Genomic DNA, 57267 nt, shown 5'->3' on the forward strand with positions numbered 1-57267 from the left:
GCCTGGTCGACGAACTGGTGGTGATCGACTCCCGGTCGACCGACGACACCGCGGCCGTGGCCGCGAAGGCGGGCGCCACCGTGATCGCCCAGGACGAGATCCTGCCCGACCTCAAGCCGCTCGACGGCAAGGGCGAGGCCCTCTGGAAGTCCCTCGCCGTGACCGGCGGCGATCTGCTCGTCTTCATCGACTCCGACCTGCGCGAGTTCGAGACCTCGTTCGTCACGGGGCTGCTCGGGCCGCTGCTGGCCGACCCCACGGTGGCGTACGTGAAGGGCTGTTACGACCGCCCGTTCGGCGCCGAGCAGACCGGCGGCGGCCGGGTGACCGAGCTGGTCGCCCGCCCGTTGATCAATCTGCACTGGCCCGAGCTGGCCGGGTTCGTCCAGCCGCTCTCCGGCGAGTACGCCGGCCGCCGGACCGCCCTGGAACGGGTGCCGTTCGTGACCGGCTACGGCGTGGAGATCGGCCTGCTGATCGACCTGCTCGACCTGTGCGGCCTCGACGCGCTGGCGCAGGTCGACCTCGGCCGCCGCGTGCACTCCCACCAGTCGACCGAGGCCCTCGGCGGCATGGCCGCCCAGATCATGCAGACCGCCTGGTCGCGGCTGACCGGGGTGCCGCTGGGGAACGGCCAGATGCGGCTGACCCAGTTCCGGCGTGGCCCGGACAAGCACGAGGCGGTCGAACACGATGTCTCCGTCGCCCAGAGACCTCCGATGGTGAGCGTTCTATCCTGAGACCGTGCCAGACGACTGGTTCCGCACGCTCAGTTCCCAGCCCCACCCGCTGACGGTGGAGGAGTACACGCTGCTGCCCGACGACCTGCTGATCGAGGTCGTCGACGGTTACGTGGTGCACCGCCCGGCCGACGGCCGCAGGCACCAGATCGTCGGCCGACGGCTCGCCGATCTGCTGGAGAAGCACGCCCGCGAGGCGATGACCCGGGGCTACGGCTGCCTGACCGTCGCCAACGCCGTCGACGTCCGCCTCCGCGACGTGCCGCTGCACGTCCGGCGGCCCGACGTGGTGCTCTTCCGGTGCCTCGACGACGGTCACGTGCTGCGGCCCGACGACGTGGTGCTGGCCGTGGAGATCGTCGAGGCCGGCACCGAGACCACCGACACCTGCGGCAAACCCAGTGAATACGGGCGGGCCGGGATCCTCTACTACTGGATCGTCCGGCTCGACCGGACGGGCGTCTGCGCCGTCGAGCGGTACCACCTCGACCAGGCGAGCATGACGTACAAGCACATCGGCACCCTCATGCGCGACGAGGGCGGCGCGCCCGAGGTCGGCACCCCGATCCCGATGATCATCGACTGGCCGGAACTCCAAGACTGACGGCGAGCCGGGCGGCGTCGAGCCGGTCCGAGCCCATGTAGTAAAGGACCGTTCCCGCGTTCAGTTCGGTCTGCCACGGCGGGTTGACCAGCAGCGTCGCGCCGTCGCGGGCGGCCAGCAGGGTCGCGCCGTGGTGGCGGCCCAGCACCGTCTGGCAGTGCTCGACCGTCACCGGCCCGGCCGTGAGCGCGACGGAGTAGGTGTCGGCGCCGCCGTGGGTCATGAGCTGGGCGTAGATCTCGCTGATCCCGGGGTCCTTCAGCTCCTCGGTGATCATGTGCGGGCTGTGCCACTGCACGCAGCGGATCTTCTCGCCGACGTACCGGACCTGCCTGACCCGCGCGAGATCGCGCAGCGCCACCACCAGATGCGCGGTGGTGATCACGTGGTCGGCGGTCAGCGCGACGGCCAGGGCCTCGTTGTCGTCGCGGGCGTCGACCAGCACGCTGTGCGCCCTGTCGACGCCTGCCCTGACCAGCGTCTTCGCGTCGGCCAGGTCGCCCCGGACGAACTCGACGTCCTTCTCGGGCATGGGATGGCTCTGGACCTCGTCCCAGGCGCAGACGACCACCTTCGTGCCGTCGGCGCCCAGTTCGTCCACCATCGTCTCGGTGCGCCCCGGGCTGTAGCCCAGCAGCACGATGTGCCCGGACAGGCGCACAGTGATCGAGCCGTGCATGCGGCGTCCCCTCGTCCGTTCGATCCGGGTGGCGAGGCGGGTGAACAGCGTCGTCAGCGCGGCGATGCCGCCGACGATCACGTAGACCCCGACGACGTGGCCCAGCGGCGATCTGGGGAACAGGTCGCCGTAGCCCACGGTCGAGGTCGTCACCACGAACCACCACCAGAAGTTGCCCGGCGAGGTGATGTCGGCGCCCGGTTCGGCCAGCGTCATCAGGGGCCAGCTCGTCACGAACACCACGGCCAGCACGAGCACGGGAGTCCACCAGGTGCTGATCCGGGCCAGCAACCGCGCGAGGAAGATCGGCATCTTAATCCCCATTCCGGTGCGGGTCACCTTATAGGCGACAAGCCGGAATAGGTCATTACAAGTTGGACTCATGCCCACATGGAGGAGCCGTGAGCCTCCCGGCGGCGCCCGGGAGACCCACGGCCCAGCTTTCTGGTTACGGGTAGGAGACCACCTTGGCGGGGATGGTCGCCGTGCCCTGGGCGGGTCCGCCCGTGGTGTTGATCACGTGGTTGATGATGCCGTTGCCGCCGAGCGAGACCGCCAGCAGGCTGTGGAACTTCACCGTGGGCCTGATCGGCACCTCGAAGACCCGGTCGACCTGAATGGTCGGGTCGACGTTGAAGTAGCAGTACGCGCCCATGCCCCAGCCCTCGTGGACCTGGACGTTGTCGCCCACCTTGTAGGCGGCCCAGCCCTTGACCGAGCCGTTCATGTAGGCGGCCTGGTTCGGCGGGTCGTACGCCTTCTCGTTCTGGAAGAAGATCGTCCGGCCGCGCTCGCCGTACCACTCGACGTCGTACTTGCGGTAGTGCTCGACGAACAGGCCGGTGGCCAGCACGTCGTCACCGTTCACGATCAGTCCGGTCTCGGCCGTGTTGACGTTCCAGCCGATGCCCTCGCCGTGGTCGCCGCGCCAGAGCCAGGTGTGGTCGATGATCACGTCGTCGCTGTTGACGATGACGCTGACCTCGGCGTTGCCGGCGAAGGCGCCGCCGATGCGGACGAACACGTCCGACAGGGTGGTGGGGTTGGCGGCGTGGTCGGCCGAGGAGCCGGGCGGGCCGACCTCGATGAGCACCGGCGACTTCTGCGGTCCGGCGTCGATCAGGAAGCCCGCGAGGCGGACGCCGTCGACGTCGGCGACCTTCATGGCCACCGCCGCGTTCTCGGGGATGATCGTCGCCAGGCCGAGGCCCAGGACGACGGTGTTGGCCCGGTTGACGTTGATCGGCGCGCTGGTGCGGTAGATGCCCGGGGTCAGCAGCAGGTGCAGGCCCTGGGCGAGCGCCGCGTTGATGCGGGCGGCCGAGTCGCCGGGCTTGGCGACGTAGAACTGCGACAGCGGGAGCGAGGTGCCCGGGGTGGGGCCGTTCGCCCAGCTCTGGCCGCGCGCGTTGGTGCGGAGCGAGGGCACGAAGACGCGGTAGGCGCCGGTGCCGTCGACGTACAGGTAGGGCTTCTCCCGCGACAGCGGGGTGTTCTGCAGCGTGGTGTAGACGGGCTCGGGGAAGCCGGTCGCCGGGGCGCCGTTGACGCCCGAGAAGACCATGTTCCACACGCCGTTCAGCCAGCCGCCGATCGTGGAGTCACGGGTGTACCACTGCTGCTGCGAGTAGGGGCCGACGGTCCCGTCGACGCGCGAGTCGGCGATGTAGCCGCCGGACGCCCAGCCGTAGCCGGTCGGCGCGAGGTTCAGGTTGCCCTTGATCCACATGCGGCGGAACGGCGCGGCCTGCGAGACGGCCCACTGGTTGGTGCCGCCGGTCGGCTGCACCGACAGGTTCTCGGTGGAGCGCCAGAAGTTCTGCGTGGCGTTGCCGTTGAACCAGCCGGCGTCGACGGTGATGCCGCCGTTGATGGTGACGTCGCCGGGGTTCTGGCCGAGGCCGTAAATCGAGGTGTAGAACCCGACCTTCGCGTTGACGTTGTAGGTGCCCGGCTTGAACATGAACGCGTGGCGTCCGGTGCCGAACTGCGCCGACTCCTGCTGCGTGAAGACCGAGTCGAGCTGGCTCTGGATGGTCGCGGCCGGGGTCGAGGGGTCGTAGACGTGGACGTTGGGTCCGAGGTCGCCGCCGCCCGTGATCGGGCCGCCCGGGTCGCCCGGGTCGACGGGCCCGCTGCCGGTGTAAACCGCGACCTCCCAGAGTGAGTAGCCGTAGCCGGTGCCCCGGGCCGTGCCGTTCACCCTGATGTAGCGGCCGTTGCCGGTCACCGTGTGGGACTGCACGCCGCCGGTCGCGCCGGTCACCGACTTGAGTGTCGTCCAGGTGGTGCCGTTCGTCGACGACTGGAGCTGGAAGCTGGACGCGTACGCGGCCTCCCAGCGCAGGTCGATCTTGCAGACGTCCACGGCGGAGCCGAGGTCGACCTGCACCCACTGCGGGTCGGCGGCCAGGCTCGACCAGCGGGTGCCGGTGTTGCCGTCGAACGCGGCCGAGGCCGGGAACCCGGCGCCCTGGAGCGAGGAGGCGGTGGCGGGCTTGTTCAGCGCCGCGTTGGTGGTCCCGCAGGTGCCGCCGCCGGTGCCGTCCGGCCCGAAGACCTGGAACTCCCACAGCGAGTAGCCCCACCCGGTCGCCCGGGTCACGCCCTGCATCCGGACATACCGATAGGTACCGCTCACGGTCAGGGTGTCGGTGCCTCCGTCACCTCCGGTGACGTTCTGCAGATCCGTCCAGGAGGTGCCGTTGGCCGAACCCTGGATCTTGTACGCGCTCCCGTAGGCTCCCTCCCAGAGGAGGGTCACCTTGTTGATCGCCTGCGCCGACCCGAGGTCGACCTGCAGCCACTGGTCGTTGGTGTAGAGGCTCGACCAGCGGGTGCCGGTGTTGCCGTCGACGGCCGCCGAGGCGGGCGTGCCGGCGCCCTCGACGGAGGATGACGTCGCCGTCTTGCCCTGCGACAGCAGGACGTCGGCGAAGGCGGGAGCTGCCGGTAAGGCGATCAGCGCGGCGGCTACGACCGCCGACGCGGTGCCCAAGGCGGCGAGCCTGGACAGACCTCTCATGCGTGTTCTCCACAGTGAAGGGGGGTGTGAAGGGTCTTTCTCAATGCCTTATTTCGATCCTTGATTTAACTTAACGGGAACATGAACGTCAAGGGGTAGCCTGTGGCGGTGACGAGCTTCAACCCTGAATTGCCCGACGACGTCCGCGAGGTCCGCGCGTGGGTGCACGCCTTCGCCCGCGACGTCGTCCGCCCAGCTGGCAGCCTGTGGGACGACCGTGAGGAGACCCCGTGGCCGGTGCTCCAGGAGGCGGCCAAGATCGGCCTCTATTCGATGGATTTCTTCGCGACGCAGTGGTTCGAGGACAGCGGCCTCGGCCTGCCGGTGGCCTTCGAGGAGCTGTTCTGGGGCGACGCCGGAATCGGCCTCTCCCTGACGGCGACGGGCCTGGCCGCCGCCGCGTTGTCGGCCAACGGCACCGACGAACAGGTCGGGACGTGGTTGCCGGTCATGTTCGGCACGCCTGACGACGTGGCGGTGGGAGCGTTCTGCGCCTCGGAACCGGACGCGGGTTCCGACGTGGGGGCGATCCGGACGTCGGCCGTCCGCCTGCCCTCCGGCGACTTCCGGTTGAACGGGACCAAGACGTGGGTGTCGAACGGGGGCATCGCGGCCGTCCACATCGTGGTCGCGACCGTCGACCCGTCACTGGGCGCGCGGGGCCAGGTGACCTTCGTCGTGCCGCCCGGGACACCCGGCTTCTCCCAGGGCCAGAAGTTCCGCAAGCACGGCATCAGGGCCTCCCACACCGCCGAGGTGGTCCTGGACGATGTGGTGCTGCCCGCCTCGTGCCTGCTGGGCGGGGTCGACAAGATGGAGGAACGCCTGGCCCGGGCCCGGTCGGGCCAGCGGTCGGGCGGCCAGGCGGCGTTGCGGACCTTCGAGTCGACCCGTCCCGTGGTGGCCGCCATGGCGGTCGGCATCGCGCGGGCCGCGTTCGAGTACGCGCGGGACTACGCGGGAGAACGGCGGCAGTTCGGGCGGGCGATCGGGGAGAACCAGGCCATCGCCTTCCTGCTGGCCGACATGGCGACCCGGATCGAGTTGGCCCGGCTGCTGACGTGGAAAGCGGCCTGGATGGGCCGGCGGGGCGGCGGGTTCGCCCAGGCCGAGGGGTCGATGTCGAAACTGGTGGCGGGGGAGACGGCGGTCTGGGTGACCGAACAGGCGATCCAGGTGCTGGGCGGGGCGGGCTACACCCGCGACCACCCGGTGGAGCGCTTCCACCGCGACGCGAAGATCTTCACCATCTTCGAGGGCACGTCGGAGATCCAGCGCCTGATCATCTCCCGGGCGGTCACCGGTCTCCAGGTCCGATGAACGACGTGACACGTCGTCGCGGGCAGGGGCTGGTTCATGTGGAGTGCGGCCTAAACCAGTCGAAACCCGGCACCCCGAGCTGCGACCATCCCAGGTGTGATCAGCGTGTACGACCTGTTCGACGACGTCGTCCCGGAGAGCCGGCTCTGGGAGCTCACCGCCGGGATGTGGATCGACCTGGACGCGTCGATCCGCTCCGGCCACTACCTCCAGGCGCCGCGTGACGTCACGCTGATGCGACGTCCCGGCCACGTCCTGCTGATGGCGTGCAGCAGCCGGGGCGAGTTCCGGGAGCGGGCGATCCCGCAGCTCGCGCGGCATCCGGTCCTGTGGCCACTGCTCGTGGTCCGGGCTCTCGACTGGGCCGGGCCGGTGCGCGACTACGCCCGGCACATCCTCGTCAACGTCGCGACGCGGCCCGAGGCGGCGCGGCGCGTGATCCCGACCGCTGTGCGGCTGCGCGGCAGGCGGGGCGGGGCCGACCTGCTCGACCTGCTCCGCCCGGTGATCCCGCTCGACGGGCACGCCGACTTCGACGGGCCGACGATGCGTCTGGTTGTCGAGGAGCTGATCCGGCGGGGCGACGACGAGGCCGTGCGCGGACTGCATGAGCGGATGACCGCGCCCGGCGCGCTGCTGCGCGCGGCGGCGTACCTGATCGAGCGGAGCGATCCGGAGCCGTTCCTCGGGTCGCCGTTCGCCCCGATCAGGGTGCGGGCGCTGGTGCTGGCGCCGCATCAGGGCGGCGAGTTCCTGAACGACCGGTCGAAGATCGTCCGGCTGACGGCCCAGGGGCTCGTCAGGCGGGCGGGGGGCGATCCCGCGCCCTGGTATCGCGCCCGGCTGGGGAGTGCGGTCTCGATCCTGGGGCTGGGGGAGAGCGGCGGGCCCGCCGACGCGGAGCTGGTCGTGCCGTTCCTGGGGGATGCGCGGGCGCGGGTGCGGGCTGCCGCGGTCGCCGCCCTGCGGGTGTGGGGACGGCACGACGACGTGGCCCCGCTGGTGCGCGACCCGTCGGCCCGGGTGGTCCGGCAAGTGGTGAAGAGCCTGCGGGCGGCCACGGCCGCGCCGGACTTCTCGCTGCTCGACCGGGTCAACCCGCCGCACGTGCGGCGGGCCGGGCATCGCCTGCTGGCCGCCGCCGATCCGTGGACGCGGCTGAAGGCCGACCTGCTGCTGCTGGACGACCCCGACCTGGCGGCCGTCGCGTCGGCGGACCTGCGGGTGTGGTGCGACCGGGTGCTGGTCGCGCTCTACCGGCCGTGCCCCGAGGCGTTGCGGGAGGAACTGGCCGGGCTCCTCCCGAAGGCGCCGGAGGAACTGCGGGCGCGGGCGGAATGGGTGCTCAGGTAGCGACGCGGCCGGCCAGTCGTTCGTAACGTTGTTTGGCCGCCTGGGGCGAGCCCAGCCCCAGCGCGTTGGCGATCTCCTGCCACGTCAGCCCGCGCCCCCGCGCGATCAGCAGCAGGCTCGCCTCCAGTTGGTCCATCTCTCCTCTGACGAGAGGCATCAACGTCAGCGCCGCCGTCAGGTCGGAGGTGTCGACCTCCGGTTCGCCGGTGTCGGGGGCAGCGGAGCCGGCCGCCAGCATGGTCACGAGGCGGACCGCCTCGTGCGGTCCGAGGACCGTCGGGTGGACCTGGCGGGCGCGCTGGGCTTCGGTTGTGGCGTGGCGGGTGGCGATGTGGGTGAGGGACGCGTACACGTCCGCCATCATGGCTCCTTCAACGAAACGTTGTCAACAGAATGTTGAAACATCGGATCGTTATCCGGCCGAGGGGTGCATGATCCACTACGGCCGTGTTACAAAATCCTCGATCGCTTCCGCGGACAACTGTCCGGGCGGCCGACACGGGTGGCACCCCGTCTGGTCGTCCGGTCGTGCCGTGGCCGAGAGCACCGGGTTCCGCGACCGCGGGGCCTCATCGGACGTGATCCCTGACACGGCAACATGCGCGGCGGCGCGCGCCTTGCCTGACGAGACCCCTCACTCGTTCAGGAAAGGACCCCATGTCCCCACGTCTCCGGCGCTGGGCCACGCTCCTCTCGACGATGGCGCTGACGGTCACGGGCACCGTGGTCGCCGCCGCCCCGGCCCGAGCCGTCGACATCCCCGCGGCCGACTACCAGCAGGTTCCGCTGGCCGTCGGCAGCGCGAAGCTCGGCGAGGCCATGTCCCTGGCCGTCCTCCCGAACAGGAACGTCGTGCACACCGCGCGGGACGGCTGGGTGCGGGTCACCACCCCGGCCGGCATCACCAAGAACGCGGGCAAGCTGAACGTCTACACCCACGACGAGGAAGGGCTCCAGGGGGTGGCGGCCGACCCGGACTTCGCCGCCAACCGGTGGATCTACCTCTTCTACTCGCCCCGGCTCGACACTCCCAATGGCGACGCGCCCAAGGAGGGCACCGCCGAGCAGTTCGAGGCGTGGAAGGGGCACCTGAACCTGTCGCGGTTCACCCTGAACGCCGACGACACCCTCGACCTGGCCAGCGAGAAGGTGATCCTCGAGGTCCCGAACGACCGGGGGCAGTGCTGCCACGTCGGCGGCGACATCGACTTCGACGCCCAGGGCAACCTCTACCTGACCACGGGCGACGACACCAACCCGTTCGAGTCGGACGCGTACACGCCCATCGACGAGCGCACCACCCGCAACCCGCAGTTCGACGCGCAGCGCTCCTCGGGCAACACCAACGACCTGCGCGGCAAGGTGCTGCGCATCACGCCGCAGGACGACGGGACGTACACCATCCCCGAAGGGAACATGTTCGCCCCGGGCACCGCGGGCACCCGGCCCGAGATCTACGCCATGGGCTTCCGCAACCCCTTCCGGATGAGCGTCGACAAGGCGACCGGCATCGTCTACCTGGGCGACTACGGCCCGGACGCCGGCGGCCCGAGCGCCAGCCGGGGGCCCGCCGGGCAGGTCGAGTTCAACCGGGTGACCGGGCCCGGCAACTACGGCTGGCCCTACTGCACCGGCACCAACACGAGCAACGAGGTGTACAACGAGTACACCTTCCCGACCGGGCCCTCGGGCGCGAAGTACGACTGCGCGAACGGCCCGGCGAACAACTCCTTCCGCAACACCGGCCTGCCGACCCTGCCCCCGGCCGTGCCCGCGTGGATCAAGTACGGCTTCGAGGGCTCCCCGGCCGAGTTCGGCGGCGGCTCCGAGTCGCCGATGGGCGGCCCGGTCTACCGCTACGACGCCGGCCTGGAGTCGAACGTCAAGTTCCCGCAGTCGCTCGACGGGCGGTTCTTCGCCGGTGAGCTCGGCCGCAAGTGGATCAAGGCGATCGAGGTGAAGGCCGACGGCACGCGCGGCGAGATCGCGCCCTTCCCGTGGACCGGCCAGCAGGTCATGGACCTGGCGTTCGGCCCCGACGGCGCCCTGTACGTGCTCGACTACGGCAGCGGCGGCGGCGACCAGGCCCTCTACCGCATCGACTACCTGGCCAACAGCAACCGCAGCCCGGTCGCCCGCATCGTCACCGACCGCATCTCCGGCGTCGACCCGCTGACCGTGAAGTTCACCGGCGACACCTCCTCCGACCCCGAGAGCGGCGCGCTTACCTACGCCTGGGACTTCGGCGACGGGGAGACGTCCACCGAGGCCAATCCCACGCACACCTTCGAGGACGAGGGCGTCTTCGACGTCGTGCTGACCGTGACCGACCCCGACGGCGCGACCGGCAGCACCAACATCTCGATCCACTCCGGCAACACCCTGCCGGTCGTCACCCTCAAGTCGCCCATCGCGGGCGCCCTGTTCGACTTCGGCGACACCATCCCCTTCGAGATCGAGGTCACCGACCCCGAAGACGGCGACGTCGACTGCGACCGCGTCGAACTCGACTACTCGCTCGGCCACGACCAGCACGCCCACCTGATCACCTCGCGGACCGGCTGCACCGGCACGATCGTGGTGCCCAAGGACGGCGAGCACGACGCGGCGGCCAACCTTTACGGCGTCTTCACCGCCCGCTACGTCGACGAGGGCGGCCTGGAGAACACCCAGACCGTCACCCTCCAGCCCAAGCACCGCCAGGCCGAGCACGCCCACACCCTGCAGGGCGTGCAGGTCACCACGCCGGGCGGATCGGAAGGCGGCCGGGCCATCGGCCACACCGACAACAACGACTGGATCTCCTTCGAGCCGTACGCCCTCGGCAACGCCACCAAGATCACCGTGCGGACCGCCTCCGGCGGCGTCGGCGGCACGATCGAGGTGCGCGCGGGCTCCCCGACGGGCGCCCTGCTCGGCACGGTGGCCGCGCCCAAGACCGCCGGATGGGGCGACTTCGTCGTCAACACCGGCGACCTGACCAACCCGCCGGCCGGCACGACCAAGCTCTACCTGGTCTTCAAGGGCCCGGCCGGGGCGCTGTTCGACCTCGACTGGTTCGACTTCACCACCACCGGCGAACTCGACGCCACCACGGTCGAGGGCGAGGCGTTCACCTCGACGTTCGGCGTCCAGGACGCGCCGCACGGCAACGCCAGCGGCGGCAAGGCGGCCGGCTACACCGACCCGGGCGACTGGGCCGGTTACGCGCCGATCACCCTGACCGGCGCGACCACCTTCACCGCCCGGATCGCCTCCGGCGGCCCCGGCGGCACCCTGTCGATCCGGCACGGTTCCCAGACGGGCCCGCTCCTCGGCACGATCACGGTCGCCAACACCGGCGGCTGGGAGAACTACGTCGACCTGTCGACGCGGCTCACCAACGTGCCGGCCGGGACCGGGCAGCTCTTCCTGGTCTTCGACGGGCCGTCCGGGCGCGGCGCGCTGTTCGACGTCGACTACTGGACGCTCGTCAGGGAGCCGCTCCCCGACGACAAGGTGCTGGTGTTCTCCAAGACGGCCGGGTTCCGGCACGGCTCGATCGGCCCCGGCGTCCAGGCGCTCACCCAGATCGGCCAGGCCAACGGCTTCGAGGTCGTCAACTCCGAGGACGGCGGCGACTTCACCGCCGAGACCCTGTCGCAGTTCAAGGCCGTGGTCTTCCTCAGCACCACCGGCGACGTGCTGACCGACGCCCAGCAGGCGGCCTTCGAGGACTACGTCGACAACGGCGGCGGCTACATGGGAATCCACGCGGCGGCCGACACCGAGTACGGCTGGTCCTACTACGGCGGCCTGGTCGGCGCCTACTTCAAGGGCCACCCGGCGACCCAGCCCGCCACGGTCGTCACCGAGGACCACGACCACCCGGCGACCGCGCACCTGCCGGACGAGTGGACGCGTACCGACGAGTGGTACAACTACCGCACCAACCCGCGCGGCTCCGTGCACGTCCTGCAGACGCTCGACGAGAGCAGCTACCAGGGCGGCGACATGGGCGCCGACCACCCCATCACCTGGTGCAAGACCCAGGGCGAGGGCCGCTCGTTCTACACCGGCCTCGGCCACACCGACCAGTCCTACGCCGAACCGGCCTTCCGCCAGCTGCTGCTCGGCGGGCTCGAGTACGCCATGGGCCGCGAGGAGGCCGACTGCGCCGCCGACGCGACCGGCCCGACGGTCTCGGCGGTCACCGCTCCCGCCGCCCCCGACGGCGCGAACGGCTGGTTCGTCTCCGGCGTGACCGTGACGATCACCGCCGAAGACCCTTCCGGCGTGGAGAAGACGGAGTACCGCCTCGACGGCGGCGCGTGGACGACGTACACCGGCCCCGTCGGCATCGCCGCCGACGGCCCGCACACCCTCGACTACCGCGCCACCGACGGCTCGGGCAACACCTCGACCGGGTCGATCGAGGTCAGGAAGGACGCCGCCGCGCCCCTCACGGCCGCCCAGTTCGCCCCGGCGAACGACGACGGCTGGCACAACGGCGGCGTTCCCGTCACCCTGTCGGCGGCCGACCCCGCGTCGGGCGTCGCCACGACCGAGTACTCCCTCGACGGGGGCGCGTGGACCGCGTACACCGAACCGGTGAACGTCACCGGCGAGGGCACGCACGACCTGACCTACCGGTCGACGGACAAGGCCGGGAACGTCGAGACCGTCAAGGCCGCGGTCGTCCGCATCGACGGCAGCCGCCCGACGATCCTGATCTCCGGCATCGCCGACGGCCAGATCTACGGCGACAGCCAGGACCTGCGCATGACCTGGCAGGCCGTGGACGCCACCTCCGGCGTCAAGACCCTGGTCGGTGAACTCGACGGCACGGCGATCCAGCCGGGCCAGTTGCGTCCCCTGTACGAACTCGCGCTGCGCACCCACACGCTGAAGGTCACCGCGACCGACAAGGCGGGCAACCAGTCCGTCGAGACCGTCGTCTTCGGGGTCACCACCTCGACCCGCGACCTCGCCAACCTGATCGACCGCTTCACCGCCACCGGCCGCCTCACCCAGAGCCAGGCCGGCGCGCTGCACCGGGAGCTCACCAGGGCGCGGAAGGCCGAGGCCGACGCCGACGACGCCAAGACGATCAGGGCGCTGACCGACTTCACGGAGGAGGTCGCCGACACCGACACCGAGACGGAGATCCGCGACGTGCTCACCCGCGACGCCGACGCCGTCATCGCCCGCCTCGGCGGCGGCCAGCCGGCGGAGGCCGCGTGCACCGCCACCTACCGCGTCACCCAGTCGTGGAACGGCGGCTTCGGCGGCGAGGTCGCGGTGAAGAACACCGGCGGCACGAAGCTGACCGGCTGGACCGTGACCTGGACCTGGCCCGACGGCCAGACCGTCACCAAACTCTGGAACGGCACCCACACCCAGACGGGCAGCGCCGTGACCGTGGGCAACGCCGCCTACAACGGCACCCTGGCCGTCAACGCGCAGACGACCTTCGGGTTCAACGCGTCGTACCAGACCCGCAACACCGCCCCCGAGCCGACCTGCACGGCGGCCTGACCCCCTGACCGCCCGGCCTCCTCTTGACCCCCCGCGGGGAGGCCGGGCCACCGATCCCCGGGCGTCGGCCGGCGGCGCCCGGGGATCCGCGTGTACGACCCGGCCTGCCGGGCACGGGTTACTTATGGTGGAAAACCGTGGCATAGACGGCGAGAGCGAGATCGTCGCCCAACGATCGGGCGCCGACACCGAGACCCCCGACCACCCGATCCTCCGCGACCCGGAACCGCTGGAGGAACCCGACGAGGGCCCCGACGCGCCGGACTCCGACATGCCCGAACCCGAACCCGAGGTCGGCCCCACGTCCTGACCGCGGGGTTCAGGCCACCACGGCCAGCAGCGTCGTCGCCGCCTCGACCAGCTCGGGGTCGCCGCCGACGACCGCCCTCCGGCGGGCCTCCTCGACGGTGATCCCCCTGCTGGCCAGCCGCCAGAACGTGTCCTGGTCCATGGTCACCCCGGCGGCCGGATCCCCGGCGCCCATGCGCCAGCGGCCCGCCCGCCACACGGCCGGCCACTCCCGCCCGCCGACCGTCAGCACGACGGACGTGCCCTCGGCCCGCACCAGCCCGCGCAGCGCGAAGGGCAGCGCCCGCGCGAACGTGTCCATGACCGGACCGGCGAGCTCCTCGCCGAGCGCCCCCGGACGGGACACCGCGTCGCGGATCTGCTGCTGGTGCACCCAGAACTCGGTGTACTCGCGCGCCACGTCGAGCCACGCGGGGCTCGGCAGGTCGGTGGCCGCCCACGAGACGTCCAGGTCGGCGGGGCCGTCGAGGTCCTTGCCCGCCCAGTACGCGTCCAGCTGGACCCCCAGGTGCCGGATCTGGTCGATCAGGACGGCGGGGGAGAAGGCCCGCGCCGCCCGCACGAACTCGTCGTTGACCCGGGCGAGGAAGACGGGCAGCGTCTCGCCCGGAAGGAAGCCGCCGCCCCGATGGCCGTCGCGGCTGCCGGACAACCGCCGGGCGTAGTCGTGCAGGACGTGGGCGACGACGTCGTGCACGTCCCAGCCGGGACAGCCGGTCGGCCGGGTCCAGCCGTCCGGCGACAGACCGTCGAGCAGGTCCAGCAGTGCCCGCCGCTCCACCGGGAAGAGGTGACGCACGTCGATCGTGTCCCCGAAGATCGTCATGGTCGCAGCGTATGGCCATTCGCACCGCTGATCCCCGAAGGACGTGTGATGTCGCATCCGGCTGACCTGCTGGTGATCGCGGGGGCCGACGTACCCGACGACCTCGCGCCTCTGGACCCGAAAGCGGGATCGCTGGTGCCCGCCCTGCTTCGCCACGCGGGGGCGCTGCCACCGGCCGGGCGCGACGCGCTGTCGGCGTTGATAGCCTCCTTGCCGCAGCGACCCCGCGATGCGCCCTATCCGCCGCCGCGAGCATTCGAGCGCTACCCGCCCGGGCCCGGCGGGCTGCTGATGCGCCTCGTCAGGAACCGGAACCTCGGCTGGGCCGCCACCGCGCAAACCTTTCTGCTGGTCACCGGACGTTACTGGTCGGCAGCCACCTATGGCGGAGTGGGCCGCGGCACGGTGCCCCTGACACCGGACCTCCAGTCCGATTTCGCCGCCGTCCTCGGCATCCCCGTCGATCGGCTGGCGGCGACGACCGGGGTCCCGGCGGCTCCGCCGAATCCGGCGCCGGCCTGGATGGCGGAGCTCATCTGGGATGCTCGGCGGCTCTCGGCCGCCCAGCTTCGGCGTCTCGCACGGGCAGGATGATCGCCGACGGACGGTCCGGGTCGTGGAAGACCTGCTGGTCGGCCACCCGCAGCGTCGTGGCGGTGGCGCGGGGTTCGCCGGTGCCGGGGTTGCGGTTGTAGCGGGGGAACGCGCCGCTGGAGACCTGGACGCGGACGCGGTGCCCCCGCCGGAACACGTAGGCGGTCGGCCAGAGGCGCACCTCGACGGCCGTCACCTGGTCGGCGTCGCCGACGCCGGTCAGGCCGTCGCACACGTTGGTCGAACGGCCGTCCGCGCCGACGTCGCACAACCGGACGAACACGTCGGCGTGCGGCAGGCTGGAGCGGAAGAAGATCTCGGCCCGCACCTCGCCGACGACCTCGACGTCCTCGTCCAGCGGCGGTGTGGTGTAGGTCAGCACGTCGGCCCTCGCTTCGAGGGCGGTGTTGTCGACGGGGCCCGCCGTCACGCCGAAGGCCAGCCGGACGCCCCCCACGGCCGGGGTCGGGTCGGCGGGGTCGTAGCGGTAACCGTCGGGGGCCGACTCGTCCGGAGGGTCGGCCGCCAGCGTGCCGCCCATGTGAAGGTGGAAGCGCCGGTCGGCGTAGCCCGGCGGCGGCCACGACGGGAAGTCGCGCCACTTCTCCTCGCCCATGACGTACAGGCGGACCGGGGCGCGTTCCGCCGGGGCCTCGCCCCGGGCGAGGGGGAGGGCGAACTCCAGGGCCTCGCTGGCCTGGGCCGCCATGACGCCGGGGTCGGCGTGGGTCCAGGGGCCGACCGTGAGGCGGGCGTGTGGCGTCGCCCGGAAGTCGCGGAGCTGGCCGGGGAGGAAGATGTCGAACCAGCCGCCGACCGTGCTCACCGGCACCCGGATCTCCGCCACCCGGTGCCGGTGGTCGGCCGACCGCCAGAACGGGCTCTCGGTGTCGTGCACCAGGATGTCCTGGATGTAGTCGCTGCGGCGGCCCAGCGCGGCGGTGTCGGCGCGGTTCAGGGGGAGGGTGCGCAGCGCCCGCTGGAGGCGCCGGCCGCCGAGCAGCATCCGCAGCACGAAGAACGGCCGTTCCTGTACGCCCACCATCACGCCCCACCCGAACGGCGTCTCCAGCGAGAAGCCGTCGGACCGCAGGAACTCCAGCGTGAGGGCCGACTCCGAGACCCCCGGCACGAGGGCCTTGACCTGCGGTGGCAGCGCGTCGGCCACGGCCCACTGGGTGAACCCGAGGTAACTCATGCCGTACAGGACCATCGACTCGCCGAACCACGGCTGCTTGACCACCCACTCGACGGTGTCGAGCCCGTCGTCGCGCTCGCGCCGCAGCGGGTCGAAGTCGCCGCCCGAACCGAACGTCCCGCGGGTGCTCTGCACCACCGCCTGGAAACCGCCCTCGACCAGCGGCCCGACGATCTGCCGCACGGCCCGGCGCCGCCCGTAGGGGGTGCGCACCAGCACGACCGGCAGGCCGTCGCCGTTGGGGGGCGCCCAGCGGTCGGCCAGCAGGACGGTCCCGTCGCGCATCGGCACGCGCAGGTCACGCTCGACTCTCGGCTTCATCGGCCACCCCCGTGTTCTTCGGTGAACCAGCGTCGCAGCCGGTCGAAGATCGCGTCCAGGGCGCCGTTGCCGAGACCACTCTCCAGGGTGCCGTCGCAGAAGCGTTCGCCCCGGACGTAGGCGGTGGCCAGCCGGGCGGCGTCGGCGACCGGCGCGCCGGCCAGGCCCCGGCCGCCGGGGTGGAGGGGGCTGTCGTGGCTCCACGCGCCCCAGTCGAACGGCACGACCACGTCGAGCTCCGCCAGCAGCCGAACCACCCGCCAGAACCGTTCGGTGTAGCGCGGGTAGGGCAACTGGCCCTCCGGGGTCTCCCAGGCGACCGCGCGGTCGGCGGGCGTGAGGCCGTCGACGGCGGCGAACAACTCCCGCCACCGTTCGGCCGGGTGCGCGGCCAGCCCCGCGGCGATGTTCTCGTCACCGGTGACGACCTCCGTGAAGGCCGCCCGCGCCTCCGGCGTGAACGTCACGAAGCAGACCTCGGCCACGCGGGTCGCCGTGGCCCGCACCGCCCGGACCGCGATCCGGGCGGCGTCGTCGAGCGGCCAGCCGCCGGCCCCGGTGGAGATCGCCGGGAACGCGACGCTCCCGGCCCCCAGGCCGTCGGCGATCCGCAGGCTCTCGCGGTAGCAGGAGGCCAGCAGCGCGGAGCGGTCCTCGCCGGCCGACCACACCGGCCCCGCGGTGTGGATCACCCACCGCGCGCGCAGCTCGCCGCCGGTGGTGGCGACCGCCCGCCCGAAAGGCAGTCCGTTCTGGTACGTGGACGCGCGCAGCGCCCGGCACTCGGCGAGGACGGCGGGCTCGCCGCGCCGGTGGACCGCGCCGCCCAGCAGCGACGGATCGGTCGCGTTGACGATCGCGTCGGCGTGCCGGGTGGTGAGGTCGCCCTGGGCGACGAGCATGCGCATCCCCGCAGTCTGCCTCAGCGCAGCGGCAGCGCCGGGAACGTGTGGTCGCGCCACAACAGGCGCGAGGTCTCCTCCGGATACGGCACGACCGTGGACGTCGTGTCGAAGACCCGGGTGAGCCGCTCGCCGGCCGTGAAGGGGGGCCAGCCCGGGTCGCCGTGGGCGGCGAAACCCGTCCACGACCCCCGCATCCGCGCCGACAGCGCCACCACCTCCGGCGTCGGCTCCCCGATCAGCATGGACGTCTGCCCGCTGGCCAGATTGCCGAAGACCAGCGGCACGTCGAGCCCGTGACAGGCCCCGAGCACCCCGCCCAGGCCCGGCGCGCCCCAGGCCAGCTCGAACAGATGGGCCCGCCCCCCGCCCGCGACCTGCGCCTCGGCCAGCCGCACGCTCGGCATGCGGAACAACCAGTCGGCGTTGACCAGCTCGTACACCTCCTCGTCGGAAGCCGCCGGGAACGCCTCGCGATAGCGGGCGTGCGGCGCGAGCACCCGCAGCGCCGTGTCGGCCTGCTCCCGGGTGACCTGCCCGAGCACGCCGTCGATCAGGCTGAACAGCCGGTGCTCGTCCCGGGTGTGCCCGGCGAGCAGCGCGACGTCCCGCCCCGCGCCGCCGGCGAGCGCCTCCCACGGAGTGGAGGGCAGCACGTCGCCGTCGACGACCGGCGCGAACGGGATCGGCCGATGCGTGATCACCCCCCACCGCTCCCGCCACCGCCCCATCTTGGCGAACACCGCGTCGCCCACCTCGATCATCAGATCCGGAGGCACCTCCGCCATCCCGGCCACCGTCGGCGCGACCCCGGCCTCGGCCGCGAAGGCGGCGCCGAGGTCGGCGGCGAGCTCGGGCGAGAAGAACGTGCCGGGCACGCTCTGCGCGACGGCCCGCCGGAAGAGCCCGGCGGCCCGGGGCATGGCGAGCAACGCGGCGACCGACCCGCCGCCCGCCGACTCCCCGAAGACCGTGACGTTGCCGGGGTCGCCGCCGAACACCGCGATCTCGTCCCGCACCCACTCCAGGGCGGCGACCTGGTCGAGCAGCCCCCGGTTGGCCGGAGCCCCCTCGATGTGCGCGAACCCCTCGACGCCGTGGCGATAGTTGATCGTGACGACGACCGTCCCGGCCGAGGCGAGGTGCGCGGCGTCGTAGTCGGCCAGGCCGGAGTGGCCCATGGCGTAACCCCCGCCGGGGATCCACACCATGACGGGGAGCGCGGCGTCCGGGTCCGGGGTCCAGACGTTGAGCGTCAGCCAGTCGTCGCCGGTCTCATCGGACGCCCCCAGCACGCCCGACTGCGGGGGCGGCGGCCCGAAAGCGAGGGCGGGACGCACGCCGTCCCAGCTCCGCACCGGCCGCGGCGCCCGGAACCGCAAGGCGCCGACGGGCGGCTCGGCGAACCGGACCCCGCGGAAGACCGTGAGGCCCGCTTCGGTGACGCCGCGCAGGACACCGGCGGTGGTGCTGATCGTGGACGGTTCGGTGAAGGCCATGTGGGGGGTCTCCTCTCCGCGGCCGACCTTTCCAAGCGGCGGGGAACCCGGGCAACGCATTTAGGGCCACTTCGCCCCCCGGCCCTGATCGACGGACCCGGGCGGCGACCGATCAGAGCTGGATCTGGCGCCTGCCGATGATGAGCACACGTGCCTACGTGGCCGGTCGCAGTCCCGGCACCTCCCTGAGCTGCCTGCGGGAGGTGATCCCCAGCTTCCGGAAGACGTTGCGCAAGTGGGCGTCGACGGTACGCGGGCTGATGAACAGCCGGGCGGCGGCCTCCTTCGAGGTGGCGCCCTCGGCGACCAGCCGGGCGATGTGCAGCTCCTGCATGGTGAGCTGGTCGCGGGCGTGGCCGGAGCGGCCGCGCGCGGTCTCGCCCGTGGCGCGCAACTCGTCGGCGGCGCGGCGGGCGAACGCCTCCAGCCCGGCGGTGGACAGCAGTTCGTGCGCCGTGCGCAGGTGCGGCCGGCAGTCCTGCCTGCGGCCGGCGCGGCGTAACCATTCGCCGTACAGCAGGTGCGCCCTGGCCCGGTACGGCAGCAGCGGGCTGTTCGCGAGAAGCTCGACCGCCTCCCGGTAGTCGTCCTCCAGCCCGGTGACCAGACCCCGCGCGTAGGCCGCGATCCCCCGGCCGGTCGGGGTTCCGCTGGCCTGCGTGCGTTCGGTCAGCAACGCGAGGGCGGTGACGGCGGTCTCGCGTTCACCGCATCGGACGGCTCCCTCCACCAGTTCCGGCAGGGAGAACCCGCCGAGGAAGAGGTCCCCGCCGGCGGTCGCCAGCCGGGCGGCGGCGAGCGCCCTCGGGTAGTCGGCGAGCCCGTTGTGCAGGACGGCGCTCGCCCAGTGCACGTTGGCGGCCAGGTGTCCCGAGCTGGACGCCAGCGCGGCGGCGTCGGCGAAGAGGGGGGCCGCCTCCGCACGGCGTCCGCGCATCGCGGCCAGCTGCAACCGGTGATAGACGGTCGGCGGCCCGCCGGTCGCGTCGGCGATGGCCTCCTCCTCGGCGATGGCGCCCATCGCCCGGTCGAGGTCGCCCGCCAGCACCGAGGCGGCGGCGGTCTGGCCGAGGCCGAGCCGCAGCACGAGCGGTGTCCCCGACTCCCGGCCGTTCCTCACCAGCCATTCCACCAGCCGCGCGTGCACGTCCGGGTCCCACAACTCACCGGTGAGCATGACCGCGAGCGCCGGCTGGCGGGTCCACAGCGGACCCGCGGCGCCGTCGAGCACCTCCCGGAGCAGCGGCACGGCCGCCTGGTGCCCGTCCGACCGCAGCGTGGTCAGCGCGTCGAGCACGTCGGGGGACTTCGGGTCGCGAGGGGGGAAGGACTCCACCTCGGCCAGGACCATCTCCAGCACCCCGGTCGCGCGGCCGACCAGCAGGCTCATCTCCAGCGCCGCCAGGCAGCACGCACGGGCGCGGACGGGGTCCAGCGGCGCGAGCCGTCGCGCGGCCCGCAGCATGTGCGCCGGTCCGCTGCCGTCGTCCACCCGGGCGAAGGCCATCCGGCCGCGTAACAGGTCGGCCTCCGCCTGCTGGAACTCGTCGAGGCCCGCGCGCTCGGACGTCCTGATCAGGTCGACGGCCCGGTCGACGGCGCCCGCCTCGACGTGCGCGCGCGCCGCCGCGAGGGTCCGCGTGATCCGCCGGGCGGGGTCGAGCGTCAGTTCGGCGGCGCGGTCGAGGAACGCGGCCGCCGCGACGATGCCGCCCCGCCCCTGCGCGCGGGACGCCGACCGGGCCAGTTCGGCGGCGACGTCGTCGTCCGGCGCGGCGGCGGCCTGGGCGCGGTGCCAGGCGCGCCGGTCGGGGTCGGCCACCTCGTCGGTGACCTCGGCGAGGACCCGGTGCGCGAGCAGCCGATCGGCGGGCTCCGCTCCCGTGTACGCCGCGATCCGCGCGAGCGGATGGTGGAAGCGCACCCGGGTGCCGAAGTGGATCAGACCCGTGGCGGCGGCGGCCGACGCCGCGGCGGCGGAGATGCCGGCCAGGTCCGCGGCGGGCCACAACAACCCGGGGTCGCCGGTCGGGTCGGCGCCCGCGATCGTGAGCAGCAGCCGCGCCTGCGCCGGCAGGGCGGCCAGCGCGGTGTGGTATCCGTGCTCGATGCGGGACGGCACCGACGTGCTCCCCGGCAGGGCGAACCCGCCGGCCCTCGGCAGGGCGAGCAGCGCCAGAGGGTTGCCGCGGGCCTCGGCGACGAGCCGGTCACGAACCTGCTCGTCGAGCGTCTCGTGGCTCTGCGCCGCGAGCAGGGCCCGCGCGTCGGTGTCGCCGAGCCCCTCGACGGTCAGCCCCGGCAGGACGTCGAGCCCGCTCGCCGGGCCCGGCACCCGGACCGCGAGCACCACGGCCACCGGTTCGACGGAGACGCGCCGGGCCAGGAACGCCAGGGCCTCCGTCGAGGCCGCGTCCAGCCATTGCGCGTCGTCGACGACGCACAACACCGGGCGTTCCCTGGCCGCCGCCGTCAGCAGTCCCAGCACCGCCAGCCCGATCCGGAACACATCCGGTGTCCCGGTCGCCATTCCGAACGCGACCCTGACCGCCTGGCCGTGCTGCGCGGGCAGTTCGGGAAGGTGCCGCAACACGGGCTGGCACAACTGGTGCAGCGCGGCGAACGGCAGCTCGGCCTCGAACTCGACCCCCGACGCGCGTACGACGTGGAACCCGGTCGCCGCCTCTTCCACGTGCCGCAGCAGGGCGCTCTTGCCGATGCCCGCCTCACCACGCAGGACCAGCGCGCCGCCGTTTCCTCTCTTCGCCGCGCCGGTCAGATCGTCGAGACGCCGCGTCTCGTGACGCCTGCCGAACAACCGACCGTGAGGGGGAACCCGTGTCCGCACAGTGGGTACCCTAACGAGGCGATTTCACTGCGGATGATTCCTGTTGTCAGTTCCCGGCCGCCGAACCCTCGACCTTGGCCTTGAGGTCCTGGAGCCACAGGTCCAGCCCACCGCCGAGCATGGCGGCGACGGCGTCGAAGTCGGGCCCCTTCAGCGAGTCGAGGAAGGCGGCCTCCCAGGACTCCTCCGTGTGCACGTGGGTGACGCCGTCCTTCTCGGTGAACGTCCACAGGTGGACGCCCTTCTCGATGGTGATCGCCTTACCGGTCGCCGGGCCCTGCCAGATCACGCACTCGCCCTCCTCCAGCCGTTTGACGCTCGACGTGATCGACAGGGTGTCCGCCGGGGAGAACTTCGACTCGGGGACCGGCGTCGTCCACCGGAACCGCGACGTGTCGGAGAGGGGGCCCGAGTCGAGGCGCTCGATGGTCGCGATCGCCTTCTGCCAGCCCGCCCAGCCCTCCACGTCGACGTGGGTCTCCCAGACCTGCCGCAGAGGCGCGTTGATCACGATTTCCGAGGAGCTCGTGACGGGCGCCTCAAGGTCGATGCCCATCCCGTCGCACGTCTCGCCCTTGCCCGGCGCGGCCTTGACCGAAGACCCGGCCGAGGACTCGGCGGCGGGTGCGGCGGCACTCGACCTGGCCCGCGACTCGTCGCCGTCGCCGGGTCCGCACCCGGTGACGACGGCCGCCAATCCCACGGCCACCGCGGCGATCCCCGCGACGGGCCAACGTGCCGAGTTGGAGAGCTGCATGTCCATCCTTGTTCTCGGTGTGTCACCGCTGGCCGGCCGGCGAGCGGAGTCGATCGGCGTCCGGAATCGCACGTCGTGGACGTGGAAGTCGCGCAGGAAGGCGATGTCGTCGACCGGTGCGACGTTCCGTGGCCGACACCATTCCGTCTCGGCCGGTGTCGTCGCATCGGTGAAAACTGCGTAGATTCGCCGATCCGCGCATGCGGATGGCGCAGGCGGGCGGGTGTCAGCGCGCCGGGGCCAGAAGCCGGTCCAGCTTTTCGCGGGCGTCCGTGCCCGGCCGGGGCGTCAGGACGACGAGCCGGAGGTCGGTGGTCTGGGAGGTCAGGACGGAGGTGTCCAGGGGGATCGCGCCCACGTCGGGATGGACGGCCGTCTTGTGGGCACTCTCGTGGACGGCCACGTCCCCCAGCGCCCACAGGCGGCGGAAGCGGTCGTTTCCGGCCAGCCGGGAGATCAGCGCCGCCACGTCGGGGTCATCCGGATAACGGGCGCCGGTGGCGCGCAAGTCGGCCACCAGAGACTGCTCGAAGTACACGCGCTCGGCGTCGGTCTGCCGGACCCGGGGGTTGCGGGACTCGAACTGGACGATCATCGCGTTGCGGTCGTCGGCGGTCGCGTCGGCGGGATCACCGAAGGTCGCCGCGAACAACCGGTTCCAATGCAGCAGCCGCCACGCGGCGTCGTAGACGGCCAGTGGCGTGCCGTCGAGCTGGTCGATGACACGATGCAGACTGCCGGGGATGAGACCGGGAATCCGGCCCGGGTTCGCGGCCAGGCCGGCCAGGCGCATCAGGTGCGCCTCCTCGTCGTCGGACAGGCGTAACGCGCGGGCCAGGGAGGCGCAGACCTGCGCGGACGGCGTCGCGGCCCGGCCCTGTTCCAGGCGCGCCACGTACTCGACGGAGATGCCGGCCAGCGTCGCCAGTTCGCCGCGCCGCAGACCGGCCACACGGCGCGGTGAGGCGTCCGCGAGATCGATCGCGGCCGGGTCCATGCGGTCCCGCCACGCCCGGAGAACGGCGCCGAGTTCGTTCATGGACCAGATGATCCATCATCGTTCACCGGCGTACCACGGTGTCCTTTCGCCGGTCACCCGAACAGGGTGGTACCCGTGATACGCGGAAAACGTGTGCCTTCCACCCGCGCGGATCGTTCACGCATAGTCGGATCATGAACAGAGTGACCAGGATGAACCACATCGGGGTACCGGTCAGTGATCTCGCGCGATCCGTGCAGTGGTACGAGGACGTCCTCGGCATCGCGCCGAACGGCGTCACGATCGCGGCTGCGAATCCGGCGCTCGGCGCGGTCGTGGAGGTCGAGAACCCGTCGATGCGGGCGTCGTTCCTGCTGGCCGGCGACAACGTCCTGCTGGAACTCATCCAGTACGACAGCCCGAGACCGATGCCCTTCGCGGGCCGCAACTGCGACGTCGGGGTCATGCACCTCTGCTTCGAGGTCGACGACCTCGACGCGGCCCACCGCGACCTGCTGGAGCGAGGTGTGCACGTCAACGCGGACCCGGTGCTGCTGCGGGACGGCGAGGGCGTGGAGGCGGGAGCGCTGGCCGGGACGAAGATCCTCTACCTGCGCGATCCCGACGGAATCCAGCTGGAACTGTTCGAGCTTCCCTCCTAGAAGTTCCGGCGCGGGTTCCTCCACACCCTTCCGCCCATTCCCTTGGACGCCGCCCAACGGGAGAAGCGGGGCCGCGCCTATCCGAGGTGAGACCGGGCGTCGTGCCAGGCGGCGCAGAACTCGGGCAACGAGGCGTGGCGATCGGCGGGGTCGGGGCGACAGGCCCGCGTGACGACCCCGTTCAATGGGCCGGGGAGGTGGTCGCCGAGGAAGACCCGGGCGGTGCGTCCCATGGTGAAGACGCTGGTGCGCTGGTCGATGAGCGCGCCCAGGGTGAACTCCTCCGGGGCCATGAAACGGGAGGAGCCGAACATGCGGCCCATGTCGTTGCGGTAGGGCCCCGGCCGGTAGGTGTCGAGGTCGATCACGGCGACGTCGCGGGTCGTGAAGTCGTAGATGAGGCAGCCGTCGTAGAAGTCGCCCGCCACTTCGCCGTTCCGGCCCAGCAGGTCATGGACGTCGAAGACGGTGTCCAGCACGGCGAGGACGCGGTCGGCCGGCAGGCTTCGGAACCGGTGGTAGGCCGAGGCGGGATCGTCACGCTGTTCGCGCGGGACGCCGACCAACTCGCCGTCGGCCCAGTCGTAGACGAGCATCGGCCCGTGCGCCGACTCGACGACCGTGTGCAGGGCCGGTAGCGCGGGGTGCCGGTAGGCCCGTGCGAGCCTGACCGCGTTACGGAGTAGGCCGACGCGTTGGGCGTGGTCGAGGAAAGGGGCGTGGTCGGGGTGGCCCGCGGTCTTCACGAAGTGGCGTTCGCCGTCGACGACGACGCCGTAGGAGACGTTGCCGGAGTCCTGCCGGTCGAAGCGGGCGAAGACGGTTCCCAGCCGGGCGAGGTAGTGCTCGGGGGCCTCATCGGGCAGGGCGGGCGTGGCTATCGTCACCGGCATGAACGGCTCCCTTTCCGACGAAGAGTTCGACGTCCTGAACGGCCTGCTGCACCGGTTGTCCGAACACGACCTGGACCAGTTCCTGCTCTGGAAGCTGCGGACCACCTACGGCAAGGTCTACATCAGCATCACACGCGGCCACTGGTTCGGATCGTCCGACGAGGCTTACGACGAGCTACCCCCGCCCCGATGAGAGCACCTCGCCGAGATGGCGCGGACTGGGCGACGTCCCGTTCGTGACTGTGCGGCGAGCCGCCGCGTGGAGAGAGTCGCCCTACGGCGCATGTCCTTCGGATACGAGGTCAACGCGTTGGTCACATGGCCGGATATGAGAGGGCGCTCGCTCACGTGCGCGCTCCGCGAGGCACTCCGGTCGGCGCGCACGTGATGCACGAGGCCGCCGAGAGGTTCCTCGGCGAGTTCGGCGGACTGTCTGTCGCACACGGTGGCGCAGGAGTCTCTCGTGCCCGACAGCCGTTCGACTTCGATCCACTGCTCGGAAGGTCGATCTTTCCTGTCGGCGAGCTCGACCGAGGCAGATTCTTTCTCGGCATCGACGACGTGGGCGTGATTCCGCGGCCCAAGACAGCGCCCTCACCAGAAGCAAGGGCGCTGTCACCTGCGACGACGTCAGCGACCGGCTCCCAGGCGTCAGCCGTGTGGTCAGGCGGCGGCGTCGGGTCGCCAGAGCCAGTTCTGCCGGGTGTACAGCGGCCGCAACCCGGCCCTGATCATGTTGTTCAACGACGGGTTGACCTCGCCCGTCGCCGGTTGGCCGGTTTCGGCGACGAGCCAGCGGCAGCCCGCCTTCGCGGCCGCTTCGGCGCGGGCCGCGAGCAGGGCCGACTGGGCTCCGCGGTTGCGATACTCGGGAAGGGTCGAGCCGCTGTTCAGGGAGCCCGCCTCGCCGTGGACGAAGAGGTTCGCGCCGGCCACCATGCGGTCGCCGTCCCAGACCGCGAAGGGGTGGGCGCCCGGATGGTCCACTCCGGCCACGAGCATCTCCGCGATGCCCTTCTCCGGCATGCCGAAGCCGCGGAGCACGACGGAAGCCCACTCCCGGGCGTCGTCACGGCCGACGGGGCCGACACGCAGGTCGGTCGTGCCGGGGGTGAAGTCGTCGATCGGGCACCACAGTTTCACGATCCGGCCACCCTCCCGCAGGTGGTGCCTGGTGCGGATGTCGTCCCACGTCGACGGCAGGACGGACGGGGCGAACTGCAGGGTCGCGCCGGGGCTGCCTTCCCCTCGGTAGAAGTCCAGGATGCGATCGACCAGTTCGGGGGTGACGGGCTCGTCGAAGCCGAACCCGAGGGCCTTGCTCCAGAAGTTCGTCGGGTCCGCGCGCATCGACAGGGCGACGCCTCCGCCGATGCGCGTGGTCGTGATGCCGAGCTCGGTCCGCGCCGACAGTGGTGCGCCCGACTGGTATGCGTACATGAACTCCGCCTCGATGCCTTCGGCGAGGGCGGTCTGCTCCAGATTCAAGTTGATCTTCCCCGTTGGAGGTGTTCCGGTGACCTAGGCAAGACGCGACGATCGGGATGAAAAGTTCGATTTCCCGCTACTCGGGTCGCGGAGCTTCCCGGCGCGGCAGCGGATGGAACAGCCGGATCCTGTGCACACGGCCGTCCACCAGGTGGTTCACCCAGACGACGGTGGGCGGGCAGTGGAACGGATCGTCGGGCGGGCTGACGAGCTGGTTCTCCCAGATGACCACGTCGCGGCCGATCACGACGCCGGCGACGTGTTGCCGCACGCCGGCCGCCAGGTCGCGGTCCATCGCCCCCAGCAGGTAGTCGACGCCGTGCGTGACCGTGCCCTTCATCATGGTGATCTCCACCTCCGGCAGGCAGAGGTCAGCCAATGCCTGCCCGAAGGAGCCGTCGCGGGCGGCCCGCATCGTCTCCTCGGCCTGCCTGCGGTGGCGCCGGATCGGGACCGTCAGGTCGTCGTGGGGCAGGCCCGCCGTGGCCAGCAGCGCCTCCGCCAGTTTGACCCGCGCCTGGCTGAGCCGGCTGCGCACGGTGCCGACGGGGATGCCGCACACCTGCGCGATGTCCTCGTAGGAGGTGATGTCGGTGAAGTAGCGCAGCAGCGTCACCAGGCGCAGGCGCGGCGACAATTCGTCCAGGGCGTGCCCCACCCAGTCGCGCAGGACGTAGTCATCCAGGAGTCCCGCGGGATCGCGATCGAGGCGGGAAAGGAGCAGGGGCTCGACTTCCTCGACGGGGATGGGCCGCGTGGTGCGCAGCTGCGTCAGGCAGGCCGTGCGGACGATCGCCCGCAACCACGGCTTCAGGGCGGCCGGATCGCGGAGATCGCCGATCCGGCGCACCGCGATCAGAGCGGCTTCCTGGACGGCGTCTTCGGCGTCGGGCCGGTATCCGAGGATGCTGAACGCCACCGCCCGCATGTCCGCCTGGTGCGTGGCCAGCAACAGGCCGAGTGCGTGCACGTCGCCGGATTGGGCCTCGCGGACGAGGTCGGTCGTGGTGGGTGAGGCGTTCTGCATGCTTCAGAGGTTATTGACACCGTGTGACTGCGTCTGCCGTCTTGCGGGCATCCTCGCAGGTCGGTGGCTGCCTGTAGGTAAAAGTGCCCGTGATCCGGATGCCCGTCTCAGCGCGGGCCGACGCGGGCGGGGGTAACGGTGCCGTGGAGGCGCCTGGCGTGCGCGGCGTACAGGCGAGGGGCCACCAGCGGCATGATCAGCCGGGCCATGAGCGGGGCGTGGGAGAGCACCTCCCTGACCACTTCGGGGTCGCCCTCGTACATGGTCATGCCGAGGACGAGCGGCAGGTCCTTCCTGGGGCTCTTCGACAGGCCGTGCTCACCGAGCTTCCCGGCGAGGGGAAGGATCTTGGTCTCCTCCGTGGCCAGGTGCTCCAGCAGCCGGTCGTACAGCACCTCGAAGGCCCCGGCGAGGGCCTCGCCGTTCCGGGTCGTGGACGTCCAGCCCGGCAGCAGCATGGTCACCAGTTCGAGGGCGGCCTCGATCCCGTGGTGCTGTTCCTCCATCGTCGGCACGACGGCCAGGGCCTCCGCGCCGCCGCGATCGAGGAGGAGCGGCCACAGGATGACGTCCTCGCCCTCGTGGTGCAGACGCAGGACGAGGCACAGGAGCCCGGCGTGTCTCGCGACGACCGCGGCGCGCCTGGTGTCGCCTTCGGCCACGTCGCGGACGAGCTGGGGGAGCAGCTTGAACTCCCGGTGCATCATCGTGTGCACCATGAACATGTCACGCACGTCGGCCATGGCTAGCCGGAGATTCCTGGTCTTCATGTTCCTGCTTTCCGTGGTCTCCAGGCGGCGGGATGCCGCCGACCGAAAAGCAAGATGTGGCGGGTCAGGCCGAAAGTTCGATTTCTCCGGACCGGTTTCCGGAGACGACACAGCGCCCCGGCGAGTGGCCGGGGCGCTGTCGCCGGAGACGTCAGAACGATCCTGAGGTCGTGCCTCCCGATCCGCTCGCCGGCGCCGTGAACACCGTGTTCCCGCCCGGTTCCCACGCGTCAGCCGTGTTCGGGAACCCGGCCTCCTGCCGCTTCACGCACTTCCATTCCACCGAAGCCCCAGGCGGCAGCTTCGAGATGGTCCCCGTCCACGTCGGATAAGCGGTCGGCGACAGTTTGACCGCGCTCGCCACCGACCACCCCCCGAGCTGCGGCACGTTCCCCACCGCGTAAACCGACTGCCCCGCGACCGTCGTCCCGTTCGCGCAGCTGAACGTCATCGAAGAAGGCGCCTGCCCGATGGTGAACGCGAACGTCTTCGCCGTCCCCACGGAAACCGACGCCGACTTCGCCGTGATCACGCCGCCGCCCGCGTTGTACCACCCGCTGGAAGCCGCGTCGAAAGCCGCCTTGGACGCGTGCTGCGTCAAGGGAGACCCGTTCAACGTCACCGCGCTGGCCTGCGTGTCCGCCACCAACTCGACCACGTTCGACCGCGACGCCGGCGCCCCGGTGTACGTCCCGGACGAGGCGGCAACGGTCACGGTGGCCACCGACCCCGACAGCGACTGGCTCAGCGCGGTCGTCCGCACCGACCCGGTCCTGTAGGCGGTAGAGCTTCCGTCATCCTCGTAAAGGGTGAAGGAACTCGCGCTGGGAGCAGCGTAGACCCGGGCGATCAGCTCGTTCCGGGTAGACGCGTCGGTGCGTTTCCCGAGGACGTTCATCGTCTTGTCGTCCACGAACATCTTCGGAATGATCGCCCCGGCCCGCGCGAAGGTCGGCAGCCGGAACTCGCCGTTCACCCACAACGGACGGTCGTTGAACCACTGCCCGGTGGAGACCAGCTTCTCCCCGGTCGCGTAGTCGTACCAGGTCCCCGCCGGCAGGTACATGTTCCGCGACCGTTCGCCGGCCCCGGCCACCACCCCCACCAGCAGGTCCTTCCCGATCATCTTCTGGTGCCCCATCTCCCGGACGGCAGCGTCGTTCTGGTAGTGGTAGACGAGCGGCGGCACGACCGGCTCCCCGGTCAGGTAGGCCCGGTGCGCCAGCGAGTAGTAGTACGGCGTCAGTTCATACCGCCGCCGCAGGTTCCCCAGGTTGCTCGGCTCGTCGCCGATCGAGTCCGGCGAGGTCGCCGCGCAGTTGCACAGGTTCTCGGTGTGCGGCCGCAGCGGCACGTCGAACCACGCCCCGTTGGCGAACCACTGCGTGTAGAGCTCGTCGAGGTCGGAGTCGAGCATCTCGCGCCGGAACCCGCCGATGTCGGAGCCGTAGTAGTCGATGCCCGACATCGACATGTGCATCTGGGCGTTCTGCTGCTGCGCCAGCGCCGTCAGTTTCGAGCCGATGTCGGCCGACCACATCGCCACGCCGTGGCGCTGCATGCCGCCCGCGCCCGACCGCGCCAGCATGAACGGCCGCTTCGTGCCCGTGGCGTAGTTCCGGGCGATGCTCTCGGCCCACTTCAGGTTGTAGACGTTGTGGTAGTCGGCGTGCGCGTGCTTGCCGGGCAGCACGCCCGACACCCAGTCGGCGGGGTCGTACATCTCGGGTTCGCCCAGGTCGAGCCAGTGCCCCAGAATGCCCTGATCACTAAGAGCCTGACGTTTCAGGGTGTGCCAGTAGTCGCCGGCGGCGTTCTGCGTCCAGTCGATCATTCCGCCTCGGCCCCACCAGTCGTTGGTCGTCAGGTAGGTCGGCGCGCACGACGAACAGCCCGCCCGCACCAGATAGCCCCGTGAGGCCATGTCGGCGTGTTCCGCGCGGTTCTTGCCGATGTACGACTCCTCGATCGTCATCAACCCCACGCCCTGGTTCGTGGCGTAGTCGGCGATCTTGGTGGCCGGAGACGGGAAGTCGGTGGTGTCCCACGTCAACGAGCCCATCAGGGTGTTGTCCGACCCGGCCGTCACGCCGCCGAACCACGGCAGGTCGAGCACGAACCCGTCCACGGGGAACTTCGCCGACCGCAGCCCGGCCAGCCGGTTGTCGATCTCGGTCCAGTTGTCGTAGCCGAACTCCGACACCCACAGGCCGAACGCCTTCTTCGGCGGCACCGGCGGGCGGCCGGTCAGCTCCAGGTAGTCCTTGCGCAGGTCGGGCAGGTCGGGGCCGGTCATGGTGTACCACCGGAGCTGGTCGCCCCAGGTGTCGATGGTCCACGGGTCGCCGTTGAGGTTCCACTCCTGCTTGTAGACCTGGTCGAGGAACAGGCCGTAGTTCAGGTTGGACGCCCCCACCGCGAACAACACCGGGATCTGGGTGTTGCCGACGGGGCCGTTGTCGGGGTCCCAGACCATGGCGTTGCCGTAGGCGCCGCCGGGCGAGCGGGTCCGGCCGACCCAGTCGCCGTCGGCGCTGCCGCCCGTGAAGAACTGCTGGCCCAGGCCGTAGGCGTGCTGGACGGAGCTCTTCGTCACCGAGAGCCCCTTCCACGCCTGCGACAGGTTGCGCGGGCAGGCTTCGTAGAGCAGCCGGGCAGGGTCGGAGACCTTCACGCACAAGGTCCCGGCGGTGACCTCCACCTTCATGGACGCCGTCGTGATGACGTTCCCGACCTGGCTGAACGAGGTCGGCCCGGTGTAGTCGGTCTTGGCCACCTGGGGAGTGCTGAAGATCGGCGACCCCGTGCCGGGGCTGGTGCCCTGGGCCAGCTCGAAGTGGACCAGGTCGTCGTCGAGGAACTCGGCGATCAGGTACGTCGACCCGCTGGTGAACTGCACCCGCTGCACGGCGGCCTGGGCGGGCAGGGCGACCAGGAAGCTGCTCGCCAGCACGGCCAGGACCACGAGAAATCGTTTCATGGCCGCGCCACCACCAGGTTGTCCAGGTTGATGCCGTTGGACGCGTACTCGATCTTGATGGAGCGGGCCCCGGCCGTGAGGCTGGTCGTGAGCGTCGCGGTGCCCCACGTGTCCCAGTTCGCCAGCGCCGGCAGGTTGAGCGTGCCGACCGAGACCCCGTCCACGTAGACGGTCCGCGTCGAGGCGACCGTCGTCGAGTAGCGGAACTTGAGCTGGTGGCTGCCGGTCGCGTCGGCGCGCACCTGGAAGGTGACCGAGTCGCCGGAGGAGGCGAAGCCGTCGACGAACCCGGTGCCGGTGTAGCCGGGGTGGTCGGTGTTGGTCGAGACGCCGACGCCCGCGCCGAACTCGGCCTCGTAGGCGGCCTTGTCGACCCCGTTCAGGGTGACCGACCGCGCCGAGGCGCTGGAGGCCAGCTTCACGTACGTGAGCTGCTGCGCCGGGTCCCACCACCAGCCTTCGGAGGCCGACTGCAACGCGGCGAGCGAGGCCCGCGCGGTCGCGCCGGTCACCGACGACGGCTGGGTCGAGGCGACCTGGAGCGTGCTGGTCGTGGTCAGCGCGGGCACCGAGACGGCGACCGTGTGCGCGGCCCAGTTCTCGGTCGAGGTGATGGTCCGGTTCAGTCCCGCCGAGTCCTCGAAGTAGGAGTACGACGAGGCGCCCGACGGATAGATCCGGAACACCAGGTTGGCGTACGAGGAGACGCTGTTCGAGATGTTCCCGCCCAGCTGGTAGGAGGCGTTCAGATTCAGCGGGATGATCGCGCCGCTGCGAGCGTAGACGGGGATCGTGTCGAGCCCGGCGGAGTAGGTCTTGGTGCCGGGGCCGGTGAAGCGGCCGCCGTTCCACAGGTCGTACCACTCACCCGACGGCAGGTAGACGTTCTTCGACGTCGCCCCCTGGGTCGTGATCGGCGCGACGAGCAGCTGCGGGCCGAACAGGTACTGCTGGTCGAGCGCGGCGGCCGTCGAATCGCCGGGGAACGCGAAGCTCATCGCCCGCATCATCGGCACGCCGGTCGTCGACGACGACTTGGCCTCGGTGTACAGGTAGGGGATCAGGTTCATCCGCACGTTGGCGAACTTCCGGAAGTACGGGATCACGTTCGTGTTCCCGGTCCGGGCCTGCACGTTCCACGGCGTGCGCGCCTCCGAGACCCCCGGGTTGGCCTTCTCCGAGTGGTACTGCATGACCGGCGAGAACACCGCCTGCGCGGCCGAGCGCAGGTAGAGCTCGGCGCTCGGGAAGTCGCCGGTGAACCCGGCCAGATCCCACGCGGTGTAGGGCACGCCCGACTGCCCGGCCGACAACTGCGCCCGCACGGCCTCCTGGAAGGCCGGGAACGAGGAGTTCTGGTCGCCGGCCCAGAAGATCGACGTCGACTGCGCCCCGGCGGTGCCGGCCCGGCTGAAGATCGTGCCGTCGGGCTTCTTGCCCTTGACGTAGGTGTTGTACGCCGACAGGTAGGAGTTCGGGTAGGCGTTGTGCATCTCGTCGCCCTTGCGGCCGTCGGCGAACGCCACGTTCCGGCCGAAGATCGCCTCGGAGCCGTCGGTCTTGAAGCCGTCGATCCCGACGTCGTCCATCAGGTAGTCGCGTTTGCTCATCCACCAGTTCCGCGCGGCGGCCGAGGTGAAGTCGGGCACCATGCTGTCGCCGAACCACTGGCCGGTCGGCACCCGGTAGACCCCGCCCGGCTGCGACGCGACGTAGCCCTGCGCCTGGGCGTACGCCTTGTCGTTGAGGTGCTGCTGCGGGGCGGACGACGGGTTGACGTCGAAGTTCTCCTTGAACACCGGGATCTGCCAGAGGATCACCTTGATGCCCTTGGCGTGGGCGTCGTCGACCATCGCCTTCGGGTCGCTCCACGCCGTCCCGGGCGGGAACGTCAGATCGCTCAGGGCGAGTTTCCCGCTGCCCGGTTTGGCGGTGTACGTCGCGCCGTGCCAGACGTAGAAGGTCGCCTCGTCGCTCCACTGCTCCAGCACGATCGCCGAGTGGGGGATGTCGTGCGTGGTCGGGTTGGCGAGTTCGGCCGTCACCTCCGACTGGGTGTTCCACTCGTTGGCCGACATCCAGAGCCCGAACGCCCACTTGGGTGGCAGTTGCGGCCGGCCGGTCACCGCGGTGTAGTCGTCGACGATCTCCGCGGGGGTGCCCGCGAAGAAGTGGTAGTCGAGCGTGGAGTTCAGCGCGCCGTTCGTGTCGACGGTGAATCCGGCCAGGTCGGTCAGGTGGGTGTTCAGGTTGAAGACGGAGTAGCGGGTCGAGGGCAGGTAGACGCCGTACCCGGCGGAGTTCAGGAAGAACGGCGTCGACAGGTAGGTGCGCCGCCACGACCCCTGGTCGCGGTACTGGTTGTAGACGAAGTTGTGCACGTCGGTGCCGCGCTGGTCGAGGCGGTCGTACCGTTCGCCGAAGCCCTCGAAGCGCTCGCCCGTGGGCGACAGGAAATGGTCCTCGATCTTGGTGATCGTCGAGACGCCGTCGCTGGCCCAGCCGATGTTGCGGAACACCGCCGGGTCGTACTGCCGGGTGATCAGGGTGGTGCCGTCGCCCTTGTAGACCGACAGGCGGTACGGCGTCTTCTGGATCTTCAGCACCAGCGACGACGTCGAGATCTGCAACGTCGAGGCCGAGTTGGTGACGGTGTAGCCCGACACGCCGGTGATGTTCAGGCCGCTCCCGGAGGGGGCGATCTGGGTGCGGAACCGGTCGAGGGCGGGGAAGGCGAAGCGGATCTTCGGCGTGAACGAGCCCGCCGAGTCGCCGGTCGTCACGTCGACGCTGGTGCCGTTGTTCACGTACGACGTCACGTTCGTGACCGTCGACCACGACGTCACCTTGAACGTGAACGGCCCCACGCTGCGCTGCCCGGCGCCGTTGACGTCGGCGTTGACGGTGTAGGAGATCGAGTCGCCCCGCACGAACGACCCCATGCTGATGCGCCAGTAGGTGTTGTTGCCCTGGTTGTAGTCCCAGGCGGCGCCGATCGGGGTCTGCGCGACGCCGTTCTTCGTCCAGGTGATCCAGACGGTCTGACCCGGCTCGATCGGCCAGGTCGTGGCCTTGAGGGTGACGGCCTCCCCGGCCATCGGGTCACGGGGAGCACGTTCGGTCGGCTCGGTGGAGTAGAGGTCGTCGATGCCGGTCGGGTTGTGGTGCACGCCGCTGAGGGCGGCCGCGGGAAGGGCATGCAACATCGTGGCCAGCAGGGCGAGGACCACGACGGTGACGCCCGAGCGTAACCGGGTCATGCGAACATTCCTTTCAAACGCGGCCAGTGCTCCGAGGCGCAGAGCACCGGAGGACGCTCGATGGGCGCGGGAAGGGTGACCTCCCGCCCACCGCTGAGCACCGCGCCGGTCCACACGTCCACCCACTCGCCCGGGGGCAGGTAGGCGGCGATCTCGGTGGCGCCGGGCGTGGTGACGGGGACGACGAGCAGCGCGTCGCCCAGCTTGAACTGCAGGGGGTACGACCACAACTCGTGTTCCATGTGGTCGAAGAACAGACCCCGCATGAGCGGCTTGCCGCCGCGTACCGCAACCGCCGCCTGCTCGGCCAGGTAGGGCACCAGGCGCTCCCTGAGCTGCGCGAACCTCCGGAAGACCGGAATCACGGTGGCGTCGCCGGTCTGTTCGGCGATGTTCCAGGGCGTGCGGTCGCGGATGGGGGTGCGGTGGTGGTTGAACTCGGAGTGGTACTGCATGATCGGCATGAACGCCGAGGTCCCGGCCGCGCGCAGGTAGAGCTCGGCGGTGGGCAGGTCGCCGGAGAACCCGGCCAGGTCCCAGCCCCAGTAGACGATCCCGCAGGCCGAGGCGGTGATCCCGGCGCGGATCGACGAGGCGAAGGCCGTCCACGTCGAGTCCTCGTCGCCGGCCCAGAACGCGCCGTGCGGCTGCGAGCCGGTGAAGCCGGCCCGGCTGAACGTGACCGGGGCCTTCCCGTGGGCGCGCAACAGGTCGCCGAAGGCCCGCGCGTAGTGCACGGGGAACAGGCCGTTCCCGTCGTCGCCCCGGCGGCCGTCGGCGTACCGCAGGTCGTGGCCCCACGCGTGCTCGCCGCCGTCGGTCTTGAAGCCGTCCACGCCCAGTTCGGAGACCAGGTAGGCGCGTTTGGCCGTCCACCAGTCGCGGACCTCCGCCGACGACAGGTCGGGCATCAGCGCCAGCGGGAACCACCAGCCCCGGTTCCGATAGGGCTTGCCGTTCGCCTCGCGGACCCCGTAGCCCTTCTCGACCAGCTGCCGCGCGTCGACCGCCGCCTGGTGGCGGGGGTGGGGGCGCGTCTTCTGCAGCGGGATCTGCCAGAGCAGCACCTTGACGTCGCGGGCGTGCAGCTCGTCGATCATCCCCTTCGGGTCGGGCCACGGCCCGTCGGCGGGGAAGGCGTAGTCCTTGAGGGTGTGGGGTTCCTCCGACGGCTCGTAGACCGCGCCCCGGAACGCCGTGAAGGTCGTCTCGTCGCTCCACGCCTCGATGACCAGCGCGCCGACCGGGATGTCGTGCTCGCGGTGCCGGTCCATCTCCTGCAGCACCCGGGCCTGGGTGTTCCACTCGTTGCCGCTGGCCCAGAGCCGGAACACCCACGGGGGCAGCTCCGTCGGGTGGCCCACCTCGTCGAGGAAGGCGGCCAGCACGGCGGCGGGCTCGCCGTCGTAGAAGACGATCTCCAGGTCGTCGCCGGAGACCTCCGCCTCGACGGTCAGCAGGTCGCCGTCGGCGGAGTACCAGGTGCGCCGCGACGTGCGCACGTGGAAGCCCCACGGCTCGTCGCCGACGACGAAGGCGAAGGGCATCGGCAGGTACGTCCGGTTCGCCGCCCCCTGCCCCTTGTACTGCTCGAACACGACCGCGTCGAGGTCGTTGCCCCGCTGGTCGACGGCGTTGAAGCGCTCGCCGAACCCGACCAGGTGGTCGCCGGGCGCGAGCCGGACCGCGAACCTGACCCGGCGCGGCCCGTCGGCGTCGACCAGCTGCTCGACCGAGCCCGGGACGACCCGGTCGGTCCCGCTGACGCCGACCTTCCCGGGCGTCCACCGCGCCGCCGACACCTCGAACCATCGGCTGGTCCGCCCCGCCTCCCGGAACCGGTAGCGGTAGCGGGTCCCGAACGCCAGCGGACCCGTCGTCACCGTCCACGACCCGTCGGCGGCGCGGGCCGCCTTGGCCTGGGCGGCGGCCAGGTGCCCGCCGTCGGTGACGACCGGCCCCCCGTCCCCGTAGAGGGGCGTCATGGGCAGGTCGGCGCCGTTCCACTCGCAGACCACCTCGGCGGCCGACGACCGGACCCGCAGCTCGACCGGCTCGCCGTCGAGCGGCAGCGGCGGAACCCGCTGGTCCTCCGATTCGGCGTAGGGGTGGCCGGAGCCGTAAGGGCGATGACGGATCACAGTTCCGCTCCCAGCATCAGGTACATCCCGTGCGACCACAGCAGGGGAGTGGCGACCGGGCCCCAGCGCCGGATCCACTCGTCCTGCCGGTCGGGGAAGAGCAGCACGTCGGAGACCTGCTCGGGCAGGTCGCCGTTCGGACGGGCCTGGGCGGCCATCCAGTCGAGGTAACGCCGGGCCTCCTCCGGGCGTCCGGCGGCGGCGTGGTTCAGGCCGAGGAAGCCGGCCAGCAGCACCCACCGTCCGCCGCCGTAGAAGGTGTCGGCGCGGTAGCGGTAGACCCCGCCCTGGTGGGCGAGCTGCCGCTCGACCTCGGCGACGGTCGCGACGGCCACCGGGTGGTCGGGGGCGTACACGCCGAAGGGGGCGACGCACGCCAGCAGGCTGGCGTCGACCTCGTCGGACCCCAGCCACTTGCGCAGGTGGCCGTCGGACGCGACGCCCTCGGCGGCGATCAGCCCCTCGATGCCGCCGATCGCCTCCTTGACCTCCGGGTCGGCGACGCCGAGCGAGACGGCGGCGCGCAGCCCGGCGTGGATCGCGCCGAGCGTGGCCACGTGGCGCTGCTCGACGTGCTCCTCCCACCAGTCGTAGCAGGGGCTGTCCCAGAACGCCGCCAGGTAGCGCGACGTCACCCGGACGGCCTCCATCGGGACGTCTGCGGAGTGGCGCCGGGCGTGCTCGGCCAGCTGCCACAACCACGTGCCGTAGCCGTCGAGCTGGTGGTCCCACCACTCGTCGGCGCCGTCGGCGCCGTCGAGGGTGAACCGGGTCGGCAACATCTCCCCGGGGGAGAGCGTCTCGTCGTGGCGCCGGGCGATCAGGTCGTCGACCTGCGCGGCGCGCGCGAGGACGACCCGCGCGCACCACTCGTGGAAGGCGGTGACCGAGTCCTTCTCGCCCGCGCGGGACATGCCCTCGGCGATGAACGCGCCGTCGCGGAGCCACGCGTAGCCCGCGTAGGCGGAGAAGGTCGGGCACGCCGGATAGGCCCCCGAGGGCGACTGATTCTCGCGGATCACCCGGACGCTGCGAGACATCAAGTCGATCATGCTGGTTCTCTCCTAGCCGAGAAGGGCGTCGACCTTGGACGCGGCTTCGGTCAGGGCCTCTTCGACCGACTTGCGGCCGGCCGCGGCCTCGGTGAGCTCCTGGGTGACGGCGTCCTGCATCTCCTGCTGGCGGGCGATGACCGGCGGCAGCGCGATGCTGTCCAGCGAGTCGAAGACCGCCTGGCGGTTGGCCGGGACGGGGTCCTTCAGGTAGCCCTGCAGCACCGCCTGGTCGGACACCGGCGGCAGCTCCCACGAGCTGGCGATCCGGGTCGTGGCGGCCACGTTGGAGCTGCTCAGGAACTTGGCCCAGGCGTACGCCTCACGCGGGTGCTTGGTCGTGGTCGAGGCGGCGACCGAGTTGTGGAACACCGCGCTGGCCTTCTGGCTGTCGCCCGGCTCGACGACGACGTCCCAGGCGAACGGCACGTCCTTCAGGCCGGCGAACTGCCAGATGCCGTTGTGCCACATCGCGAGCTTGCCCGACTTGAACAGGTTGGTGTCGAAGTCGGCGGTGCCGCCGATCTCGGCCTCGGTCGGCATCGTCTTGCCGACCTTGCCGACCAGCCACTTGGCCGCCTTGACGCCCTGCGGGCTGTTGAAGGTCGACTTCCCGCCGGCCATGAACTCGCCGCCGGCCTGCTTCAGCGCCTTGTAGAACTCGAAGAACGTCACCGGCTGGAAGTCGCCGTAGACCCCGTCGGCGGTGAGCTTCTCGGCGGCGGCCTGCTCGTCCTCCCAGGTCCAGTCGGCGGTCGGCAGCGGGACGCCGGCCTTCTCGAACAGGTCCTTGTTGTAGAGCAGGACGACCGTGGAGAACGACGCCGGGAGCGCGAACTGCTTGCCGTCGTGCTTGAAGGCGTTCAGCGACTCGGTGGCGTAGCCGGAGGTGTCGGTGTCGCCGCCCGCCGCGCCCAGGTCGAGCAGGCTGCCCGCGGTGGCGTAGGTGACGAAGTTCTCGTAGTTGAGCTCGAAGGTGTCGGGCGCGGTCTGGCCCGCGATGCTGGTCTGGAGCTTGGTGAAGTACTGGTCGTAGGGGGCCGTCTCCACCTGCACGTCGACCGTGGGGTTCTCCTTCTCGAACGCCGCCACGATCGTGTCGAGGTCCTTCACGTGGTCGGGGGCGGCAGAGAAGGTGAAGTAACGCAGGGTGACCTTGCCGCCTGCGGCGGGCTCTTCCGTACGGGTCGCCGAGCCCTGGGAGCAGGCGGTGGCGAGCAGGGCGGTGATCAGGGTCGCCGCGGCGACCCGGGCTGATCCGGCCATGGGGGGTTCCTTCGGGTTGTTATTTCAGCCCTGACTGGGCCACGGACGCGATGACGTGCTTCTGGGCGAACAGGTAGAGGACGAGGATCGGGACGACGCTGACGACCGACCCGGCCATCACGACGTTCCACTCGGTGGTGAACTGGCCGTGCAGGTTGGCCAGGCCGAGCGGGAGGGTCATGAACTCGGGCGACCTGATGATCACCAGCGGCCACAGGAAGCTGTTCCAGCTGGCCATGAACCCGAAGATGGCGAACGTGGCCAGGGCCGGGCGGATCAGCGGCAGCACGACCAGGGCGAAGATCCGGAAGTGCCCCGCGCCGTCGAGCACCGCGGCCTCGTCGAACTCCCTGGGCACCTGCCGGACGGCCTGGCGCAGCAGGAACACGCCGAACGCCGAGGCGATCGTGGGGGCCAGCACCGCGAAGTAGGTGTCGGTCAGGTTGAACGTCCGCATCTCGATGAAGAGCGGCACGACGAGCACCTGCAGCGGCACCATCAGCGTCGCCAGGTAGACGGCGAACAGCGCGCCCCGGCCGGGGAACGGCAACCGGGCGAAGGCGTAGGCCGCCATCGAGCTGGTGACCAGCTGGAACACGGTCGAGGCGACGGCGATCCAGAGGCTGTTGAACATGATCCGCCAGAACGGCATGGTCTCCAGCAGCCGTTCGTAGGCCCCGAAGCCCGCCCCGTCGGGGGTGAAGTCGGGCGGGGTCTGCAGCACGGCCCCCGCCGGGGTCAGCGACGTGATCACCGCCCACGCGAACGGGAACAACATGATCAGCGCGCCGAGCCCGACGACGACGTACCGGCCTGCTCTAGCCATAGTTCACCCACCGGCGCTGGCCCCGGACCTGGATCAGCGTGACCACCAGCACGACCGCGAACAGCAGCCACGACAGGGCGGACGCCGCACCGGCGCGGCCGTACTTGAAGGTCAGGTTGTAGACCTGCTCGACGACGACCTGGGTCGCGCCGGCCGGTCCGCCGCCGGTCATGACGTGCACCTGGTCGAAGACCTGGAACCCGTTGATCAGCGAGATGACGACGACGAAGAACGTGCTGGGCGACAGCAGCGGCAGGGTGATGCGGCGGAACCGCTGCCAGGCGTTGGCGCCGTCGACCCGGGCGGCCTCCAGGTACTCGTTCGGGATGGCCTGCAGCCCCGCGAGCAGGATGATCATCACGAAGCCGAGGTCCTTCCAGGCCGAGGCCAGGATGATCGAGGGCATCGCCCAGTCGGGGTCGGTCCACCACCCGGGGCCTTCGAGGCCGACCAGGCCGATCGCCCAGTTGACGATGCCCGAGGCCGGGTTGAGCAGCCACTTCCAGAGCAGCGCCACGACCACCCACGACGTGACGACGGGCAGGAAGTAGATCGCCCGGAACAGGTCGCGGCCCTTCATCGCCCGGTTGAGCAGCATCGCCAGGCCCAGGCCGCCCGCGTAGACGAGCGGCAGGTAACCGGCGATGAAGTAGAGCGTGTGCCCGAACGCGGCCCGGGTCTCCTCACTGGCCAGCAGGTCGGCGTAGTTGTCCAGGCCGACCCACTTCATCGGCGTGATCAGGTTCCACTCGTGCAGCGACGTCCAGAGCGACCCGGCCATCGGGATCAGGGTGAACAGCAGCAGCGGGACCGCGCTGGGCAGCAGGAAGACGGCGACCGTGAGGGCGTAGCGCAGGCGCTTCCTCGGCGGCCGGACCGGCTGCTTCACGGCGGCCGGCGCGGGGACCTCGGTGAGGGTCATGAGCCGGCCCCTATCAGCCGCGCGCGAACCATCCGGCCCTGCTCGCCCGCCGCGCCCTCGGTGTCGAAGGGGGTGGCGAGCACCAGCGCGGCCGCGCCCTGGGCCCAGGAGGTGTCGTCCCAGCCCTCGACCTCGATCTCGATGTCGCGGCGGCCCGGCATGAGCTGGCGGCGGACCGCCGGGTCGAAGCCCGTGCGCCAGAACTCCCAGTGGGCGGTGCCCTCGCCGAGGACCACGACGACCTCGGGGTCGACGACGTTTATCAACCCGGCGGTCGCCCGGCCCAGGATCGTCCCGGCCTCGGCGAAGACCTCGCGGGCGGTCGCGTCGGCCGCCGCCAGGGCGCCCAGGTCGTCGACCGTGGCCACGTCGAGCCCCCGGGCGCGGGCCGCCGCCACCAGGCCGGCCGCGCCGACGACGGCCTCCAGGCAGCCGTACGCGCCGCAGCCGCACAGGGGCCCGTCGACGACCACCGGCACGTGCCCGAACTCGCCCGCGCCGCCGCGCGCGCCCCGGTAGACCCGGCCGTCGGCGACGATCGCGGCCCCGACGCCCCGGCCGATGGTCAGCACCAGGAAGTCGCGGTGGGTGCGGCCCCGGCCGTAGAGGCGCTCGGCCACCGCGAGGGCGTTGACGTCGTTCTCCAGCAGGACGGGCAGCTTGAGGCGGCGGCGCAGCCGGTCGCCCACCGGCATGGCCTGCCAGCCCAGCGTGGGGGCGTTGCAGGTGCCGACGGCCTGGTCGTCGACGCCGCCCGGGACGCAGACCCCGACGCCGAGCAGCGGGGGCACCTTGCCGAGCACGTCGGCGACGGCCTCGGCCAGGTCGCCCAGCGCGTCGGGGGAGGCGGGGTCGAAGGGGGTCTCCCACGAGCCGAGCACCTCGCCGTCGAGGCGGACCTCGACGATGACCAGGTGTTCGGCCGTCACCTTCACCCCGAGGGCCCGGCCCGCCGTGCCGGCCAGGCCCAGGCGCTGGGCGGGCCGGCCGCCACGTGACGGCTGGAGGTCGAGCTCCTCCAGCATGCCCGCCGCCATGAGCGCCTTGGTGAGCTGGGTGACCGTCGCGGGGGAGAGGTCCAGCTCCTTGGCGATCTCGGTGCGGCTGAGCGGCCCGACCGTGCCGAGCAGGGCCAGGATCGCCGTCCGCGTGAGATCGCCGCGATCGGTCGCAGCCATCGGGCTCACTTTCTTTATTGGTAAAGTTAGTCCCGAAATATGGCTGCTCAGCCGGACACTGTCAAGACTCCGAAACCAGATCGAAACCTCAGTGCCGGGCGCAGGGGCGGACCACCGCGATGGGGCAGCGCGCGTGCCGGAGCACCCGGCGGCTGACCGAGCCCATGACCGTCGACCCCGTCCGGCCGTGCGCGCCGACCACCACGAGATCGGCCCGTGACGACGCCTCGACCAGGGCCTCCACGGGGTGCGCCGAGCGCAGGTCGTCGAAGACCTGCAGGCCCGGATACCTCAGCCGGTGCCGGGCCAGCTGCCCGGCGGCGACCGCCCGCTGGTGGGCCCGGACGGCGTCGATGTCGTAGTCGACCTCGGGGGCGTAGCTGTGGCCGGGGAGGCTCCAGGCGTGCAGGGCGCGGATCTCGGCGCGGTGCAGGTTCGCCTGTTCGAAGGCGTAGGAGATGGGGCGGGGGCAGTCGGCCGAATCGTCCAGGCCGATCACGACCTCGCCGACGACCCGCCCGGGGCGTTCCCTGACGATCACCACCGGCCCGGCGGCGTGCCCGGCCACCTGCGTGCTGACCGAGCCGAGGATGCCGCCGGCGGTGCGGCCCATGCCCCGGCTGCCCAGCACGAGCCCGGAGGACGCGGCGGCCAGCCGGCGGAGCACCTCGGCCGGGCGGCCCTCGATGTGCTCCAGGCGCATCCCGAGACCGGGGCGGCGGTGCCGCGCGGTCTCCTCGGCCGCGCTCATGATCTGGCAGGTCACCCTGGCGATCTGCCGTTCCAGTTGGCGGGAGTGGACGAACCGGTACGGAGATCGGTCGACCACGTGGACGATGTGCAGCCAGGCGTCACGGCGGGCGGCGTCGTCGGCGGCCCACTCGACCGCCGCGAGCGAGTTCGGCGAGCCGTCCACGCCGACGGTTACGACCTTCATGTCTCCCCCTGATGTTCTCCCGGTCTCCAGACAACGTCCGGGCAGAGGTAGATCTATAGGGACCAAAGTCCCTAACAGTACAAATGGGGACGTTGGTCCCTATCTAGGATGAATTCGGATGAATACGTTTAAAAGCATGATTCGCGTATTCATCGTCGACGATCACGAAGTGGTGCGGCGCGGGGTCACGGTCCTCCTGGAGTCCGAGGACGACATCCGCGTCGTCGGCGAGGCCGGGTCGGCCGCGTCGGCGATCACGCGCATCCCCGTCCTCCGGCCGGACGTGGTCATCCTCGACGTGCGACTGCCCGACGGCAACGGCGTCGACGTCTGCCGCGAGGTGCGCAGTCAGCTGCCCGACCTGCCCTGCGTGATGCTGACCTCCTTCGCCGACGACGACGCGCTGTTCCAGGCCGTGATGGCGGGCGCGGCCGGCTACGTGCTCAAGCAGATACACGGATCCGACCTGGTGGGCGCGGTGCGCACCGTCGCCGGGGGCCGGTCGCTGCTCGACCCGAAGGCCACCCGGACGATGGTGCGCCGGCTGCGGGACGACGCCACCCGCAAGGACCCCCTCGCCGTGCTGACCGACCAGGAGCGCCGCATCCTCGAATACGTCGTCGAGGGCATGACCAACCGCCAGATAGGCGATGAGATGTTCCTGGCGGAGAAGACGGTCAAGAACCACGTCTCCCGCCTGCTCGGCAAGCTCGGCATGCGCCGCCGCACCCAGGCGGCCGTCTACGCCACGCGGCTGCGGAGCGACGGGGTCAGCTGACCGGCGCCTGCCACACCAGCCGGGTGCCGCCCCCTTCGCGCGCCCGCGCCTCGAAGCGGCCGCCCAGTTCCTCCGCGCGCCTGCGGAGGTTGCGCAACCCGCTGCGCCGCCCGTGGGCGGGCAGCCCGATCCCGTCGTCCTCCACCATCAGCGTCACCCGCCCGTCGCGCTGCTCCAGCGACACCCCCACGTTCCGGGCCTTGGCGTGCCGGGCCACGTTCGCCAGCGCCTCGTGCAGCACGGCGAGCACCTGGTCGGCGACGTCCTCGGGCACGCCGTAGTCGAGCTGCCCGTCGAGCCGCAGGGTGGGCCGGAACCCCAGGTCCCCGTACGTGTCGGCGACCAGTTCCACCACACGGGCCCGCAGCCCCGACCGGGCCGGGCCCTGCGGACCCTGGAGGGCGAAGACGGTGGCCCGGATCTGCCGGATGGTCGCGTCCAGCTCGTCGACCGAGTGCCGCACCCGGGCCTCCGCCTCGGGATGGTCGACCAGCCGGACCGTGCTCATCAGCGTCATCGCCACCGCGAACAGGCGCTGGATCACCACGTCGTGCAGGTCCCGGGCGATGCGGTCGCGGTCCTCCAGCGTGTGGAGCCGCTCGGCGTCGAGCCGGGCCTTGGCGAGTTCCAGCGCTCCCGCGGCCTGTCCCGCGCACGACCGGATCATCCGCAGCGCGCAGGCGGTGAACGGGACCCGGCCCGACCACTTCCCCAGCACCAGCACGCCGTGGGTCGAGTCGGCCGAGGTCAGCGGCACCGCGGCGGCCGGGCCGATGGGCACGTTCCGGATCGTCTGGTATCCGGCGCCGACCAGGTCGTCGACCACCACCGTGTCCCCGGTCCGCAGGGCCAGGCCCGCGAGGGACGTGTCGTACGCGACGTCGCCGCCGGCCAGTTCGCCGGCGCCTTCGGAGATCAGCGCGCGCAGCGTCGTGCCGTCGTCCACGGGATAGAAGACCAGGGCGGTGTCGGAGTCGGCGATGTCCCGCATCCGCCTGGTCAGCTGCGCCAGCACGTCTCCGGGGCCCGCGCCGGACAGCAGGCTCGTGGTCATGTCGGAGCCGGCCTGGAGCCGGATCTCCCGGTTGTGCGCCGCCTCGTAGACCAGCGCGTTGTCGACGGCCGTCGCGGCTGCCCCGGCCAGCGCCACGATGAGGTCCTCGTCGTCCTGGCCGAAGTCGGCGCCGTCGCGCTTCCCGGTCAGGCAGAGGATGCCGAAGACGTTGTCGCGGACCCGCAACGGGACGCCGAGGAAGGCGTCCTCCGGAGGGTCGCAGGGGATCCGGACCGGCTGGTCGAGCGGTTCGCGGTCCAGGGGCCAGCGCTCGACCGGGGGCATCTCCTCCTCGCGGCACCCGGCCGGGAGGTGCTCCACCCGCACGAAGTTCTCCCCGATGACGCGGAAGGCGCCGTGGCGGGCGCCGGCCAGCTCGGTCGCGGCCTCCGCGAGCCGTTGCAGCACGATCTCCGGATGGAGGTCCCCGCCGACGAAGACGGTCGCGTCGAGGAGGGCGCGGGCCCGGTCGCGATCGGCCAGCGCGGCATCGCGCTCCGTCCGCAGCCCGGAGAGGAGTTCGCCCAGCCGCATTCCCGGGAACCCAGCCACAACCCTCATTCTCGCGCGGAATATTCGGACATATCGCCACTTTTTGGTCAGTAGATCCAGTGAAGACCGGGCTCCCGCTGAAGCGGGGTGACACCGCGCACCAACCGAACGTCAAGCCCCGGGCGGGGTCTCCCGGTGCGGTGATCTTTCGCGAATGCGGACGACCGTGAGCAGGGGGCCTCGCGATGGATGATCCCGAACGCATCGGCGACTACGCGATCGCCCGCAAGCCGGGCAGCGGCGGCCAGGGCGTCGTCTACGAGGCGTACGACCCCACCGGCGAACGGGTCGCCCTGAAACTGCGGCACGGCGCGACGGGCCTCGCCCGCCCGGTCGCCGATTCAGATGTGGGCGGTGAACGAGAAGGGCGTCCTGGTGCGCGACGTCGCGTACGCCGCCCGACTACGGGCCCACCTCCCTGGTGTTCGACGAGTCGGGCGAACGGCTCGCGGGCGAACGGTGCGGGCTCGTGGCGATCTGGAACCGGGTCGGCAACGGCGGCTGGTCGCCGACGATGTCGGCGGAGTGGGAGCCCGACACGGTGCCCATGGAGGCCGTCGCGAGTGTTCCGCCCCCGTCGGGGCTCGCCTCGGTTTCAGCCCCGACGGGGCACGCTGACGATGGCGTCCGAGGGCGAGGTCCGGCTCCTGGACACCTCCACGATGGCGCGGCCCGGCGGGGGCGTGACCGTCTTCGACTATCTGCGGATTCCCGCATGCAGGCGGCGTCCAGCGCCGACGGCGCGCGTCTGGCGATCGGGCCGGTCGACGGCGGGTTCGTCGCGATGATGGAGCGGCTTTATGGACCAGTCGGAGTTGCGCCTGATCGGCACCCGCACCGGCGAGATGATCGCCGATTTCCGCGAGCCGTGGGTCTCGCCGGAGTTCCGGGCCCCACTGCAGGGCGGGAGGTGCCGCCCATGGTGTTCGCGCCCGACGGACGCGTGCTCGCGGTGAACGGCACAGGCGCCGAAGTCGTCCTGATCGACACCGGCGAGGGCCGCGTCCTGCGCACGATCACCCTGCCGCACGCCCGCCGACGAGCCCGGAGTGGGCGACCTCCTCGCGATGGCCTTCTCGCCGGACGGATCCCTGGTCGCCGCGATCACGCACATCGAGGACGAGACCTCCCCCCACTACGGGTCGGGTCTGCTGGTCTGGCGCTTCCGCGACGGCGAGCTGGTCGACGAGGTGAAGAACGTCATCGGCCACACGCTGACCTTCGCCGCCGACGGCGCCACCCTCTATGTCGGCCACCCCGACCACGGCGTTTGCACGGTCCGCCCGGCGGCCGGGCAGACCGACTGCGGCTTCCGCATGCCCGGCTACATCACCGAGAACCTCGCCCGCACCCCGACGGCGGCCGCCTCCCCCTCGGCGTCGCCGACGGCTCGCTGGCGATCTGGAACCCGTCGACGCGGGAGGTGGAGGGCACGGTCATGCGCGGTCACGCGGCCGATGGCGTGGTCACGGCCGCCTTCAGCCCCGACGGGACCCTGCTCGCCACCGGCGGCCACGACAACACCATTCGCCTGTGGGACGTGCGGGCCCGGCGCCCGATCGGCCTCCCGTTCCAGCACGCCGGTGACCTGCCGGCCGTCGCCTTCGACGCCGACGGCAGAACGGTGCGCACGGCCGACGCGTCCGGGGCCGTCCACGCCGAGGATGCTGAAGGCGGTCTGCCACCGGGTGGACTGCCGGCCGTGATCCATCTGGCGCGAGACTTCTTCGGACTGGTCGAATAGGAGGCTCCGTCGGGGGACGTGACGACTCAAGGGGTTCAACGCATGGCAGACGCCCTCGGCGGACCGGTTCCGGCACAGACATCACTCGGCCAGCGGGCGTTGGACCTTCTGGACAAAGCCCTCGAAATACAGAGTCCCCTGGTCCGCAAGAACCTCATCCGGGCGCGTCAGCGACACCCCGAGGCGACACCGGCGCAGGTCGTCCGCACGTTGGAACGCATGTACCTCAGTGCCCAGACAGGGGCCGGTGCGGCAGTGGGCGCGACCGCGGCCGCACCTGGCGTCGGGACGGGATTCGCGCTGGCGCTGTCGGCGGGCGAGGCATTCTCGTCGTTGGAACTGAGCACGCTCTTCGCGCTCTCGCTCGCGGAAGTTCACGGGGTCCCCATAGACGAGCTGGAACGCCGCAGGACGATCGTGATGGGCATCTTGCTCGGCGGAAGCGGCGCCGCCACCATCGGCAAGATCGCTGAACGCACGGGGCAGCACTGGGGACGTCAGGTGGTCGCCAAGGTGCCCGTTGAAACGTTGCGCCAGATCAACGGAATCCTGGGGAGGAACTTCGTCACGAAGTACGGGACCAAGCAGGGAATCGTCGTCCTCGGCCGCGTCGCGCCGTTCGGCATCGGCGCGGTGATCGGAGGTGGCGCCAACGCCGCGTTCGCCGCTCTGAACGTGCGGGCCGGTCGTCGTGCGTTCGGGCCGCCTCCGGAGACATGGCCGGCCCCGGAGACATGGCCGACCCCTGAGAATCAGCCGGGCTGACGGCCACGTGGTCTTGCACCCGCGCGACCTTCTCCGTCAGGGAGGTTGCGCGGGCGGGGCGGGCAAGGGATCTTGCTGTGGGTACGCCGGTCTTCCTCAGGAGATTCCATGACGCTGCCCCTCCATATGCGCCGCCAGGGCTTCGACCCCGATCCCGAACTGGCCGCCGTGCGCGAACAGCAGGGCCTGACCCGGGTGCCCACCCCCTACGGCCGCGACGCCTGGCTGGTCACCCGCTACGACGACGTGCGCGACGTGCTCAGGAACGCCGAGCTGTTCAGCTATGGGCACGGCATCAACATCCCGCCGATGAGCGAGGAACAGACCAGACGCCTCAAGGCGGGCGCGTTGCTGATGATGGACCCGCCCGACCACACCCGCTTACGCCGCATGCTCACGCCCGAGTTCACGATGCGCCGCATCCGCCGCCTCGAACCCCGGGTGCGCGAGATCGTCGCCGACCACCTCGACGCGATGGAGCGGGCCGGCGCGCCCGCCGACCTGGTCGCGGACTTCGCCATGCCGATCCCGTCCCTGGTCATCTGCGAACTCCTGGGCGTGCCCTACGCCGACCGCGCCGACTTCCAGTCGCGGTCGTACACCCTGCTCGACTTCAACCAGCCGCCGGAGGTGCGCGGGCAGGCCCAGATGGCCTCGGCCGCCTACATGGGCGAACTGGTCGCGCGGGCCCGGGTCGAGCCGGGCGACGACCTGCTCGGCATGCTGGTCCGCGACCAGGGCGACGAGGTGACCGACGCCGAACTGGTCGGCCTCGGCGGGCTGCTGCTGATCGCCGGGCACGAGACGACCGCCAGCATGATCGGCCTCGGCACCCTGGCCCTGCTCCGCCACCCCGACCAGCTCGACCTGTTCAGGAAGGACCCGGAGAAGGTCGACGGCATGGTCGAGGAGCTGCTGCGCTGGCTCACCATCATCCACTCGGGCGCGATCAAGGTCGCCGCCGCCGACACCGAGATCGGCGGCGTGCCGATCGCGAAGGGCGAGGCCGTCGTGGTCTCCCTCCCGGCCGCCAACCGCGACCCCGCGCTGGCCGAGAACCCCGACGCCTTCGACGTCACCCGCCGCGACCTCGCCCACGTCGCCTTCGGCTACGGCGCCCACCACTGCATCGGCGCGCCGCTGGCCCGCATGGAGATGCGCATCGCCTTCCCGGCCCTCTTCGAGCGTTTCCCCGGCCTGCGCGAGGCGGGCGAGCCGGCCTTCCGTTCGTTCAACGCCGTCTACGGGCTGACCTCGTTCCCCGTGGCCTGGTAAAAGCGCTCTTTCCGGTACGGCTCCGCCTACCATGGCACCGCCCGCCGCCCCCAGTGGCGGGCGGCACACCGGCGCTCCGCACCGCTCATCGCCCTCGCCGCATCGAGGGGGCTCAGCCTCCCTCGGCCGTGACCCGGTCACGCCAGGCCGCCACGCCCTCGGTGGTGAGGAAGGCGTCGAAGACCATCTCCGCGGTGCCGACGCGCGGGGCCGCCACACCCAGCCGGGAGGCCGCGATCAGGCCCGGGTCGCCGCGCCGGAACGCCATGAGCCTCTCCTCGCAACCGGCGATCACCACCGGGGCCGCCACCTCGTAGATCTGGGCGCCGAGCCCGGAGAGCGTCACCGTCCGGGGGTCGTGCGCGTTGACCAGGGAGCCGATGCCGCGCCCGAGCGCGGTGGCGACCCTCTCGACCGCCCGCACGCTCCCGGCGTCGCCGGCGGCGGCCCGCGTGATCAGTTCCCCGGCGTGGTGGAGGCGCCGGTGGACCGGCACGTCCCGCTTGCCGACCAGCGCGTTGGCCCCCACGTCGAGGTCCCAGCACCCGGCCGACCCGCAGGGGCACGCCGCATGGGGATCGCCCGCCAGGGGCAGATGGCCGAATTCTCCCGCCACGCCGTGGGCGCCGGCCAGGGGCCGCCCGCCGACGACGAGCGCCCCGCCCACGCCCAATGACACGTGCAGGTGGAGGCCGAAGTCGACGCCGCGCAGGCCGCCCCGCCGCGCCTCGGCCAGCGCCGCCAGGCCGGCGTCGTTGCCGATCATGACGGCCGGGCCGCCGTCGAGACGGAGCAGGGAGATCAGGTCGACGTCGTGCCAGCCCAGGTGGATCGCGTCGATCATCCGCCCGTCGCGCACCGCGGCCGGGACGGCGACGCCGACCCCCACCACCCGCCCGGCCAAGTCGGCCACCCGCCCCCGCAGCGCCTCCGACAGGGCGGCCAGCACCTCCGAGGCGAGCCCGGCCGTGAGGTGGCGGCATTCGAGCAGCCGCGACGCCCCGCCCAGCTCGGCGGCCGAGATCGACCAGGAGTCCTCCCGCAGGTCGACGGCGAGCGCGACCGGCCCGTGGGGGTGCGGCCCGACCAGCTGGGTCGGCCGTCCGCGCGGCCGCTCGGCCGGCGGCTGCTCCCGCACCATGCCGGCCGAGACCAGCTCGCCCATCAGCACGGTCGCCGTACCCCGGGCCAGCCCCAGATCACGGGTGAGCTGGGAGCGGGTGAGCTCCCCGCCCCCGGCGTGCACGGCACGCAGCAACCGGGTCAGGTTGTGGAGCCGCAACTCGCTGCTCGTCGTGGGCGCGTGCACGGCCCCATTGTGGCAGCCGTTCCCGCACCTTTATGCTCTCGGTCAGAGCAAAATATTCAAGGGGTGGCGATGAACGACTTCTGCGCGGTGCTGTTCGATCTCGACGGCACGCTGGCCGACTCCGACGCCGCGGTGGCCAGAGCCTGGGCCGCCTGGTCCGTCAAGCGCGGCGTCGACCTCGAGACGATCATGCGGGTCTCGCCGGGACGGCCGGGCGTCGAGACCATCGCCGAACTCGGCGCCCACCTGACCCCGGCCGAGGTCCTGGCCGACGCCGAGGAGAACCTGCGGATGGAGGAGGCCGACCTCGACGGCGTCTCGGCCGTCCTGGGAGCCCTCGGCCTGCTCGCCTCCTACGAGGATCTCGGCGTGCCCTGGGCCATCGTGACCTCCTGCCCCCGCCCGCTGGCCCTGGCCCGCATCGGCGCCGCCCGGCTGCCCCGGCCCCGGGTGATGGTCACCGCCGACGACGTCACCCGGGGCAAGCCCGACCCGGAGTGCTACCTCCTCGCGGCGAGGCTCCTCGACGTCGAGGCCCGCCGTTGCCTGGTGGTCGAGGACGCGGTGGCGGGCGTGCGCGCCGGCCGGGCCGCCGGGATGACGGTCGCGGGGGTGCGCGGCGTGCCCGGCGCCGACCTCTCCCTCACGGGCCTGCCGGATCTGACGTCCCTCACCGGGCGCTGCGCGCACCGCCACGCCGTCGATGCCTGAACGGCTCGCGCTGTCGATCCACTACGGGCTGGCCGGTGTGCTCAACGCGTTGTGGGTGGCCACCCTGCCCGCCGTCGACGAGCGGCTGGCGCTCGGTCCGGGCCGGATCGGCACGCTGCTGCTGCTCATGGCGGTGGGCGCGCTCGCCGCGATGCCGTTCGCCGGGCGGCTGGCCGACCGGTGGGGCAGCCGCCGCCTGCTCCGGCTCGCGGCCCCGGTCTGCGCGCTCGCCCTCGGCGGGGCCGCCCTCGCGCCGTCCTACGGGGTGCTGGCCGTCGCCGTCGTGCCGCTGGGAGCCGCCACGGGCGTGGTCAACATCGCGCTGAACGTGCACGGCGTCCAGATCGAACGCCGGCTCGGCAGGCCCGTGATGGGCAGCCTCCACGGCGTGTGGAGCCTGGGCGGGGTGGCGGGCGGCGCGGCGATCACGGCGGCCCTGGCGGCCGGGGCCGAGGTGCGGACGCTGATGGCGTCGGGGGCGGTCACGCTGATGGTGTCGTCCCTGCTGCCGGGCCCCTGGCTGCGTGCCGGGCTCCCGGGCCGGGCCGACGGCTCCGACGGACGCGGATCACCCGTGGCGATGCGTGCGGGCCTGGTTGCGCTGATGGGGTCCGTGGTCTTCGCCGCGTACCTCAGCGAGGCGACCGCCACCGACTGGGCCGCCGTGCACGCACGATGGGAACTGGCGGCCGGGCCGGCGACCGCGTCGTTCGTCTACACCGCCTTCGCGAGCGCGATGACGGTGACCCGGTTCCTCGGCGACCCGTTGCGGGGCCGCCTCGGGCCGGCCCGCACGATGAGGCTGGCCGGCGCCGTGGCGTCCACCGGATACGGCCTGGTCCTCCTCGCTCCGCTCGCCGGAACGGGCGGCCTCGCCTGCGCGGTCGCGGGCTGGAGCCTGGTCGGGGCGGGCATGGCCACGGTCGTGCCGGTGATCTTCAGCACCGTCGGGGCGACGGCCGGCCGGCCGGGGCGGGCGCTGTCGGCCGTCACCACGATGAGCTTCGGCGGGGCCCTCACCGGACCCGCCGTCATCGGCTACGTCGCGGAGATGTGGTCGCTGGGCACGGCGCTGGTCCTGCCCGCCGTCTTCGCCCTCTACGTCGCCCTGGCGGGGCCGGCCGCCGTCCTCAGCGTGGCACGCGGACCGTCTCCACCCACGCCGGAGGCGGCGGCGGGTTCTCGCCGATCAGGGCCGCGATGAGCCGGCCCGACTCCGGCTCGTCCGGCCACGGCGTGTGGCCGTCGGTCAGCACGATCACCACGTTGGGGCGGTCGCGGCCCGCCAGGGCGGCCGTGATGCCCACGCGCATGTCGGTGCCGCCGCCTCCCCCCAGCGTGACCTGCTCGGCCGAGGTGACCCGGGAGACGGCGTGGACGTCGGCGTCGCAGGCCAGCACCGTCACCCGGTTGCCGTGCACGCCCACCTCGCGCAGCACCCCGGTGACCTCGGCCAGCGCCGCGGCCAGGTCGTCGTCGCCCATCGAGCCGGAGGTGTCGACCACGATCGCGACCCGGGGGAGCGGGCGGCGCAGGCTCGGCAGCACCACCCCGCGCATGGCGGCCGACCGCCGCGACGGGCGGCGGTAGGTGTAGTCGACCGCGCCGCCCGCCCAGGCGACCGCCTCGCGGACCGCCCCGGTGAGCACCTGCCGCCAGTCGACGACCGGTTCGAGCACCTGCTCCGCCCACCGCTGCCACCCGCTGGGCAGCGTGCCCCGCGACCGCCGGTGCGCCCGCATCGCCTCGGCGGTGTGCCGCCGCAGCGACTCGGCCTCGACCGGCCCGACCACGGGCACGCCGTCACCGGTCTCCCACGGCGACGCCAGGCCGTGCGCGCCCGACCCGCAGTCGGGCGCGTGCTCGTGCGGCGGCAGCAGCGGGACGTACTCCTCGAACAGGCGGCCCGGGGCCAGGCCGAACAGGCGCGGCTCCATCCGGCCCGGCGGCAGCGGCAGCCGGTCGGCGAGCAGGTCGTCGTTGATCTCGCAGTCCTGCGCGAGGTTGACGCGCAGCCGGTCCCGCTGGTCGGCGGGCGGCAGCCGCCCGGCCCGGCCGTGGTGGTCGCGCAGCAGGTGGGCGACCTCGTGGATCCAGACGGCGGCCAGTTCCTCGACGGGGGTGGCGTCGACGAACGCGGGGGAGACGTAGCAGCGCCAGTGCGCGTCGACGCCCATCGTGGGCACCCGCTCGCTGGGGACGATGGAGAGGGCGTACAGGGCGGTGGCGAAGTAGGGGCGGTCGGCCGCCGCGCGGTAACGCGCGGCCAGCAGCTTCACCCGGTCCATCGTCAGAGCGCGCCGGACAGCTGGAGGAGGTCGACGAAGGCGTCGATGCCCGGGGGCACCGGCCAGCTGAGGTCGCGCATCGCGGCCAGGTCCATCGCCGCGCGGGCCGCGACGTCGGGCACGCCGGCGTCCACCGCCTTGGCCAGCACCACCCACCCGGCCTCCCAGCGGCGCCGGGTCGGGTCGCCCTGCACGGCCGCCACCACCGCCGTCAGGAAGGCGAGCTGGCGGTCGCCGCGCTCGGGGAGCCGGAACGCGGCCGGGTCGGCGAGCACCCGGTCGGGGTCGGGCAGGTCGAGTTCCTCCAGGTAGGAGATGAGCTCGACGCCCGCGCCGTCGCCCACCGCGCCGACCACCGCCGCCGCGAGGGCCTCCCGGCCGGTGCCGCTCGCGTAGGCGACGGCGAGCAGCCTCAGCGCCATCTCCCACGTCCGGGGCGAGGGCCACGCGCCGCCCCGGCTCTCGGCGTCGGCGGGCAGGTGGTGCGTCAGACCAGGACGGGCGGTCAGGAAGCCGGAGATCGCGCCCCGGGCCTTCGCCACCGCGCCGGAGACGCGCGCCGGGTCGATCGAGGGGACGCGGGCGGCCGGCCAGGTGCCCGCCAGGCCGCGGGCGACGGTCCGGGGGTCGTGCGTCCAGCGCAGGTGGACGAAGCGGTTGGCCAGCGGCGGGCTCAGGTGCCAGCCGTCGGCCGCGCTCGACGGCGGGTTCGCGGCGGCCACGACGCGCACCGGCGCGGGCAGCGTGAGGCTGCCGACCCGCCGTTCGAGCACCACCCGCAGCAGCGCGGCCTGCACGGCGGGCGGCGCGGACGACAACTCGTCGAAGAAGACCAGCCCCCGGCCCAGCGCGGTCACCCGCACGGCCCAGTCGGGCGGCGCCATCGGCACCCCGGTCACGGCCGGGTCGTCGCCGACGATCGGCAGCCCGGCGAAGTCGGACGGCTCGTGCACGCTCGCGATGACCGTCTCCAGCGGCAGCCCGAGCCCGGCGGCGAGCTGCTCCAGCCCGGCCGACTTGCCGATGCCCGGCTCGCCCCACAACAGGACCGGCAGGTTCGCCGCCACGGCCAGGGCGAGCGCCTCCAGCTGGGAGCTGGCGGCCGGTTCGGTGCGGAAGACGCCCAGCCGCCGGTTGATCTCGTCGGCGGCGGCCAGGCCGTCGTGCTCAGTCGTCGTCATCGCCGTGGTCATCGCCGTGGTCATCGTCATCGTCGTCGTCGTAATTCACGTACCCGACCCCGATGCCGGGGTGGTCGCGCTCGATCTCGTCGCGCAGGGCGACCAGGTCCCGGCGGCGGCGCCGCCGGATGAGGTCGGCCAGTGACCAGTCCTCCCAGTCGGTCACGTCGATCCGCGCCCCGGCCGCGCGCAGCGCGTCGACCAGCGCGGGCGAGCCGTAGGAGGCCACCGCGTGCAGCAGCGGGGTGCGTTCCCGGTAGTCCTCGCCGTTCACGTCCAGGCCCGCCGCCAGGAGGCGGGGCAGCAGCACGGTGTGGTCGACCAGGTGCAGCAGGTGCAGCAGGCTGCGCTGACGGCCGTCGCGGACCCGGGGGTCGACGCCCGCGTCCAGCAGCCGGAGCACCGCCGGGGTGTCGCCGTGCTGGGCGTGCAGGAACAGCGCCCAGCGCTGGGCGCGCAGCCGCCGGGGCAGCCTGCCCTCGCCCGACGTCCACGACTGCTCGACCGCGAAGCAGCCGGAGACGGCCCCGCCGAGGGCGCGCATGGCGCGTTCGCGCCGCTGCTCGTCCACGCCGTGCTCCAGCTGGAGCGAACCGCCGCCCGAGACGACCTGGTGCCAGACGCCGCCGCAGCGCACCCTGACCGGCTCGGGCAGGGCCGGCTCCGGCGGGCCCGACGCGCCCGGCGGCAGGCCGGGGCAGAGCCCTTCTCTGACCAGCGGGTGCAGATCATCGGGCGTCAGCAGACCGGCGTCCATGAGCACCCGGTCGGGCAGCGAGGCGTCGGTCGCGCCGCCGAGGGCGGCGGTGTGCCGGGCGTCCCAGAAGTGGCGGGCCGACGTCCAGTCGACCTGGGTGATCATGTAGGGGTCGTCGTCCTCGTCGGCGGGGACGAGGTCCAGCTTCAGCCGCTGCGGGCCCTCGCTCAGCTCGGGCGTGAACGCCTGGAGTTCGGTGTCGCCGTAGCGGGCCAGGGTGACGTGGTGGTGGGTGCCCAGGGTGCCCGCGCCGTTGCCGCTGCGGGGCAGGTGCCAGCGCAGCAGCTCCGGTACGAGATGCCGCAGGTCGTCGGCGAGCGCCGGGTCCTTCTCGGCCAGGGCCGGGTCGAAGGCGACGTCGACGGCGGCGGCCGCGCAGGCGCCCTGCCAGTCTCCGGCCAGGCGGCGTTCGGCGGACCGCTCGATCATCCAGCGCGGGACGGCGTAGCGGCGGGCGTGCCGCCAGCGGCTCAGTTCGTCGCGGTCATGGATCATCGGTACAGGCTGCCGATCGCGACCACGTCGGGGTGGCCGGGCCCGGCCGGGCGCAGCCGCGCGGTGAACGACCGCTTGACCTTGCGGGGCAGGCCGGGGCCGAGGCCGACGTACTCCAGGCGGGTGTCGTCGGGCACCCGGGCCAGCAGGCTCTTCGCGCCGCGCCCGGTGAGGCCGGTGTGCCGCAGCTCCAGACGGCGCAGCGGGCTGCCGGGCAGGGCGGCGGCCAGGGCGTGCGCGCCCTCGTCGCCGGTGGTGTTGGCGGGCGCGCCGAGGCTGCGCTCCGACGGCGGGCGGCCGAGGTCGAGCGACTCGATGCGGTCGAGCGCGGCGGCCAGCGCCGTCGCGCCGGCCGGCCCGATGCCGTTGCCGCCGAGGCCGAGCCGGACCGGCCGCGCCGGGTCGCCCGCGGCGGCCAGCACGGCCGCGCCCTCGTCGCCCAGGTGGTTGGCCGGCAGGTAGAGCTCCCGCACGCCTCCCTCGGCGACCAGCCGCGCCAGCAGCGGCGCGTCGGCCGGGCCGAGGCCGTTGCCGCCGAGGAACAGCCGCTCCAGCGGCACGTCGCGGCTGACCAGGGCGGCGACCAGCACCTCCAGCGAGGCCGTCGACAGGCCGGTGTTGACCAGGTCGAGCGTGCGCAGCGTGCTGTTCCAGGCGAGCATCCCGGCCAGCGCCCGCACCCCCGCCGCGCCGATCGGGTTGCGCTTGAGCCACAACGCCCGCACGCTCTGGTCGCCGCTCAGCCGGTCGGCCAGCGCCGCCGTGCCCTCGGGGCCGATGCGGTTGCAGCCCAGGTAGAGGGTGCGCAGGCGGTGGTCGTCGGTGAGCGCGCCGGCGACCGCGCGGGCCCCCTCGTCGCCGATGGCGTTGGTGCCCAGCAGCAGGTGGACGGCGTGCGGCGAGGCCGTCGCCACTGGCAGCAGCCGGGCCACGCCGGGGGCGCCGAGACCCTGTTTGCACAGGTCGACCCGGCCGTCGGGGCGCAGCGCGCCGAGCGGGAAGACCTCGTCGGCCGCGACCACCCGGCTGTCGGCCAGCCGGGCCAGCAGCGGGTCGAGCGCCGCCGCCTCGGCCGGCGGCACGTCGGGGTGCTCGATCGCCGGGCAGCGTACGGGCACAGGCTTCACGGTCACCACTCCACCGATCGGTAGTCCTTCAGGAAGAGTCCGGAGACGAGGTCGCCGCCGACCCCCCGGACGACGGGGTCGTACACCCGCGCGGCCCCGTCGATCACGTCGAGCGGCGGCCGGAAGCGGCTCGCCGCCCTCTCGGGATGGGGCCGCTCGTCGGTGCACCACCCGGTGTCGACGCTGTTCATGTGGATGCCGCTCGCGGCGTAGTCGGGGGCGGCGGTCCGGGTGAGCATGTTGAGCGCGGCCTTGGCCATGTTCGTGTGCGGGTGGCGGACGGTCTTGTTCGCCCGCGAGAAGCTGCCCTCCATCGCCGACACCTGCACGACATAGCGGTCGGGATGCGGCGAGGCTT

At 71.9% G+C, this 57267-nt stretch carries 47 protein-coding genes and 1 pseudogene (2 of these 48 running past the window's edge); 16 read left to right on the plus strand and 32 right to left on the minus strand.

Translation table 11 applies throughout. The features are described 5' to 3' along the window. Together AW271_RS02960 and AW271_RS02965 are read left to right on the plus strand one after the other, a co-directional pair. Positions 1–740, plus strand: partial view of a glucosyl-3-phosphoglycerate synthase gene (locus AW271_RS02960; protein ID WP_062331279.1) — the 3' portion only. Its footprint begins 175 nt before the window's first position; the window shows 740 of its 915 coding nt (coding positions 176–915); its start codon lies beyond the left edge, outside the window; the stop codon is at positions 738–740. 4 nt (positions 741–744) lie between these two features. After that, on the plus strand, positions 745–1344 hold the full coding sequence (locus AW271_RS02965; RefSeq protein WP_062331282.1) for a Uma2 family endonuclease: 600 nt from the start codon (positions 745–747) through the stop codon (positions 1342–1344). On the opposite strand, the gene AW271_RS02970 is transcribed toward AW271_RS02965, so the two are convergent. Together AW271_RS02970 and AW271_RS02975 are read right to left on the minus strand one after the other, a co-directional pair. Then, the gene (locus AW271_RS02970) at positions 1316–2335 is read right to left on the minus strand and encodes an ion channel (protein ID WP_062331285.1); all 1020 of its coding nucleotides are present in this window, start codon (positions 2333–2335) and stop codon (positions 1316–1318) included. The two genes, AW271_RS02965 and AW271_RS02970, sit on opposite strands and share 29 nt — an antisense overlap. Positions 2336–2471: 136 nt before the next feature. Continuing rightward, on the minus strand, positions 2472–5048 hold the full coding sequence (locus AW271_RS02975) for a discoidin domain-containing protein (protein ID WP_062331288.1): 2577 nt from the start codon (positions 5046–5048) through the stop codon (positions 2472–2474). Between the two features lie 108 nt (positions 5049–5156). Between AW271_RS02975 and AW271_RS02980 the strand changes: the two genes are divergently transcribed. Next, a complete protein-coding gene (locus tag AW271_RS02980; RefSeq protein WP_083976162.1) occupies positions 5157–6368 on the plus strand; it encodes an acyl-CoA dehydrogenase family protein in 1212 nt (403 codons plus the stop codon). 96 nt (positions 6369–6464) lie between these two features. Beyond that, positions 6465–7721 (plus strand): hypothetical protein, encoded by a 1257-nt coding sequence (locus AW271_RS02985; RefSeq protein ID WP_062331292.1) that lies wholly within the window; start codon positions 6465–6467, stop codon positions 7719–7721. On the opposite strand, the gene AW271_RS02990 is transcribed toward AW271_RS02985, so the two are convergent. Then, positions 7714–8082 carry a DNA-binding protein gene (locus tag AW271_RS02990; protein ID WP_369408286.1) on the minus strand — a complete coding sequence of 123 codons (369 nt, stop codon included), beginning with the start codon at positions 8080–8082 and terminating at the stop codon, positions 7714–7716. The two genes, AW271_RS02985 and AW271_RS02990, sit on opposite strands and share 8 nt — an antisense overlap. A 296-nt stretch (positions 8083–8378) precedes the next feature. Between AW271_RS02990 and AW271_RS37950 the strand changes: the two genes are divergently transcribed. Beyond that, positions 8379–13238: a ThuA domain-containing protein gene (locus tag AW271_RS37950; protein ID WP_063817833.1), complete on the plus strand. Its 4860-nt coding sequence runs from the start codon at positions 8379–8381 to the stop codon at positions 13236–13238. A gap of 124 nt (positions 13239–13362) precedes the next feature. Then, complete coding sequence (locus AW271_RS03000) at positions 13363–13548, plus strand: hypothetical protein (protein WP_062331294.1); 186 nt, start codon at positions 13363–13365, stop codon at positions 13546–13548. A 9-nt stretch (positions 13549–13557) separates the two neighbouring features. Here the strand turns inward: AW271_RS03000 and AW271_RS03005 are convergent, their stop codons facing one another. Then, positions 13558–14373 (minus strand): maleylpyruvate isomerase family mycothiol-dependent enzyme, encoded by an 816-nt coding sequence (locus AW271_RS03005; RefSeq protein WP_062331296.1) that lies wholly within the window; start codon positions 14371–14373, stop codon positions 13558–13560. Between the two features lie 48 nt (positions 14374–14421). Between AW271_RS03005 and AW271_RS03010 the strand changes: the two genes are divergently transcribed. Beyond that, on the plus strand, positions 14422–14967 hold the full coding sequence (locus AW271_RS03010) for a hypothetical protein (RefSeq protein WP_062331298.1): 546 nt from the start codon (positions 14422–14424) through the stop codon (positions 14965–14967). Here AW271_RS03010 and AW271_RS03015 read toward each other — a convergent pair. From AW271_RS03015 to AW271_RS03040, 6 genes are all read right to left on the minus strand, one after another. Then, a complete protein-coding gene (locus AW271_RS03015) occupies positions 14906–16486 on the minus strand; it encodes a CocE/NonD family hydrolase (protein WP_062331301.1) in 1581 nt (526 codons plus the stop codon). The two genes, AW271_RS03010 and AW271_RS03015, sit on opposite strands and share 62 nt — an antisense overlap. Continuing rightward, positions 16483–17394, minus strand: coding sequence for an O-acetyl-ADP-ribose deacetylase (locus AW271_RS43055; RefSeq protein ID WP_063817834.1), 912 nt, complete (start codon positions 17392–17394; stop codon positions 16483–16485). The genes AW271_RS03015 and AW271_RS43055 overlap by 4 nt, the downstream gene beginning before the upstream one ends. A 14-nt stretch (positions 17395–17408) precedes the next feature. Beyond that, entirely contained in the window at positions 17409–18887 is a 1479-nt protein-coding gene (locus tag AW271_RS03025) for a carboxylesterase/lipase family protein (RefSeq protein ID WP_062331304.1), read from the minus strand. Positions 18888–19041: 154 nt separating this feature from the next. Then, positions 19042–21735, minus strand: coding sequence for an AAA family ATPase (locus AW271_RS03030; protein WP_062331306.1), 2694 nt, complete (start codon positions 21733–21735; stop codon positions 19042–19044). 46 nt (positions 21736–21781) lie between these two features. Next, positions 21782–22492, minus strand: a complete 711-nt coding sequence (locus AW271_RS03035; RefSeq protein WP_062333026.1) for an SRPBCC family protein — start codon at positions 22490–22492, stop codon at positions 21782–21784. A gap of 226 nt (positions 22493–22718) precedes the next feature. Further along, a complete protein-coding gene (locus AW271_RS03040; RefSeq protein WP_062331308.1) occupies positions 22719–23531 on the minus strand; it encodes a helix-turn-helix transcriptional regulator in 813 nt (270 codons plus the stop codon). Between the two features lie 134 nt (positions 23532–23665). Between AW271_RS03040 and AW271_RS03045 the strand changes: the two genes are divergently transcribed. Further along, positions 23666–24133: a VOC family protein gene (locus AW271_RS03045; RefSeq protein WP_083975995.1), complete on the plus strand. Its 468-nt coding sequence runs from the start codon at positions 23666–23668 to the stop codon at positions 24131–24133. A 77-nt stretch (positions 24134–24210) separates the two neighbouring features. Here the strand turns inward: AW271_RS03045 and AW271_RS03050 are convergent, their stop codons facing one another. Next, positions 24211–25026 (minus strand): serine/threonine-protein kinase, encoded by an 816-nt coding sequence (locus AW271_RS03050; RefSeq protein WP_062331314.1) that lies wholly within the window; start codon positions 25024–25026, stop codon positions 24211–24213. Between AW271_RS03050 and AW271_RS03055 the strand changes: the two genes are divergently transcribed. Next, positions 25025–25219 carry a hypothetical protein gene (locus tag AW271_RS03055; protein WP_062331317.1) on the plus strand — a complete coding sequence of 65 codons (195 nt, stop codon included), beginning with the start codon at positions 25025–25027 and terminating at the stop codon, positions 25217–25219. The two genes, AW271_RS03050 and AW271_RS03055, sit on opposite strands and share 2 nt — an antisense overlap. 125 nt (positions 25220–25344) lie before the next feature. After that, a pseudogene (locus tag AW271_RS43060) lies at positions 25345–25578 on the plus strand (SUKH-3 domain-containing protein); the annotation flags it as partial. A gap of 111 nt (positions 25579–25689) precedes the next feature. On the opposite strand, the gene AW271_RS03060 reads toward AW271_RS43060, so the two are convergent. From AW271_RS03060 to AW271_RS03115, 12 genes are all read right to left on the minus strand, one after another. Continuing rightward, on the minus strand, positions 25690–26514 hold the full coding sequence (locus AW271_RS03060) for a GNAT family N-acetyltransferase (protein WP_218007926.1): 825 nt from the start codon (positions 26512–26514) through the stop codon (positions 25690–25692). 76 nt (positions 26515–26590) lie between these two features. Continuing rightward, complete coding sequence (locus AW271_RS03065; RefSeq protein WP_062331320.1) at positions 26591–27541, minus strand: RNA polymerase sigma factor; 951 nt, start codon at positions 27539–27541, stop codon at positions 26591–26593. A gap of 107 nt (positions 27542–27648) precedes the next feature. Then, on the minus strand, positions 27649–28284 hold the full coding sequence (locus AW271_RS03070; protein ID WP_157553921.1) for a hemerythrin domain-containing protein: 636 nt from the start codon (positions 28282–28284) through the stop codon (positions 27649–27651). A 178-nt stretch (positions 28285–28462) separates the two neighbouring features. Then, a complete protein-coding gene (locus AW271_RS03075) occupies positions 28463–31291 on the minus strand; it encodes a TIM-barrel domain-containing protein (RefSeq protein ID WP_062331326.1) in 2829 nt (942 codons plus the stop codon). Then, complete coding sequence (locus AW271_RS03080) at positions 31288–34551, minus strand: TIM-barrel domain-containing protein (RefSeq protein ID WP_063817835.1); 3264 nt, start codon at positions 34549–34551, stop codon at positions 31288–31290. The genes AW271_RS03075 and AW271_RS03080 overlap by 4 nt, the downstream gene beginning before the upstream one ends. After that, positions 34548–36692 (minus strand): glycoside hydrolase family 31 protein, encoded by a 2145-nt coding sequence (locus tag AW271_RS03085; protein ID WP_062331329.1) that lies wholly within the window; start codon positions 36690–36692, stop codon positions 34548–34550. Before AW271_RS03085 ends, AW271_RS03080 begins: the two co-directional genes overlap by 4 nt. Next, complete coding sequence (locus AW271_RS03090) at positions 36689–37732, minus strand: glycoside hydrolase family 15 protein (protein ID WP_169806266.1); 1044 nt, start codon at positions 37730–37732, stop codon at positions 36689–36691. Before AW271_RS03090 ends, AW271_RS03085 begins: the two co-directional genes overlap by 4 nt. A 24-nt stretch (positions 37733–37756) precedes the next feature. Further along, positions 37757–39010 (minus strand): ABC transporter substrate-binding protein, encoded by a 1254-nt coding sequence (locus AW271_RS03095; protein ID WP_062331334.1) that lies wholly within the window; start codon positions 39008–39010, stop codon positions 37757–37759. A gap of 19 nt (positions 39011–39029) precedes the next feature. Beyond that, entirely contained in the window at positions 39030–39836 is an 807-nt protein-coding gene (locus tag AW271_RS03100) for a carbohydrate ABC transporter permease (RefSeq protein WP_062331336.1), read from the minus strand. Next, on the minus strand, positions 39829–40758 hold the full coding sequence (locus AW271_RS03105; protein WP_063817836.1) for a carbohydrate ABC transporter permease: 930 nt from the start codon (positions 40756–40758) through the stop codon (positions 39829–39831). Before AW271_RS03105 ends, AW271_RS03100 begins: the two co-directional genes overlap by 8 nt. Beyond that, a complete protein-coding gene (locus AW271_RS03110) occupies positions 40755–41936 on the minus strand; it encodes an ROK family transcriptional regulator (protein ID WP_062331338.1) in 1182 nt (393 codons plus the stop codon). Before AW271_RS03110 ends, AW271_RS03105 begins: the two co-directional genes overlap by 4 nt. Before the next feature lie 88 nt (positions 41937–42024). Further along, positions 42025–42873 carry a universal stress protein gene (locus tag AW271_RS03115; protein ID WP_062331341.1) on the minus strand — a complete coding sequence of 283 codons (849 nt, stop codon included), beginning with the start codon at positions 42871–42873 and terminating at the stop codon, positions 42025–42027. A 136-nt stretch (positions 42874–43009) separates the two neighbouring features. Between AW271_RS03115 and AW271_RS03120 the strand changes: the two genes are divergently transcribed. Next, positions 43010–43651, plus strand: coding sequence for a response regulator (locus AW271_RS03120; protein ID WP_083975997.1), 642 nt, complete (start codon positions 43010–43012; stop codon positions 43649–43651). Here AW271_RS03120 and AW271_RS03125 read toward each other — a convergent pair. From AW271_RS03125 to AW271_RS40520, 3 genes are all read right to left on the minus strand, one after another. Then, a complete protein-coding gene (locus tag AW271_RS03125) occupies positions 43644–45266 on the minus strand; it encodes a GAF domain-containing sensor histidine kinase (protein ID WP_062331348.1) in 1623 nt (540 codons plus the stop codon). The two genes, AW271_RS03120 and AW271_RS03125, sit on opposite strands and share 8 nt — an antisense overlap. Before the next feature lie 393 nt (positions 45267–45659). Beyond that, complete coding sequence (locus AW271_RS40515; RefSeq protein WP_169806267.1) at positions 45660–45806, minus strand: hypothetical protein; 147 nt, start codon at positions 45804–45806, stop codon at positions 45660–45662. A gap of 148 nt (positions 45807–45954) precedes the next feature. Continuing rightward, positions 45955–46371, minus strand: a complete 417-nt coding sequence (locus AW271_RS40520; protein WP_169806268.1) for a hypothetical protein — start codon at positions 46369–46371, stop codon at positions 45955–45957. Between the two features lie 324 nt (positions 46372–46695). On the opposite strand from AW271_RS40520, the gene AW271_RS40525 reads away from it, so the two are divergent. From AW271_RS40525 to AW271_RS03140, 3 genes are all read left to right on the plus strand, one after another. Then, positions 46696–47001 carry a WD40 repeat domain-containing protein gene (locus AW271_RS40525; protein ID WP_169806269.1) on the plus strand — a complete coding sequence of 102 codons (306 nt, stop codon included), beginning with the start codon at positions 46696–46698 and terminating at the stop codon, positions 46999–47001. A 42-nt stretch (positions 47002–47043) separates the two neighbouring features. Continuing rightward, positions 47044–47766 (plus strand): hypothetical protein, encoded by a 723-nt coding sequence (locus AW271_RS03135; protein WP_062331354.1) that lies wholly within the window; start codon positions 47044–47046, stop codon positions 47764–47766. A gap of 108 nt (positions 47767–47874) precedes the next feature. Next, positions 47875–49041 (plus strand): cytochrome P450, encoded by a 1167-nt coding sequence (locus AW271_RS03140; RefSeq protein WP_083976001.1) that lies wholly within the window; start codon positions 47875–47877, stop codon positions 49039–49041. Between the two features lie 112 nt (positions 49042–49153). Here AW271_RS03140 and AW271_RS03145 read toward each other — a convergent pair whose 3' ends face one another. Further along, the gene (locus AW271_RS03145; RefSeq protein ID WP_063817837.1) at positions 49154–50350 is read right to left on the minus strand and encodes an ROK family protein; all 1197 of its coding nucleotides are present in this window, start codon (positions 50348–50350) and stop codon (positions 49154–49156) included. A 69-nt stretch (positions 50351–50419) separates the two neighbouring features. Between AW271_RS03145 and AW271_RS03150 the strand changes: the two genes are divergently transcribed. Further along, positions 50420–51061 carry an HAD-IA family hydrolase gene (locus AW271_RS03150; RefSeq protein ID WP_062331375.1) on the plus strand — a complete coding sequence of 214 codons (642 nt, stop codon included), beginning with the start codon at positions 50420–50422 and terminating at the stop codon, positions 51059–51061. After that, the gene (locus AW271_RS03155; RefSeq protein ID WP_063817838.1) at positions 51054–52265 is read left to right on the plus strand and encodes an MFS transporter; all 1212 of its coding nucleotides are present in this window, start codon (positions 51054–51056) and stop codon (positions 52263–52265) included. Before AW271_RS03150 ends, AW271_RS03155 begins: the two co-directional genes overlap by 8 nt. Here AW271_RS03155 and AW271_RS03160 read toward each other — a convergent pair. The 5 genes in view from AW271_RS03160 to AW271_RS03180 are tightly spaced (at most 2 nt apart) and all read right to left on the minus strand, a layout consistent with a single transcriptional unit that may run on beyond the window. Further along, a complete protein-coding gene (locus tag AW271_RS03160; protein ID WP_083976003.1) occupies positions 52192–53349 on the minus strand; it encodes a vWA domain-containing protein in 1158 nt (385 codons plus the stop codon). The genes AW271_RS03155 and AW271_RS03160 overlap by 74 nt on opposite strands. A gap of 2 nt (positions 53350–53351) precedes the next feature. Beyond that, positions 53352–54560: an AAA family ATPase gene (locus AW271_RS03165; RefSeq protein ID WP_245652905.1), complete on the minus strand. Its 1209-nt coding sequence runs from the start codon at positions 54558–54560 to the stop codon at positions 53352–53354. Continuing rightward, positions 54517–55782, minus strand: a complete 1266-nt coding sequence (locus AW271_RS03170; protein ID WP_062331381.1) for an ankyrin repeat domain-containing protein — start codon at positions 55780–55782, stop codon at positions 54517–54519. Before AW271_RS03170 ends, AW271_RS03165 begins: the two co-directional genes overlap by 44 nt. Then, positions 55779–56915: a leucine-rich repeat domain-containing protein gene (locus tag AW271_RS03175; RefSeq protein WP_245652906.1), complete on the minus strand. Its 1137-nt coding sequence runs from the start codon at positions 56913–56915 to the stop codon at positions 55779–55781. The genes AW271_RS03170 and AW271_RS03175 overlap by 4 nt, the downstream gene beginning before the upstream one ends. Continuing rightward, positions 56912–57267 carry the 3' end of an SDR family NAD(P)-dependent oxidoreductase gene (locus AW271_RS03180; protein ID WP_062331384.1) on the minus strand. Its footprint extends 1006 nt past the window's final position, so 356 of the gene's 1362 nt are visible here — the last part of the coding sequence; its start codon lies off the right edge, out of view; it ends in the stop codon at positions 56912–56914. Before AW271_RS03180 ends, AW271_RS03175 begins: the two co-directional genes overlap by 4 nt.

The organism is Herbidospora sakaeratensis, assembly GCF_001570525.1.
Lineage (GTDB): Bacteria > Actinomycetota > Actinomycetes > Streptosporangiales > Streptosporangiaceae > Herbidospora > Herbidospora sakaeratensis.

Excerpts from the sequence above, each read along its gene's own strand:
- AW271_RS03165 (WP_245652905.1), bottom strand. The coding sequence starts at position 54,560 with ATGACGATGACCACGGCGATGACCACGGCGATGACGACGACTGAGCAC.
- AW271_RS37950 (WP_063817833.1), top strand. The coding sequence starts at position 8,379 with ATGTCCCCACGTCTCCGGCGCTGGGCCACGCTCCTCTCGACGATGGCG.
- AW271_RS03115 (WP_062331341.1), bottom strand. The coding sequence starts at position 42,873 with ATGAAGGTCGTAACCGTCGGCGTGGACGGCTCGCCGAACTCGCTCGCG.
- AW271_RS02975 (WP_062331288.1), bottom strand. The coding sequence starts at position 5,048 with ATGAGAGGTCTGTCCAGGCTCGCCGCCTTGGGCACCGCGTCGGCGGTC.
- AW271_RS03090 (WP_169806266.1), bottom strand. The coding sequence starts at position 37,732 with ATGTCTCGCAGCGTCCGGGTGATCCGCGAGAATCAGTCGCCCTCGGGG.
- AW271_RS43055 (WP_063817834.1), bottom strand. The coding sequence starts at position 17,394 with ATGCGCATGCTCGTCGCCCAGGGCGACCTCACCACCCGGCACGCCGAC.
- AW271_RS03075 (WP_062331326.1), bottom strand. The coding sequence starts at position 31,291 with ATGAAACGATTTCTCGTGGTCCTGGCCGTGCTGGCGAGCAGCTTCCTG.
- AW271_RS03035 (WP_062333026.1), bottom strand. The coding sequence starts at position 22,492 with ATGCAGCTCTCCAACTCGGCACGTTGGCCCGTCGCGGGGATCGCCGCG.
- AW271_RS03160 (WP_083976003.1), bottom strand. The coding sequence starts at position 53,349 with ATGGACCGGGTGAAGCTGCTGGCCGCGCGTTACCGCGCGGCGGCCGAC.
- AW271_RS03015 (WP_062331301.1), bottom strand. The coding sequence starts at position 16,486 with ATGAAGCCGAGAGTCGAGCGTGACCTGCGCGTGCCGATGCGCGACGGG.
- AW271_RS40525 (WP_169806269.1), top strand. The coding sequence starts at position 46,696 with ATGCGCGGTCACGCGGCCGATGGCGTGGTCACGGCCGCCTTCAGCCCC.
- AW271_RS03025 (WP_062331304.1), bottom strand. The coding sequence starts at position 18,887 with ATGGCCTTCACCGAACCGTCCACGATCAGCACCACCGCCGGTGTCCTG.
- AW271_RS03000 (WP_062331294.1), top strand. The coding sequence starts at position 13,363 with ATGGTGGAAAACCGTGGCATAGACGGCGAGAGCGAGATCGTCGCCCAA.
- AW271_RS03135 (WP_062331354.1), top strand. The coding sequence starts at position 47,044 with ATGGCAGACGCCCTCGGCGGACCGGTTCCGGCACAGACATCACTCGGC.
- AW271_RS03125 (WP_062331348.1), bottom strand. The coding sequence starts at position 45,266 with ATGAGGGTTGTGGCTGGGTTCCCGGGAATGCGGCTGGGCGAACTCCTC.
- AW271_RS03050 (WP_062331314.1), bottom strand. The coding sequence starts at position 25,026 with ATGCCGGTGACGATAGCCACGCCCGCCCTGCCCGATGAGGCCCCCGAG.
- AW271_RS03140 (WP_083976001.1), top strand. The coding sequence starts at position 47,875 with ATGACGCTGCCCCTCCATATGCGCCGCCAGGGCTTCGACCCCGATCCC.
- AW271_RS03070 (WP_157553921.1), bottom strand. The coding sequence starts at position 28,284 with ATGGCCGACGTGCGTGACATGTTCATGGTGCACACGATGATGCACCGG.
- AW271_RS02990 (WP_369408286.1), bottom strand. The coding sequence starts at position 8,082 with ATGGCGGACGTGTACGCGTCCCTCACCCACATCGCCACCCGCCACGCC.
- AW271_RS03055 (WP_062331317.1), top strand. The coding sequence starts at position 25,025 with ATGAACGGCTCCCTTTCCGACGAAGAGTTCGACGTCCTGAACGGCCTG.
- AW271_RS03120 (WP_083975997.1), top strand. The coding sequence starts at position 43,010 with ATGATTCGCGTATTCATCGTCGACGATCACGAAGTGGTGCGGCGCGGG.
- AW271_RS03040 (WP_062331308.1), bottom strand. The coding sequence starts at position 23,531 with ATGAACGAACTCGGCGCCGTTCTCCGGGCGTGGCGGGACCGCATGGAC.
- AW271_RS03105 (WP_063817836.1), bottom strand. The coding sequence starts at position 40,758 with ATGACCCTCACCGAGGTCCCCGCGCCGGCCGCCGTGAAGCAGCCGGTC.
- AW271_RS03080 (WP_063817835.1), bottom strand. The coding sequence starts at position 34,551 with ATGACCCGGTTACGCTCGGGCGTCACCGTCGTGGTCCTCGCCCTGCTG.
- AW271_RS40515 (WP_169806267.1), bottom strand. The coding sequence starts at position 45,806 with ATGGGCACCGTGTCGGGCTCCCACTCCGCCGACATCGTCGGCGACCAG.
- AW271_RS02970 (WP_062331285.1), bottom strand. The coding sequence starts at position 2,335 with ATGCCGATCTTCCTCGCGCGGTTGCTGGCCCGGATCAGCACCTGGTGG.
- AW271_RS03150 (WP_062331375.1), top strand. The coding sequence starts at position 50,420 with ATGAACGACTTCTGCGCGGTGCTGTTCGATCTCGACGGCACGCTGGCC.
- AW271_RS03045 (WP_083975995.1), top strand. The coding sequence starts at position 23,666 with ATGAACAGAGTGACCAGGATGAACCACATCGGGGTACCGGTCAGTGAT.
- AW271_RS03100 (WP_062331336.1), bottom strand. The coding sequence starts at position 39,836 with ATGGCTAGAGCAGGCCGGTACGTCGTCGTCGGGCTCGGCGCGCTGATC.
- AW271_RS03010 (WP_062331298.1), top strand. The coding sequence starts at position 14,422 with ATGTCGCATCCGGCTGACCTGCTGGTGATCGCGGGGGCCGACGTACCC.
- AW271_RS03005 (WP_062331296.1), bottom strand. The coding sequence starts at position 14,373 with ATGACGATCTTCGGGGACACGATCGACGTGCGTCACCTCTTCCCGGTG.
- AW271_RS03110 (WP_062331338.1), bottom strand. The coding sequence starts at position 41,936 with ATGGCTGCGACCGATCGCGGCGATCTCACGCGGACGGCGATCCTGGCC.
- AW271_RS03065 (WP_062331320.1), bottom strand. The coding sequence starts at position 27,541 with ATGCAGAACGCCTCACCCACCACGACCGACCTCGTCCGCGAGGCCCAA.
- AW271_RS03170 (WP_062331381.1), bottom strand. The coding sequence starts at position 55,782 with ATGATCCATGACCGCGACGAACTGAGCCGCTGGCGGCACGCCCGCCGC.
- AW271_RS03095 (WP_062331334.1), bottom strand. The coding sequence starts at position 39,010 with ATGGCCGGATCAGCCCGGGTCGCCGCGGCGACCCTGATCACCGCCCTG.
- AW271_RS40520 (WP_169806268.1), bottom strand. The coding sequence starts at position 46,371 with ATGTGCGTGATCGCGGCGACCAGGGATCCGTCCGGCGAGAAGGCCATC.
- AW271_RS03155 (WP_063817838.1), top strand. The coding sequence starts at position 51,054 with ATGCCTGAACGGCTCGCGCTGTCGATCCACTACGGGCTGGCCGGTGTG.